Source organism: Priestia megaterium (assembly GCF_009497655.1).
In the GTDB taxonomy this organism is placed as follows: domain Bacteria; phylum Bacillota; class Bacilli; order Bacillales; family Bacillaceae_H; genus Priestia; species Priestia zanthoxyli.
This window is the reverse complement of sequence record NZ_CP023317.1, coordinates 760176-817846: the sequence shown is the minus strand read 5'-3', so window position 1 is coordinate 817846 and position 57671 is coordinate 760176. Positions and strand designations below refer to the sequence as shown.

The 57671-nt window shown below is 38.5% G+C and carries 55 protein-coding genes and 2 riboswitches (1 of these 57 only partly in view); of the genes, 21 read left to right on the top strand and 34 right to left on the bottom strand.

All coding sequences use genetic code 11. From position 1 onward, the window contains the following. A protein-coding gene (locus CEQ83_RS04230) for a ferric reductase-like transmembrane domain-containing protein (RefSeq protein WP_098113703.1) crosses the window boundary here: on the top strand, positions 1–163 show its 3' portion. It extends 416 nt beyond the left edge of the window; 163 of the gene's 579 nt are visible here — the last part of the coding sequence; its start codon lies beyond the left edge, outside the window; the stop codon is at positions 161–163. A gap of 33 nt (positions 164–196) precedes the next feature. Here CEQ83_RS04230 and gdh read toward each other — a convergent pair whose 3' ends face one another. From gdh to CEQ83_RS04210, 4 genes are all read right to left on the bottom strand, one after another. Continuing rightward, entirely contained in the window at positions 197–982 is a 786-nt protein-coding gene (gdh, locus tag CEQ83_RS04225) for a glucose 1-dehydrogenase (protein WP_033578120.1), read from the bottom strand. 17 nt (positions 983–999) lie between these two features. Then, a complete protein-coding gene (locus tag CEQ83_RS04220; RefSeq protein WP_098113702.1) occupies positions 1000–1860 on the bottom strand; it encodes a RhaT/GlcU family sugar-proton symporter in 861 nt (286 codons plus the stop codon). A 219-nt stretch (positions 1861–2079) separates the two neighbouring features. Next, positions 2080–2766 carry a response regulator gene (locus CEQ83_RS04215; RefSeq protein WP_098113701.1) on the bottom strand — a complete coding sequence of 229 codons (687 nt, stop codon included), beginning with the start codon at positions 2764–2766 and terminating at the stop codon, positions 2080–2082. A 12-nt stretch (positions 2767–2778) separates the two neighbouring features. After that, positions 2779–4347: an ATP-binding protein gene (locus CEQ83_RS04210; protein ID WP_098113700.1), complete on the bottom strand. Its 1569-nt coding sequence runs from the start codon at positions 4345–4347 to the stop codon at positions 2779–2781. Positions 4348–4455: 108 nt separating this feature from the next. Between CEQ83_RS04210 and CEQ83_RS04205 the strand changes: the two genes are divergently transcribed. Together CEQ83_RS04205 and CEQ83_RS04200 are read left to right on the top strand one after the other, a co-directional pair. Next, positions 4456–5514, top strand: a complete 1059-nt coding sequence (locus tag CEQ83_RS04205; protein ID WP_033578117.1) for a DctP family TRAP transporter solute-binding subunit — start codon at positions 4456–4458, stop codon at positions 5512–5514. Between the two features lie 145 nt (positions 5515–5659). Next, positions 5660–6928: a dicarboxylate/amino acid:cation symporter gene (locus CEQ83_RS04200; protein ID WP_013055541.1), complete on the top strand. Its 1269-nt coding sequence runs from the start codon at positions 5660–5662 to the stop codon at positions 6926–6928. A gap of 74 nt (positions 6929–7002) precedes the next feature. Here the strand turns inward: CEQ83_RS04200 and CEQ83_RS26930 are convergent, their stop codons facing one another. Next, a complete protein-coding gene (locus tag CEQ83_RS26930) occupies positions 7003–7140 on the bottom strand; it encodes a hypothetical protein (RefSeq protein WP_165573229.1) in 138 nt (45 codons plus the stop codon). 130 nt (positions 7141–7270) lie between these two features. After that, complete coding sequence (locus tag CEQ83_RS04195; RefSeq protein WP_028412106.1) at positions 7271–7936, bottom strand: TerC family protein; 666 nt, start codon at positions 7934–7936, stop codon at positions 7271–7273. A 376-nt stretch (positions 7937–8312) separates the two neighbouring features. On the opposite strand from CEQ83_RS04195, the gene CEQ83_RS04190 reads away from it, so the two are divergent. Then, positions 8313–8495, top strand: coding sequence for a YolD-like family protein (locus CEQ83_RS04190; protein WP_013081858.1), 183 nt, complete (start codon positions 8313–8315; stop codon positions 8493–8495). 79 nt (positions 8496–8574) lie between these two features. Here CEQ83_RS04190 and bioA read toward each other — a convergent pair whose 3' ends face one another. From bioA to CEQ83_RS04165, 5 genes are all read right to left on the bottom strand, one after another. Next, positions 8575–9948: an adenosylmethionine--8-amino-7-oxononanoate transaminase gene (gene bioA, locus CEQ83_RS04185; protein ID WP_028412105.1), complete on the bottom strand. Its 1374-nt coding sequence runs from the start codon at positions 9946–9948 to the stop codon at positions 8575–8577. Then, complete coding sequence (gene bioD, locus CEQ83_RS04180; protein ID WP_047751605.1) at positions 9929–10651, bottom strand: dethiobiotin synthase; 723 nt, start codon at positions 10649–10651, stop codon at positions 9929–9931. Before bioD ends, bioA begins: the two co-directional genes overlap by 20 nt. A gap of 31 nt (positions 10652–10682) precedes the next feature. Continuing rightward, complete coding sequence (locus tag CEQ83_RS04175; RefSeq protein ID WP_033578115.1) at positions 10683–11246, bottom strand: biotin transporter BioY; 564 nt, start codon at positions 11244–11246, stop codon at positions 10683–10685. Between the two features lie 137 nt (positions 11247–11383). Then, a complete protein-coding gene (locus CEQ83_RS04170) occupies positions 11384–12820 on the bottom strand; it encodes an amino acid permease (RefSeq protein WP_013055535.1) in 1437 nt (478 codons plus the stop codon). Between the two features lie 313 nt (positions 12821–13133). Beyond that, complete coding sequence (locus CEQ83_RS04165; protein ID WP_028412102.1) at positions 13134–14327, bottom strand: NupC/NupG family nucleoside CNT transporter; 1194 nt, start codon at positions 14325–14327, stop codon at positions 13134–13136. Between the two features lie 138 nt (positions 14328–14465). Beyond that, positions 14466–14567: riboswitch (purine riboswitch) on the bottom strand. Between the two features lie 389 nt (positions 14568–14956). Between CEQ83_RS04165 and liaG the strand changes: the two genes are divergently transcribed. Next, positions 14957–15826: a LiaG family protein gene (gene liaG / locus CEQ83_RS04160; protein WP_098113698.1), complete on the top strand. Its 870-nt coding sequence runs from the start codon at positions 14957–14959 to the stop codon at positions 15824–15826. A 26-nt stretch (positions 15827–15852) separates the two neighbouring features. On the opposite strand, the gene CEQ83_RS04155 is transcribed toward liaG, so the two are convergent. Together CEQ83_RS04155 and folP are read right to left on the bottom strand one after the other, a co-directional pair. Next, positions 15853–16047: a hypothetical protein gene (locus tag CEQ83_RS04155; protein ID WP_013055532.1), complete on the bottom strand. Its 195-nt coding sequence runs from the start codon at positions 16045–16047 to the stop codon at positions 15853–15855. A 284-nt stretch (positions 16048–16331) separates the two neighbouring features. Further along, positions 16332–17180 (bottom strand): dihydropteroate synthase, encoded by an 849-nt coding sequence (gene folP / locus CEQ83_RS04150; protein WP_098113697.1) that lies wholly within the window; start codon positions 17178–17180, stop codon positions 16332–16334. Between the two features lie 353 nt (positions 17181–17533). On the opposite strand from folP, the gene CEQ83_RS04145 reads away from it, so the two are divergent. After that, positions 17534–18520 (top strand): S8 family peptidase, encoded by a 987-nt coding sequence (locus CEQ83_RS04145; protein WP_014461470.1) that lies wholly within the window; start codon positions 17534–17536, stop codon positions 18518–18520. A 97-nt stretch (positions 18521–18617) separates the two neighbouring features. On the opposite strand, the gene CEQ83_RS04140 is transcribed toward CEQ83_RS04145, so the two are convergent. Genes CEQ83_RS04140 through CEQ83_RS04125 form a run of 4 tightly spaced genes read right to left on the bottom strand, consistent with a single transcriptional unit; the run spans position 18618 to position 22314 of the window. Continuing rightward, positions 18618–19814, bottom strand: a complete 1197-nt coding sequence (locus CEQ83_RS04140; protein ID WP_028412099.1) for an ABC transporter permease — start codon at positions 19812–19814, stop codon at positions 18618–18620. Then, complete coding sequence (locus CEQ83_RS04135) at positions 19811–20500, bottom strand: ABC transporter ATP-binding protein (RefSeq protein ID WP_014461472.1); 690 nt, start codon at positions 20498–20500, stop codon at positions 19811–19813. The genes CEQ83_RS04140 and CEQ83_RS04135 overlap by 4 nt, the downstream gene beginning before the upstream one ends. Next, complete coding sequence (locus CEQ83_RS04130; RefSeq protein WP_098113696.1) at positions 20497–21627, bottom strand: efflux RND transporter periplasmic adaptor subunit; 1131 nt, start codon at positions 21625–21627, stop codon at positions 20497–20499. Before CEQ83_RS04130 ends, CEQ83_RS04135 begins: the two co-directional genes overlap by 4 nt. Then, the gene (locus CEQ83_RS04125) at positions 21628–22314 is read right to left on the bottom strand and encodes a YknW family membrane protein (RefSeq protein WP_014461474.1); all 687 of its coding nucleotides are present in this window, start codon (positions 22312–22314) and stop codon (positions 21628–21630) included. A gap of 345 nt (positions 22315–22659) precedes the next feature. Between CEQ83_RS04125 and CEQ83_RS04120 the strand changes: the two genes are divergently transcribed. From CEQ83_RS04120 to CEQ83_RS04110, 3 genes are all read left to right on the top strand, one after another. Continuing rightward, positions 22660–23967, top strand: coding sequence for a homocysteine synthase (locus CEQ83_RS04120; RefSeq protein ID WP_098113695.1), 1308 nt, complete (start codon positions 22660–22662; stop codon positions 23965–23967). 97 nt (positions 23968–24064) lie between these two features. Then, positions 24065–24802, top strand: a complete 738-nt coding sequence (locus tag CEQ83_RS04115) for an ABC transporter ATP-binding protein (protein ID WP_014461476.1) — start codon at positions 24065–24067, stop codon at positions 24800–24802. Beyond that, positions 24799–25554 carry an ABC transporter permease gene (locus CEQ83_RS04110; RefSeq protein WP_098113694.1) on the top strand — a complete coding sequence of 252 codons (756 nt, stop codon included), beginning with the start codon at positions 24799–24801 and terminating at the stop codon, positions 25552–25554. Before CEQ83_RS04115 ends, CEQ83_RS04110 begins: the two co-directional genes overlap by 4 nt. 31 nt (positions 25555–25585) lie before the next feature. Here CEQ83_RS04110 and CEQ83_RS04105 read toward each other — a convergent pair whose 3' ends face one another. The 7 genes from CEQ83_RS04105 to CEQ83_RS04080 all read right to left on the bottom strand — a co-directional run bounded on the left by CEQ83_RS04105 (position 25586) and on the right by CEQ83_RS04080 (position 34603). After that, the gene (locus tag CEQ83_RS04105; RefSeq protein WP_028412092.1) at positions 25586–26593 is read right to left on the bottom strand and encodes an aromatic ring-hydroxylating dioxygenase subunit alpha; all 1008 of its coding nucleotides are present in this window, start codon (positions 26591–26593) and stop codon (positions 25586–25588) included. Between the two features lie 392 nt (positions 26594–26985). Beyond that, positions 26986–27429 (bottom strand): hypothetical protein, encoded by a 444-nt coding sequence (locus tag CEQ83_RS04100; protein WP_014461480.1) that lies wholly within the window; start codon positions 27427–27429, stop codon positions 26986–26988. Positions 27430–27646: 217 nt separating this feature from the next. Continuing rightward, positions 27647–30415, bottom strand: coding sequence for a phosphoenolpyruvate carboxylase (gene ppc / locus CEQ83_RS04095; RefSeq protein ID WP_098113693.1), 2769 nt, complete (start codon positions 30413–30415; stop codon positions 27647–27649). 395 nt (positions 30416–30810) lie between these two features. Continuing rightward, positions 30811–31320, bottom strand: a complete 510-nt coding sequence (locus tag CEQ83_RS04090; RefSeq protein WP_013055518.1) for an acyl-CoA thioesterase — start codon at positions 31318–31320, stop codon at positions 30811–30813. Between the two features lie 191 nt (positions 31321–31511). Next, positions 31512–31649, bottom strand: a complete 138-nt coding sequence (locus CEQ83_RS26925) for a hypothetical protein (RefSeq protein WP_167387308.1) — start codon at positions 31647–31649, stop codon at positions 31512–31514. Between the two features lie 130 nt (positions 31650–31779). Then, complete coding sequence (locus tag CEQ83_RS04085; RefSeq protein ID WP_223546641.1) at positions 31780–32826, bottom strand: DUF5105 domain-containing protein; 1047 nt, start codon at positions 32824–32826, stop codon at positions 31780–31782. A 181-nt stretch (positions 32827–33007) separates the two neighbouring features. Then, the gene (locus CEQ83_RS04080) at positions 33008–34603 is read right to left on the bottom strand and encodes a glutamate/serine transporter AimA (protein ID WP_028412286.1); all 1596 of its coding nucleotides are present in this window, start codon (positions 34601–34603) and stop codon (positions 33008–33010) included. A gap of 56 nt (positions 34604–34659) precedes the next feature. Then, positions 34660–34738: riboswitch (ZMP/ZTP riboswitch) on the bottom strand. A gap of 386 nt (positions 34739–35124) precedes the next feature. On the opposite strand from CEQ83_RS04080, the gene CEQ83_RS04075 reads away from it, so the two are divergent. From CEQ83_RS04075 to CEQ83_RS04065, 3 genes are all read left to right on the top strand, one after another. Next, complete coding sequence (locus CEQ83_RS04075) at positions 35125–35724, top strand: cupin domain-containing protein (RefSeq protein WP_080754378.1); 600 nt, start codon at positions 35125–35127, stop codon at positions 35722–35724. A gap of 355 nt (positions 35725–36079) precedes the next feature. Further along, positions 36080–36283, top strand: a complete 204-nt coding sequence (locus CEQ83_RS04070) for a DUF3311 domain-containing protein (RefSeq protein WP_033578104.1) — start codon at positions 36080–36082, stop codon at positions 36281–36283. Continuing rightward, positions 36283–37782, top strand: a complete 1500-nt coding sequence (locus CEQ83_RS04065) for a sodium:solute symporter family protein (protein ID WP_028412288.1) — start codon at positions 36283–36285, stop codon at positions 37780–37782. The genes CEQ83_RS04070 and CEQ83_RS04065 overlap by 1 nt, the downstream gene beginning before the upstream one ends. A 31-nt stretch (positions 37783–37813) precedes the next feature. Here CEQ83_RS04065 and CEQ83_RS04060 read toward each other — a convergent pair whose 3' ends face one another. Beyond that, positions 37814–39244 carry an alanine/glycine:cation symporter family protein gene (locus CEQ83_RS04060; RefSeq protein ID WP_028412289.1) on the bottom strand — a complete coding sequence of 477 codons (1431 nt, stop codon included), beginning with the start codon at positions 39242–39244 and terminating at the stop codon, positions 37814–37816. Positions 39245–39347: 103 nt separating this feature from the next. Further along, complete coding sequence (locus CEQ83_RS04055; RefSeq protein WP_028412290.1) at positions 39348–40337, bottom strand: glutaminase; 990 nt, start codon at positions 40335–40337, stop codon at positions 39348–39350. Positions 40338–40603: 266 nt separating this feature from the next. Between CEQ83_RS04055 and CEQ83_RS04050 the strand changes: the two genes are divergently transcribed. Beyond that, on the top strand, positions 40604–41854 hold the full coding sequence (locus tag CEQ83_RS04050; protein WP_098113880.1) for an ATP-binding protein: 1251 nt from the start codon (positions 40604–40606) through the stop codon (positions 41852–41854). A gap of 4 nt (positions 41855–41858) precedes the next feature. Further along, a complete protein-coding gene (locus CEQ83_RS04045) occupies positions 41859–42797 on the top strand; it encodes a response regulator (protein ID WP_028412292.1) in 939 nt (312 codons plus the stop codon). Positions 42798–42836: 39 nt separating this feature from the next. On the opposite strand, the gene CEQ83_RS04040 is transcribed toward CEQ83_RS04045, so the two are convergent. The 8 genes from CEQ83_RS04040 to CEQ83_RS04005 all read right to left on the bottom strand — a co-directional run bounded on the left by CEQ83_RS04040 (position 42837) and on the right by CEQ83_RS04005 (position 51404). Beyond that, positions 42837–43445, bottom strand: coding sequence for a malonate decarboxylase holo-ACP synthase (locus tag CEQ83_RS04040; protein ID WP_028412293.1), 609 nt, complete (start codon positions 43443–43445; stop codon positions 42837–42839). Further along, positions 43433–45133, bottom strand: a complete 1701-nt coding sequence (gene mdcD, locus CEQ83_RS04035) for a biotin-independent malonate decarboxylase subunit beta (protein WP_098113879.1) — start codon at positions 45131–45133, stop codon at positions 43433–43435. Before mdcD ends, CEQ83_RS04040 begins: the two co-directional genes overlap by 13 nt. Then, positions 45120–45422 (bottom strand): malonate decarboxylase subunit delta, encoded by a 303-nt coding sequence (locus CEQ83_RS04030; protein WP_028412295.1) that lies wholly within the window; start codon positions 45420–45422, stop codon positions 45120–45122. Before CEQ83_RS04030 ends, mdcD begins: the two co-directional genes overlap by 14 nt. Positions 45423–45449: 27 nt before the next feature. Continuing rightward, positions 45450–46307: a triphosphoribosyl-dephospho-CoA synthase gene (locus CEQ83_RS04025; RefSeq protein ID WP_028412296.1), complete on the bottom strand. Its 858-nt coding sequence runs from the start codon at positions 46305–46307 to the stop codon at positions 45450–45452. Between the two features lie 5 nt (positions 46308–46312). Next, the gene (mdcA, locus tag CEQ83_RS04020) at positions 46313–47965 is read right to left on the bottom strand and encodes a malonate decarboxylase subunit alpha (protein WP_098113878.1); all 1653 of its coding nucleotides are present in this window, start codon (positions 47963–47965) and stop codon (positions 46313–46315) included. Positions 47966–48002: 37 nt separating this feature from the next. Next, the gene (locus tag CEQ83_RS04015) at positions 48003–48929 is read right to left on the bottom strand and encodes an ACP S-malonyltransferase (RefSeq protein WP_033578095.1); all 927 of its coding nucleotides are present in this window, start codon (positions 48927–48929) and stop codon (positions 48003–48005) included. A gap of 262 nt (positions 48930–49191) precedes the next feature. After that, positions 49192–50148, bottom strand: a complete 957-nt coding sequence (locus tag CEQ83_RS04010; protein ID WP_028412299.1) for an LLM class oxidoreductase — start codon at positions 50146–50148, stop codon at positions 49192–49194. Positions 50149–50204: 56 nt separating this feature from the next. After that, positions 50205–51404: an MFS transporter gene (locus CEQ83_RS04005; RefSeq protein WP_014461498.1), complete on the bottom strand. Its 1200-nt coding sequence runs from the start codon at positions 51402–51404 to the stop codon at positions 50205–50207. Between the two features lie 328 nt (positions 51405–51732). Here CEQ83_RS04005 and CEQ83_RS04000 point away from each other — a divergent pair, with 328 nt between their 5' ends. From CEQ83_RS04000 to CEQ83_RS03970, 7 genes are all read left to right on the top strand, one after another. Continuing rightward, on the top strand, positions 51733–52101 hold the full coding sequence (locus CEQ83_RS04000; RefSeq protein ID WP_013055500.1) for a winged helix-turn-helix transcriptional regulator: 369 nt from the start codon (positions 51733–51735) through the stop codon (positions 52099–52101). 84 nt (positions 52102–52185) lie between these two features. Beyond that, complete coding sequence (locus CEQ83_RS03995) at positions 52186–52365, top strand: hypothetical protein (protein WP_028412301.1); 180 nt, start codon at positions 52186–52188, stop codon at positions 52363–52365. Then, positions 52365–52562: a YwbE family protein gene (locus CEQ83_RS03990; protein ID WP_013055498.1), complete on the top strand. Its 198-nt coding sequence runs from the start codon at positions 52365–52367 to the stop codon at positions 52560–52562. Before CEQ83_RS03995 ends, CEQ83_RS03990 begins: the two co-directional genes overlap by 1 nt. 863 nt (positions 52563–53425) lie before the next feature. After that, positions 53426–53590 carry an aspartyl-phosphate phosphatase Spo0E family protein gene (locus CEQ83_RS03985; RefSeq protein WP_080754377.1) on the top strand — a complete coding sequence of 55 codons (165 nt, stop codon included), beginning with the start codon at positions 53426–53428 and terminating at the stop codon, positions 53588–53590. A gap of 227 nt (positions 53591–53817) precedes the next feature. Next, a complete protein-coding gene (alsS, locus tag CEQ83_RS03980) occupies positions 53818–55497 on the top strand; it encodes an acetolactate synthase AlsS (RefSeq protein ID WP_098113876.1) in 1680 nt (559 codons plus the stop codon). A 16-nt stretch (positions 55498–55513) separates the two neighbouring features. Then, complete coding sequence (budA, locus tag CEQ83_RS03975; protein WP_028412303.1) at positions 55514–56227, top strand: acetolactate decarboxylase; 714 nt, start codon at positions 55514–55516, stop codon at positions 56225–56227. Positions 56228–56464: 237 nt separating this feature from the next. After that, positions 56465–57646 (top strand): MFS transporter, encoded by a 1182-nt coding sequence (locus CEQ83_RS03970; protein ID WP_098113875.1) that lies wholly within the window; start codon positions 56465–56467, stop codon positions 57644–57646. Positions 57647–57671 lie beyond the last annotated feature (25 nt).

Sequence of the window (57671 nt, the reverse complement as noted above, 5' to 3'; positions counted from 1 at the left end):
TTTGCTAGCACTGTATCACGGCATTACTTCTGGAACAGATACACAGCAGCCGCTTATTCTCGGGATGTACAGCATCACTGGCTGCATCGTTTTAATTTTGCTTTTTTTGCGAATTCAACACCAGTCAGCTCCTAAGAACCAAAAAAAAGCTCAGGAAAACTAAAAAAACGCACTCTATCATAGAGTGCGTTTTTTCTTATCCGCGTCCTGCTTGGAATGATGGGTACTGTGTCATACCGCCGTCAGCAAAGAGCGTAATTCCTGTTACATAACTCGCCTCTGAAGAAGCTAGCCATGCAGCAACTGCTGCAATTTCTTCCGGCTCTCCGATGTATCCCATTGGAATCATGCTTTCTACATCTGCACGCTGCTCAGGATCAGCAAATTTCTCAGCGTTAATCGGTGTATTAATCGCTCCTGGTCCAATGTTATTTACACGAATACCTTTTGGAGCGTATTCTAATGCCAGTGTTTCAGTCATAAGCTTCATACCGCCTTTACTTGCTGCATAATGAACAAATAATGGCCAAGGAATTTTCTCGTGAACACTCGACATGTTAATAACTGTTCCCTTAATATCATTTTCCACAAAATATTTAATCGCTTCACGGCTGCCTAAAAAAGCTCCCGTTAAGTTCGTATCAATGACTTTATTCCAATCGCTTAAAGACATTTCATGAGATGAAACCGGATTTTCTAACCCTGCGTTGTTAATCATAACGTCTAGCTTTCCAAACTCTTTAATAGCAGATTGAACTAAATTGATAACGTCAGACTCAACTGTTACATCACCTTTGACAGCAATTGCTTCTCCGCCAACTTTTTTAATTTCTTCTAAAACGCTGTTAGCTTCGTCTTCCTTAGAACGATAGTTCACAACTACTTTGGCTTTTTCTGTCGCAAAACGAATCGCCATTGATTTTCCCAAACCTGTAGATGAACCTGTTATGACCACTACTTTTCCTTCTAAATCTTTATACATTGTTAATACCCTCCTAGTTAGCTTTTGGCGAGCCCTAACATGACTCCTGCTATGATGATCAGTATAATTCCAATAATAATCCCAACTAACTGACGCTTCGTTTTCTTCTCACCTAAAATAATGATCCCGCCTAGTGTTGAAATGACGATTCCCATTTGAGAAAGCGAAAAGCTTGTCGCTACGCCTACTTTAGGTTGCGAGATGAATAAAAACATATTACCAGCGGCCCAAATAAGACCTGGGATAATGTTGCGAATTGCATATTTATTAAATGGCTTATGCTTAAACGTCAGCAATACTCCTCCAATAACCATACCAATTGCTTGAGGTAATAAAGCCGACCATCCGTCTACATTAAATAGACGGGCTACTACAACATAAACTAAATAACCAACGGTTGAAATTAATAAAATAACAATTCCTTTTTTGAAGTTTCCTTTTCCTTCTTCAGCCTCTTTCTCTTCTTTGCTTTGAAGTGATGTTAAAACAATCCCTACAATAATAAAGATAAGAGCGAGCACACCAAGAATAATTGAAGTTTTTGTAGACCACTCGTGAAACACAATTACTCCAAATAATGAAGTGGAAACTAACTGAAGCCCAGTTGAAATAGGCATCGTTTTAGAAACTCCGATTAAATCAATACTTTTCAGCTGATTACTTTGTCCAACTGCCCAAAATAATCCCGATACAACTCCAACGCCAAAGATTAAAGGTGTAAGCGTAGGGTGTACAAAAATATAAATACCGATAGAGAAAATCAAAGCTCCCAACGTGGTTCCAAGCGTTTGGCTATAAGGTCCTCCGCCTAGTTTCACATTGAAAAGCACAATGCTTCCCCAAAATATGGCTGGTAAGACAGCTAAAAATATGTCCATGTTTCAAAACCTTCCTGTGCTAAAATTAAATGTCAAAATGCATATTCCCCAATTTTTCCGCCATTAATCCTTTTTCAGGGACATTTTATGAATTAATGACCGCACGAAGTATTCTTTGGATAGCGAAAACTGTATACCTTAATTTGTTCTAGGAGAGAAAAAGATATACTTTCTAACGCAAAAAAACAGCTTTTCCAAATAAAAGCTGTTCTGTATGATTTAATTTATTTTTAACATATAGCGATTAATAGGTCTCCCCACTCTGCCGTATTCAACTGATAATTTCAGCTCGTTTTCCTGTTCTAAAAACTCTAAATACCTTCTTGCCGTAACACGCGCAATTCCTACGCCGTCCGCCACTTCTTCAGCAGAAATCGGATGCTTCTGTTCGGAAAGATATTGTTGTATCCTCCTTAACGTAACCGCATTTAGCCCTTTTGGAAGAAAATCGGCTTTTTCTTCGAATTGCTGAAACAGCATAGAATCTAATTCAGACTGAGTAATATATTCTTTTTGACTTATTTTAACTTGAAACGAACGATACTGCTCAAGCGCTTGCTTCATTCGTTCAAACTTGAACGGTTTCATAATATAATCCACCGCGCCGTACTGAAGAACTTTTCGTACGGTTTCAATATCACTTGCAGCCGTAACTGCTATCACGTCTGTTTTATAGCCATTTGCTCGAATTTGCTGTAAGGTGGTTAGGCCATCTTGACTAGGCATATACATATCAATAATCGTTAAATCAGGCTGATGCTGTTTAATGAGCTGTATACCTTCTAAACCATTCGAAGCTGCCGCGATAACGATGAATCCTTCAACTTGTTCAATAAATTGGCGGTTCACTTCTTGTACCATAGGATCGTCTTCTATGAGAAGCACCGTCCATTCTTTTTTATTCATTTCCCACTCCCCCTATAAAAAGAATGTAATGATAAAAGTCGTGCCAACATCTAATTCTGACTCTACTTCGATCTGACCGTTTCCTTTTTCAACAATTTGTTTTACTAAATGCAAACCAATTCCTCTAGTTTCCTTTGCTTTGGTTGAAAAACCTTCATCAAAGATTCTCTCTGCTTGATCCTCATTCATGCCACATCCGTTATCTTCAACTAATATAGAAAGAATGCCGTCATTTTGTTCCATACTTATATAGACCTTCCGTTCACGACGCTCCATATGATGATACGAATCAAAAGCGTTCTCAATTAAGTTACCAATAATAATCACAAAATCATGATGATCTAAGTAAGGAGGAAATGAGTGAAGCTCGCTGTGGCGATCGATAGCTAACTCAATTCCAAGTTCTTTGGCACGGCTGACTTTGCTTAACAGCAATCCCGATATACTTTCATCTTTAATATGTTTATGAAGAAACTGGGTGAGCTCTTCTTGCTGTTCAGACACTTGAAAAACGTACTGAAGAGCCTTGTCTTTATTTCCAAGTTGGATAAGCCCTGCAATGGTATGAAGTTTATTCATGTATTCATGGTTTTGAACTCTAAGAGCGCTTACAAATGATTTAACCCCTGTTAACTCTTCAGCTAATTTTTTAACTTCTGTTCTGTCTTGAAAAATAGCGACCGCACCGACTGTGTGATTATTAACCTTAATCGGCACACGATTGCTTAAAATATTTAAATTGCGAACTTGAAGCTCTCGATTATAAACAGGCTGATTAAGCTGCAGAATTTCTGGCAGTCTTGTATCTGGAATCACATCATAGATCTTTTTCCCAATTACCTCATCGGGTACATCCATCATAATTTTCGCTTTATGATTAAAAATAGTGATGTTCTCCTCTTTATCAATGGCAATGACTCCTTCATGCATGGCATTAAAAGTCTCCGTTCGTTCTACAAACAAACGAGCAATTTCATGAGGCTCAAGCTCAAACATCTCTTTTTTAATACGAGATGCAAGCGCCCACGCTCCCCATCCTCCAAAAAAAAGAGCGAGACCTGAGATGAGAAAAATTTCTTTTTTCAAACTTAAAATAACCTCTGTAAATTTCGGAAGAAGGTAGCCTGAGACAACGACTCCTACTTGTTCATGCTGATCGTTTACAACGGGAACAAAAGAACGAATGACCATCCCGCCTTCTCCTTTTGCTTTATCAGTATAAGTATGTTCTGCAAACGCCTGGCCCTCGTCCTCTCCTTTAGAAATTTTCCCAATCATGCTTTGCAAAGGATGAGACAAACGTTCGTGATTCATATTCATCACCACTACATAATAAGCACCGTGAATAATGCGAATCGGCTCTACAATTTGATTAATGTTCTTGCTATCTTTTTCAATTTTTTCTCGAATTTCAGGCATTTCAGCAACTGTTCTCGAAGTGATCAAAGCCCTTTGCTCTAAATCATTTTCTTTTGACTGCACAAAATTATTAATCACGACAATACTTGCTAAAAACAACGAAAAGACCACGATAAAAAAGATTAGCCCCGTCATTTTCGTTTGCATCGATAAGCGCATCATAGCGGAACACCTACTGCTGATTGAAGTTTATTTTAATTTTACCACGTTGAGAAATTGCGTGTTAGAATATTTGTAGAGAAAAATTATTGAATCGCGGGGTTGGACATTTTGAAGATGTTTATAGGGGCAAGTATCATTGTTAGCGTTTTCTTGATGATCTATGTTTTTTTGCAGTATACGGTTATAAATCAGGATAATGTGTATCATGACGATGAGCAAAAAGGATTAAATAAGCAAATTGTGATTAATTTTAGCCACGTTGTAGCTGAGAACACTCCAAAAGGCTTAGCCGCTCAAAAATTCGCTGAAATCGTTAATCAAAAATCGGATGGTAAAGTTAAAATTGAAGTATATTCAAACGGTGTGTTGTATTCAGACGACGAAGAACTTGCCGCTCTGCGCCGAAACGATGTACAAATGATTGCGCCTTCTATTTCAAAGCTAACCGACCTTTCCCCTACGTGGCAACTTTTTGATCTCCCCTTCATTTTCGATGATTACAGCGAGGCAAAACAAGTGTTTACCGGGAAAATCGGACAGGATTTGTTGAGTACGCTGCAAGAGAAAAACATTAAAGGGCTTGCTTTATGGAGCAACGGCTTTAAACAAATGACCAGCAATACAAAACCTTTGCTCCATCCAGCAGATTTTCAAGGTCAAACATTTCGCATTATGCCAAGTGAAGTAATCAAAAAACAATTCGAACTTCTTGGCGCTAAGCCTCAGGCTGTCTCGTTTAATAAAGTATATCAATCCCTTGAACGACAGGAATTTGATGGACAGGAAAATACGATTTCTAATATTTATTCAAAACGTTTGTACGAGCTGCAAAAATATATGACCATCAGCAACCATGGATACTTGGGCTATGCTGTTTTAATGGATCAAAAATATTGGGACAGCCTCCCTGAAGATGTAAAACAACTATTAAGTGATGCCATGGTAGAAACAACGAACTGGATTTGGACTCAATCAAAAATGATGAACGATGAACAGCTGCAGCAAATAAAAAATAAATCTGGCATGCGCGTTTATTACTTAAATGATACACAGAAAGCCGAATGGAAAAAGCAGTTTAACTCTCTTTATCAATCGTTTGAAGCCAATGCAACAAAACAAACGCTTGATATCATTCAGCAAATAAAAAATATCGAAAGCAAAAAGTGATGACTATATGTTCATCACTTTTTTTGACCAAAATGACCAAAAAGAACATTATCACCAGAAATATAAATAGTTAAAATTATCAGTTAATATAAGGATAAGAATAATGTAAGCGTTAACAAAAACATTCTCGAAAGGAGCATTACATATGAAATTAAGTTTTAAAAACCTAACCGTTCAAGTTGTCATTGGTATCCTTCTTGGTATTGCAATTGGCTTTATGTTTCCTGAATTTGGAGCTAAATTAAAAGTATTGGCTGATATCTTCATTAAATTAATTAAGATGGTGATTGCCCCAATTATTTTCTTAACAGTGGTCATCGGTATCGGAAGCATGGGAGATTTAAAGAAAGTGGGACGAATTGGAGGTAAAGCTCTTTTATACTTTGAGATTGTCACTACTTTTGCCTTAGCAATTGGAATTATCGTTGTAAACTTTATCAAGCCTGGGGCTGGCTTTAATATCAATGGCGCAAGCGGAGCTGATGTTACTCAATATACGCAGCAAGCAGCTGAAGCGGAGCATGGCTTTATGGAGTTTATCATGGGAATTATTCCAGACAGCGTATTTGGCGCAATGGCAAATGGTGAATTATTGCCAATCTTATTCTTTGCCGTACTATTTGGAATGGCTACAGCTACACTCGGCGAAAAAGCGGCTCCTGTCATTACATTCTTTGAACGCTGTACAGATATTTTCTTTGGCATTGTTAATATGATTATGAAACTTTCACCTATTGCGGCGTTCGGAGCGATGGCTTATACGATCGGTAACTTTGGAATAGGCTCTCTTCAAAAACTCGGTTTCTTAATGGGATCTGTTTACATTACTATGTTCTTATTTATTGTATTTGTACTTGGAACCATCGCTAAGATTTATGGATTTAATATTTTTAAATTCATTGCTTTTATTAAAGAAGAAATTCTACTTGTATTAGGTACGTCTTCTTCGGAATCTGCACTGCCAAAAATGATGGACAAAATGGAGAAGTACGGATGTTCAAAATCTGTAGTAGGACTTGTCATTCCAACTGGTTACTCATTTAACCTAGATGGAACAGCAATCTACTTATCCATGGCTGCTATCTTTATCGCTCAAGCGTATGGAGTCGACTTGTCGTTAATGCAAGAGATTACGCTACTTGGTATTTTAATGCTAACGTCTAAAGGAGCGGCCGGAGTTACTGGCTCTGGATTTATTACACTAGCAGCTACGCTTGCTGCATTCCCAATGATTCCAGTTGAAGGAATCGCGCTGTTAATCGGGGTAGACCGCTTCATGTCGGAAGCTCGTGCCATTACAAACTTAATTGGAAATGGTGTAGCAACTGTAGTTGTATCGAAAATGGAAAATGAATTTCATCCTCCTGTAGAGACGATACAAGACGTTAATTCCGCACCTCCATTAGCTAAATAATAAAAAAGAAGTTGAGACATAGCCAAATGAATCCAATCTAAAGACGAATAAATGGGATACATGAGCTGAACCGCTTATGACACCGCAGTTGATTTCCGTACAAGACTTCGCTTTCCGCGGGCGGCCGATGAGCTTCCTCGTCGCGTACGCTCCTGCGGGGTCTCATCTGTTCCGCTTTTCCCGCAGGAGTCTTCGCCTTGTCCTCCAATCAACTGCTAGAAGGATCTAAACAAATGAAGCCTACGTTCACCACAACAAAAAAACGAACCACCAATCAAAATTGATTAGTGGTTCGTTTTTCATTTCATCTTAAATACTTTTGTCCCAGCCTCTTTTTTAGGATTAATGAGTTTCTTTTTTAGAACGTCCGCTAAGTTTCCCAACAACAACAACTAAAATAGCTAACAAAATAGGAACAATTGTATGCAAATGCGGATTTAACCCTTCTAATACATGTCCTACCGCTTTGTCTTTAAAGATCATTTCACCAGCAGTATAGCCAAGAAGCGCTGCTCCGGCAATGATGATAATCGGGAATTTTTCCATGATTTTCATTAAAAGCTGACTTCCCCAAATGATTAACGGAATGCTGATAACAAGACCAAGGATAATGAGTAGAATACTGCCGTTGGCCGCACCCGCAACCGCTACTACGTTATCTAAACTCATAACAAGATCCGCTATAATAATTGTTTTAATAGCACCTGCTAGAGTTGAATTCGCTTTAATATCTCCGTCATCTTCCCCTTTTAAAAGACTAATCGCAATCCATAGAAGCAGCAGGCCTCCGATGAAATTTAAAAATGGGATTGTTAATAAATATACAGCGACAAACGTTAGCCCTACACGTAATACAACCGCTCCTAATGTACCGAAAACAACCGCTTTGTTTCGATGCTCGTCCGGAAGATTCCGACAAGCTAAAGCAATCACGACTGCGTTATCGCCACTTAGTACAATGTTAATGAGTAAAATTTCTAAAAGATTTAAAATAAAACTCTGATCCATACAAAAACTCCTTGATTGATTTTTATTAGTCTATTTCTCTATCTCTTATTTCATTACTAGAAATAGAGAACTAAAACTCTATCAATATAACCCGTTCTTACCCTTTAATGAAAAGAAGTAGTTATTTCACTAACAGTATTTTATCACTAAAAAGAAATTTGAAATAGGTATTTGTAAAGGAAAAGTCAGTTCATTACAATAAATCAAACCTTATTCTTTATCTTTCATCTGTTTTTCACCATCATTCTCTACTATTAGTAGCAGGAGAGCATTTATAAAAAATAGAGTAATTTTTATAAATAATACAAGCCTCCAATGCTTCTTCATTATTTTGTAGTTTTTCGTCAACTGCGATATAAGAAGGGAGAAAACAGGTATGATTTTAAAAGCATTAAAAACGAATAAATTACTAACTATTAACTATCAAAACAACGGTTTTGTTCAAACGGTCAAAGGTTATATTCAAAACTTAAACTTGCTCGAACAAACTCTTCTATTAAAAGATGAAAATCAGCATGTGCGATCACTGCGACTATCAAGTATTAAAAACATTTATTGATTGAAAAAAGATCCGAACGATAAATCGTTCGGATCTTTTTTCAATTAAATAAAATATTTTTGTCTTAGTCTCTTTTTATTTAACTCACTGTATAGCGTGCGATTACTTCTTTAATTGATTCATATACAATTTCAACCATTGTTTTTAATTCTTCGTCCGTCATTGAAAGAATAGGCATCATCGTAATTACAGGACCTAGCTCTCTGATAATTAAACCTTTTTGGCGAGCCGCTAAAATAATATCTCCCATCACTTTTTTATCTTCAAAAATAGACTTTGTTTGGCGGTCTTTGACAACCTCGATTCCTGCCATTAATCCTCTTTGTCTAATGTCTCCCACGTTAGGCAGTTCATAAAGCTTTAATAGATAACGTTTAAAAACTTTCGACCTTTCTTTTACACTACGGATTAACTCTCTTTCTTCTATCAGTTCAATATTTCTAAGCGCTACTGTACAGGCCAATTGATTTCCCGTATACGTATGTCCATGAAAGAACGTTTTATTTTCATCTGGATGAGCTAAAAAAGCATTAAATATCTGTTCGCTTGTTAACGTAGCAGCAAGCGGCATATATCCTCCTGTGATCCCTTTTCCTACACACATAATGTCTGGTACTACGTCTTCTTGTTCACATGCAAACATCGTTCCTGTTCGCCCGAATCCGACAGCTACTTCATCACAAATGAGCAATACCCCGTACGCTTTGCACAGACGCTCTACTTGTTTTAAAAAACCGGGAGGATGAGTAATAATACCCGCTGCTCCTTGCACAAGCGGTTCAATAATCAAGCCGGCTACTTCTTCTCCGTTGTTCTGCAAGAGCTTCTCCAGCTGGTGAATACAGTAAGCTGAAGCTTGCTCTTCGGTTTCGAACCCGTCCATACGGTAGATGTAAGGAGAAGGTGTGGGAATGCGTTCAAACAGTAAAGGCTTAAAGATGCGATGAAATAAATCCATGCCTCCTACACTGACTGCCCCGATTGTATCTCCGTGATATGCCTCATTCAATGAGATAAATTTACTTTTGTTTTTGTACTTTGCAGAGTCGAGATTTTGCCAATATTGATAGGCAATTTTCAACGCAATTTCAACAGCGGCAGAGCCTGTATCAGAATAGAATACTTTCGATAAGCTGCCAGGAGTAATTTCCGCTAGCTTTTTAGCTAACAAAATGGATGGAACGTTTGCCGATCCAAGCAGTGTAGAATGCGCTAATTTCTCCACTTGTATATGTAAAGCTGTATTTAATTCCGGATCATTATGTCCATGCACGTTCACCCATAGAGAAGCGTATCCATCTAAATATTTGTTTCCCGCTACGTCATACAAATAGCTTCCCTCTCCTCTTTCAATGATAAGGGGATTCGATTCACGGTAAGCTTTCATTTGTGTAAAGGGATGCCATACATATTCTTTATCCCATTTTTCCAGCTCAGCTTTTTGATACGACACAGTCAAACACCTCCTCAATATGTTGAATCACACTTTTTTGCCTCACCAATTTCTCAATATATGCTTCTAACTCTTCATCGATATGAGTAAATACAGGTACAGTCATTAAAGAAGAGACTTGAAGCAGCTTTTCAATCGTTCGAACATTGTCTTTATGAATGATACTGCTGTGATTAAAACGATTAAAAATGAGTCCGTTGATTTTAAGATGATGCTCACTTGCATATGAAAAGGTAGAAAGCGCATCGTGAATAGCTCCTAATTCCGTTGTTCCAACAGCAATAACCGGCATTTGTGCATCTAGGATCAAATCTTTTGTCATATAAAACGTTGTTTCCTCTTCAATTAAAGGTACGGCAAGTCCTCCCGCTCCTTCCACGAGTACTACGTCAAATGCCTTTTTTAATTCATTAATGCGCTTTAAGACGATTGAAGGCTCTACTTGCCTATTGCTCAGTTTAATAGCCAAGTGAGGAGACGTCTCTGGCTTTAACTGATAAATACCTGTATTTGCTACTCCGAGCCTTGTTTCAAACCAGTGAATATCTGGATAACCTCCGATTTCATCTTGGTAGCCGGTTTGAAACGGTTTGCAAATTGTCGTTTTTATTCCTAGACGGCTAAGTACTTTATACAAAATGCTTGTCACCAGCGTTTTACCAATATCTGTTCCAGTTCCCGTAATAAAATACGCTTTGCCCACTTTCTTTCCTCCTCTTTTTTCTATGTCTTCATTACCCCGCTTTAGCCCGCTTTGATGATAAACGGCTAAATTGAGGCTTCATTCGGTGAATCAGCACTGAACATAAAATGCACAATAAAAGATCTCCAGGCATTGGCAAAACAGCTCCAAAAAGAAGTGTATCACTCAGTGAAAGTGGCTTTTCAATTATCCATTTCATTGCTCCGTAAAGCCAAACGCACCCGAATACGTACACAATAACCAATGTAGATAAGTTGGCTAAAAAGATAGAAAAAGGTTTCTTTAAGTCATATTTTTGAATAAGGTAGCCGTTCATAAATGACCCTGCAGCATAGCCAATTAAATAGCCAAACGTTGGTTTGAAGATATACCCTAAACCTCCTCCTTCTGCAAAAACCGGAACACCGATTAACCCGATACCTATGTAGCATAGCTGACTATACAAACCTAAACGCGGTCCTAACAGCGCCCCGGCTAAATAGACAGGAACAATTTGAAGAGTAAACGGTATGTAGGGAATAGGAATTTTTATAAATGCACCAATCGCCGTTAAAGCAGCAAATAAAGAAACATACGCCATTGTTCTCGTTTTCATGTTCACCCTCCTTTCTCTGTTCGCTGCTTTAAGTTTGCAATAATCTCTTTTTATTTGTCAACTTAATTTTAATTTAAGTTTACAAATAAGATATAAAAAAAGACGCAAAAACCTGGGCTTTTGCGTCTTTTTGATTTTTATAAAATTACCTTTTTGTCGTCTTTAAGCTGCACTTCTTGACGGCTGATAGATAAATCAACTTTCTTTTTTACACGTGCATGATAATAAGCATAAAACAGCAGCGCTAGTGGAATACCGACATACAGTGCCATTCGCTGCTCTGCATCAAATGCCATGCTTCCAAGTACAATCGTATTTAATACTAATGCGATTAAAGGTAATACCGGGTAAAGAGGGACTTTGAATTTTAAATCCTCGATTTGCCCTCCTTGATTTATATATCTTTTTCTAAATGCAAGCAGTGATGCAGCGATTGTAATCCAGCCAATTTGTGCACCTAAACCCGCTGCAGAAATAAGCCATACAAATACTGTTTCTTGAGCAAAGAATCCTGAAAGCAAAGATAAAAGTGCAATGCCTAATGTTAAAAGCAAGGCGTTCATCGGCACACCGCGTTTGTTTACTTTCATGAAAGCTGAACTTGCCATGTTATCTTTTGACAATGAATACAGCATACGCGTTGCTGCATAAAGACCTGAGTTAGCTACAGATAACAGTGCCGTTAGGATAACAAAGTTCATAATGTCCGCTGCGTATGGGATACCAATTTGGTCAAATACAACAACAAATGGACTTTCAACTACGCCTGCTTTTTCAAGCGGAATCATCCCCGCTAAGACAGCTACAGCTAGTACAAAAAATACAAGCGTTCTCCATACCGTTTGTTTAATGGCTCTTGGTACAGTCTTGTCTGGGTTTTCACTTTCCCCAGCAGCTACACCGATAAGCTCCGTACCTTGAAATGAGAAGTTAACTGTAATCATCGTAATCAGCACGGCACTAATTCCGTGAGGGAACACGCCGTGAGCCGTATAGTTAGAGAAAAGCGGCGCGCTGTCTCCATTGCTTAATGGAAGAAAACCAAACATAGCAGCTCCACCAAGTACGATAAATAAAATAATAGCTAACACTTTAATGCTGGCGAACCAAAACTCCGCTTCACCAAATGCTTTAGCTGACAGTGCATTTAATGAAAATAATAAAAGCGCAAATATAGCACACCAGATCCATACAGGAGAATCAGGAAACCATCTTTGCATAAGCTGACCTGCTGACAAAAATTCTAATGCAACCGTTACAGCCCAGCCCAACCAATATAACCATCCAAAAGCAAAACCAACGCCAGGGCCAATAAATTTTGTTGTATATGTCTGAAACGAACCAGAAACTGGCATTGCTACTGCAAGTTCCCCTAAGCAAAGCATTGTTAAGTACATAATGAAGCCACCTACGATAAACGAAAGGATAGCTCCAATCGCCCCTGCTTGGCTAATCGTGTATCCTGTTCCTAAAAAGAAACCTGTACCGATAACCCCGCCGAGCGAAATCATAAACAAATGTCTGCTTTTCATCGTCTTTTTTAATTCATTTGTTTGCTGTTGTCCTTCTATCATATTAACGACATTTCCTTTCAACCTATTTATTACGAGATATTACCTAGAAAAAATTAATAAACCTTTGTTTTCTATGCATATTTACTTACATATTTATGCGGTGTTCTCAATTTAAATGAAACAACCTTTTGTAATCTTAACATAATGCTCACTAGATTTAAAATGTTTTTCTGCAAAAGTAAAATGAATTTTTCTTGAATAGTGTGATTTCCTTTTACTGTTGATATTCATAAGCGTTTTTCTTCAAATGAATAGATGATACAACAAGAAAAAAGCTGTGCTTTCGAAGACGAAAGCACAGCTTTTTCACTTTTTACCAAACAAACAATCCAACAATCATAGCACTTAATAAAGAAACAGCGATACCGCTCACAAGCAGTTTCCATACGTTTTTTCCAATAATCGTTGATTTACCTTCTGATAACGTAGAATTATACGTACCATAAATCATACCCACCGTACTGAAGTTAGCAAAAGATGTTAAGAATGTTGTAGCAACTGCAATCGTATGCGGTGGAAGTGTATCTAGATTTTTCTTCAAATCCATCATCGCCACGAATTCATTTGTTGCTAGCTTGATACCCATCAGCTGAGCTACGTACATGGCATCATGTCCCGTTAGCCCTAGTAAGAATGCAAATGGACTAAAGATGTAAGAGAAAATCTTTTGTACAGTCAAGCCGTCTACAATAACGCCTAAAATACCGTTAAGCGCAGATGTAAGAGCTACATATCCAATAACCATCGCTAAAATAACAATTACCATGTTCATTCCGACTAACATACTGTTTGAAATGGTAGAGAAAAAGTCTTTTTTCTCTGACTTTGGCGGTACGTAAATCATATCTTCTTCTTTTGTAACATGAACTGGATTCAATAAGCTCACTAAAATAAGCGCGTTTAAACAGTTCAGTGGAATTGCTGTAAACACGTACGTAGCGGGAACCATCGTTAAATAAGCACCGATAATAGATCCGCTAATACTGCTCATACTCATAATTCCAAACGTAAGCAAACGGTTGTCCTTTAACACAGAAAGCTGATTACGAATAACTGCTAATGCTTCCGTATTTCCTAAGAACATCATTTGGATAGCGAAAAAGCTTTCTAATTTAGGCAAGCGAGAAACTTTCGAAATGACCCAGCCTACTTTATCAATAATCCACGTTAAAATACCAAAGTAAGATAAAATATCAAAGAACGTCACGACAAAGATGATAGGCAGTAATGCACTGAAGAAAAAGTCAACCGTTTGATTTCCCATTACGGATGGAAACGCAAAGGCAATTCCATCGTTGGCACAGGAAATCAGCCAAGTAAAGAACGAAGCAATCTTATTAATGATCCATGTTCCGATTGAAGTTCCTAACATAAACCAAGTAATGAGGACTTCAACGACTAATAGTGAAGCAATCGGACGCCACTTTATTTCTTTCTTTTTAGGAGAACATAAGAAGACGACGCCCATTACTACAAAAACGCCTAATAAATTTAATAAAAAGTACATGCAAGCCACTCCCAGGTGTGTATTTGAAAAACAAAAAAAGCTCTTACTTTTCATAAATTCTGACAATAACAGAAAGTATGAAAAGTAAGAGCTTTGAAAGAAGGCTGTATCTATGATAATACGCCCTTCTTTTTGCTGCTTATATCCAAACTTTCTTGTAGTCTAGTTTTTTACGGTTACTAGGTAGAGACTATCAGACCATATTACTGATAATATACAAGATCGTAATCTTAGCTGTATTCAATTGATATGAACAAATTCTACCCTTTATTTTTTTAATAATCAACACTTTAAAAGTTTTTCGGAATAATAAAATTGGTATGAAAATTCTATTTATTTATTACTTCTTTTGAACTACTCATCGGAAAATCACACAAAAAAAGTGAATTTAATCATTCTTTTAACTCAATTATTTTCCTGTTTTTGAAATAAAGAAATTAATTCTTTGATGAGTATGTTTAAATCTCTACTTCGCTTTTCATTTAACTCCTCACAAAAAACATTTCATTTTTACGACTTGAGACGTAGAAAAAAATAATCCTGCTGTTCGTTGAAATTAACCGGTTTTCATTTTACACTTTATGGTAGAAGAAAACAAATTTAATTATAGATAGAAAGCGGGTTATAACGTGAAAAAAATATTGGCTTTTATTTTAGTGATAGGTGGTACGGCAGTCCTCTTTTCTACTGCGTTTGCGCCTTCCTCCTGGTCGTTAAGTTCATTCAAGACGTCCAAGTCTGAAGCGGCATTATCAAGTGATATTCAGCGTATTCAAATCGACTCTCCAAGCATTAGTACAACTGTTGTTCCGCAAGATCGTCAAGATATTAAAACAAAAGTAGAAGGTAAAGGAAAAGTAGATGTAAAGCAAAATGGAGACACCCTAGTTGTCGCGTATCAAAAAAGTCCCTTTCAATGGCTTTCTATTTTTTCAAACACAAAAGTAACAATCTACATTCCTAAAGATTATCACCATAACCTTGCGCTTAACGTAGGTTCGGGGGACCTTCAAATTGCTACACATCCTGAACAAGCGCTTCAGCTGAAAGATGTTTCGATTAAAGTAGGTTCTGGAAATGCAAGCATTTCAAACTTGATGAGCACCTCTCTTCGTACGGATGTTAATTCTGGAGATTTACAGCTGAGTAATGTTGAAAGCCAAACGGCTAAATTTGCTGTAGGCTCTGGGGAAATTAAAGGAACAAACTATCAAGGAAAACTTCAGGCGCGCATTGGATCTGGTGATCTCTATATGGATTTTAAAAAGCTAGAAGAAGCCGTGTCTGTAGATGTAGGATCTGGAGATGCCGTGCTGGTTCTTCCGAAAAGCGCTGGTTTTAAAGTGAATGGAAAAGTAAGCAGCGGTGATATAAACAATGACTTTAAGTTAAGCAATGCAACCGTAACAGAAGATGTATTAAAAGGAAAGCATGGAAATGGAAAATATCCTATTGATGCAGCTGTTTCAAGCGGAGAGTTAACGTTAAAATCAAAATAAAACGAACACGGAAGTGTTCGTTTTATTTATGGTCTCACTGCAATATACCATGCTACTCCTACAATTGATCCTATGAATACGACTCCGTAAATAATAGATAAATTCACTATACTTTTCTTTTTAGATTTCCCGTAATCTTCATCTACTTTCTTTGCAGCACTGATCGTACCTGCAAGGGCAGCAACGCCGATAATAATGACAAGAAGCAATGCTAATTTCATTCATTCTCTCCTCCATATTTCGGTGATTGAATAAGATTGAATACCAAGATATTATTTATTTCATTTTAAGCAGCACGATTTAATCAGAATATGAAAGCGTTATATCTTCTCTTTCTATCATAAAGCTAAATTATGTAAAATCAACCATCCAATCGTACATTATTTTCCTCCGCCACTTTACATACATAAAAAATTCCCGAGCTTCACTGCTCAGGAATCTTTACCTAATAGACATGACATTTTAAGGTTTTAAAATGACTTTAATGCAGTTATCTTGATGATTATTAAAACTGAAAGACATGTTTTCCTACCAGTACATCTGCCATCTTTACAAAGCGCTTAATTTCTAATACGTCATGAACCCGAACTATTTGTACGCCTTGTGCAATCCCAGCATATACAGTAGCTGCGGTTCCTTCCATTCTTTCCGTAGGAGGAGCATCGACTATTTGTCCAATAAATCCTTTACGAGAAGTAGCAAGCAGCACCGGATAACCCATATTCGTCAGCTGATCTAAATGCTGAATTGCTTCTACATTATGGGCAGCCGTTTTTCCAAAACCAACGCCTGGATCTAAAATAATTTGATCATCTCGAACTCCTGCAGTCTTTGCAATGGAGATGCTTTCTTTTAAATCACTTATCATATCTGTAATCAGATTTGTATAATTGGACTCATGGCGATTATGCATTAAAATAATAGGAACATTATAGTCAGCTGCAACTTGAGCCATTTTGGGATCAGCCTTTGCGCCCCATATATCGTTAATAATATGTGCTCCTGCTTCTAGCGCATGCTTGGCCACTTCCGACTTGTATGTATCTACGGAAATCGGCACCTCTACGCGCTTAGCCACTTCAGAAATAACGGGTACAATCCGTTTAATCTCTTCTTCATCGCTAATTCTTGTATAACCAGGACGAGTTGATTCTCCTCCGATATCAATGATGTCTGCTCCGTGCTTCACCATTTCCTCAGCATGAGCAACTGCTTTATCTACATCGTAGTATTTTCCGCCATCTGAAAATGAATCCGGGTTTACGTTTAAAATCCCCATAATAAGCGTACGGTCCGCATAATTCAGTTCATACTTTCCGCATTTAATGACAGATTGAGACGTTAAAGTTGACACTATACTCAGCCCCTTCGTAATTTGCAAATTGATGTATATTTATAAATATCATGTATTTTGAGAATGTCATACCGTTCGTAATTATATCAAAAGTCACCAGTTCTATGTTATTTTTCTTGGAGTTTCTTTCTTCTATAGTGTGAGATAAACATTAAAAGCGAATACACAGATAACATTAAAAATCTTTGTAGGGCTTGTCTTTAGGGTCTTTTTTCCTCTTCTCACATCTTTTATGAGTCTTTTTATTCAAAAAGAAAGGAATCGCATAAAAAGCGTTTAATTTATAGCAATAGTTGGGAATTTATAATTAAGCAACTTCCATTTTTATGGAATTCATTTTAAGGAGGATGACTATGACTCAACAACCGTTACAAGTCAAATTAATTCCTTATACAATTGAGTCGATTATCGACTCAACAAACGAAACGCCTAAAGGAGTAAGCTTAATTCAAGCGCCGTCTATTTGGGAACAAAGCAATCAAGGGGAAGGCATTGTAATTGCAGTTATCGACACTGGTGTTGACACAAATCATCCTGACTTAAAAGATTGTATTATCGGAGGAAGAAATTTCACTTCCGATCATAATGGAGATTCTTCTATATTTGAAGACAATAATGGGCATGGTACTCACGTATCGGGTACCATTGCTGCTGCGCTCAATAATGAAGGGGTAGTAGGGGTGGCGCCCAAAGCAAAAATTTTAAGCTTAAAAGTACTTACCGGTGAAGGATCTGGAAATTACGAATGGATTATTGACGCTATTAACTACGCCGTCGAATGGCGCGGTCCTAACAATGAGCGAGCGCGAGTTATTTCCATGTCACTGGGTGGACCACAAGACGTTCCAGAACTGCACAAAGCTGTTCAAGATGCTGTTAATAAAGATGTTTCTGTCGTTGTTGCAGCTGGAAACGAAGGCGATGACCGCGAAGAAACACTTGAATATTCGTACCCAGGAAGTTACAACGAAGTGATTCAAGTAGGAGCCGTAGACAGCAACCTAGACTTAGCTCCTTTTACCAATGTTAATGAAGAAGTAGACTTGGTCGCACCTGGTGTTGACATTATCTCTACTTATTTAGAAGGTAAGTACGCTACGCTTTCAGGAACTTCTATGGCAACTCCCCACGTTGCAGGAGCTGTAGCACTATTAATTAATTTATGTGAGAAAGAATTTGGACGTTCTTTAATTGAAGCTGAAATCTATGCTCAACTTGTAAGAAGGACGCTTCCTCTTGGATATCGAAAAAGCTCCGAAGGAAATGGATTTCTCATGCTTAATCTAGTGGAAAAAATACACGATATTATCAACGTAGCCCGCATCAATATTAGTAAGTGACAAATAAGAAAAAGCGGATCATATAATGGTCCGCTTTTTCAAAAATGATTGGAAAGCTTTTCGTCAGTTTGAAATAAAAACATGCAAATGAATGTCTCTATTCATATCTTAATGCTTCGATTGGATCTAGCTTCGCCGCTTTGTTTGCAGGAAGCATGCCGAATACAATGCCAATCGTCATGGAAAACAACACTCCTCCAAGTACTACTTGCCACGAAATTAATGACGGCCAGCCGGCAAATAGCGAAACAAGAGACGCTCCGCCTGCGCCAAGGCCGATGCCAAGCAAACCACCAATAAGCGTGAGCGTAATAGATTCAATTAAAAACTGAGTTAAAATTTGTCTTTTAGAGGCTCCTAATGCTTTACGAATACCAATTTCTCTTGTACGTTCCGTTACAGAAACCAGCATAATGTTCATAACGCCAATCCCGCCAACAAGCAGGGAAATGCCTGCAATCGATCCAATAATCGTTGTCATAATTCGCGTTACATTTCCAATGCTATCTGCTATTTCTTCTAAGTTCTGCACTTGGTAAGCATCTTCAGCATCATGCAAATTATTTAACAAATCCGTTGCGTCATTGCCTACTTTTTTCAGTTGATCAGAGCTTTTTGCTTGAACGCTAAGGTTTGTGTAGTCAAGCTTACCGAAGCTTGATTTATACGTATTATCTGGAATATAAATAGTTGGCATTTCAAATGCTAAAAAGCCCGTTGGCTTTTTTGTCACACCAATAATTTTGATAGGCTGTCCTTGAACCCATACTACTTGTCCAAGGGCTTCCTTTTTATCAAACAGCTCTTTTTTCATATCGCTTGTGATCACACCTACTCGATTACCTGATAAAAAGTCAGAGCTGTCTAACATTCTTCCTTTTGAAACTTCAAGCTGATTAACCTCAATATACCCTTCATTAATTGCGTTAACAGTTGTATCTGATTCTTTGTCTCTATATCTTATTCCCATTCCCATTGAGCTAGAAGCCACCACATTCTTCACGCCGGGAATAGTCGAAAGAGCTTTAATATCATCCTCTGTAAAGATCGGCTCCCCCGTCATGGAAAGGTCATCAGCTTGCATCTCGTCTTCAGGAGGCTGATAGTAGACATCAACTGTATTGCTTGCTCCTGTTATTTCTGACTTAATCATCTGTTCTCCGCCTTGGCCGATAGCAACAACGATAATAACCGCCCCTACGCCAATGATAATACCAAGCATTGTCAAAATAGAGCGCATTTTATGAGCAAGAACCGAGGAAAAAGCCATACGAATATTTTCTATTAAACTCATAAGCTATCGTTCTCCTTGTCGCTATGACTTAATACCTTACCGTCACGAACGATAACTGTACGCGATGTGTACTCTGCCACTTCAGGTTCATGAGTAATAACTACAACTGTTGTCCCATCTGCATTTAGCTTAGAAAATTGCTCCATAATATCAGCACTCGTTTTTGTATCTAAGGCTCCTGTGGGTTCATCGGCTAAAATAAGCGTCGGATTGTTAACAATAGAGCGAGCAATAGCAACGCGCTGCTTTTGCCCTCCTGATAGCTCGCTCGGTAAATGTTTCATCCGCTCACTCAGCCCTACTTTTTCAAGCGCAGCTTCTGCTCTGGCGCGTCTTTCCTTACGAGATACGCCGGCGTATACCATTGGAAGCTCTACGTTTTCTACCGCTGTTAAACGCGGCAACAGCTGAAATTGCTGAAAAACAAAACCAATATGAATATTTCTTACTTTTGCCAGCTCCTCATCACTATAAGTGGAGATTTCTTGTTCATTTAATAAATAGGAGCCTGAAGAAGCGCGGTCTAAACATCCGATAATGTTCATTAGCGTTGATTTACCGGAGCCTGAAGGACCCATAATCGCAACAAACTCACCGTCGTAAATCTTCAAATTAATATCTTTTAAAATTGGCACTTCCTCTTTGCCCAGATGATAACTTTTATGAATATTTACAAGTTCAATCATTGAACAGTCACTTCCGCACCTTCAGTTAAGTCCTTTGAAGGATTTGTAATAACTTTGTCTTTAGAAGATACGCCGCTTTTAATTTCAATAAATTTATTTGTTGTTTCTCCAATCTTTACTTCCTTACGAACCGCCTTTTTATCTTTCACTACGTACACATATTTTTCTCCGTCTTCATTTACAACTGCTTTTATCGGCAGTGATGAAGCTTTTTTACTGCTTGTTTCAATCTCGAGCAGCAGCTTAAATCCCGGCTTAATCATCGTGATATCTTGGTCATCTACTTTTACTTCAACTGGATATTGATTAGCCGCATCATTGCCGGCTTCTGCTGACGCCTGCTGCTGAGGTAGATAGTCAATTTGTTTTACGCTACCTGCCCATTCTTTATCAGGCAAAACATCTGATGTAATTTTGACAGCTTGACCGGTTTTAATTTTTAATGCATCGTACTCAGACAGCACACCAGTAGCTAAGTATTCATCGGTATTACCAATATGTATAAGCGGTTTTTGAACGTCACTTGTGTTATTAACCGCTTCTTTATCTACTTCTAGCACCGTCCCATTAATATCACTCGCTACATCTAAATTACGTTCTTTTTTAGCAATTGATTTGGCTTCTAGTTTGTTTCGTTCTAAATCAATTTTAGCCGTTTCTAAATCGAGATTGAGCTGCGTACGCTCCGTGTCGATTTGATCTCTCGCTTCTTGCTTACTCATTTCTTTTTCTAATTCTTTTTGTTTTTTATTTAAATTAGAAAGCTGTTTGCTTACTGAGTCAATTTGCAGCTGACTCGATTTTTTTTCTAGCTTGTTTTGTTCTTGCTCTAAATCAAGCGTATCGCTTTCGTACGTTACAAGAGAGGTTCCCTGCTGTACACGAGAACCTTCTGTTACGTGAAATCGTTCAACCTCGCCTTTTTCAGCATCAAAATAGACATATTGCTCATCAGCAAGCTTTAGCGTACCCGGAACCATAACTGTATTTCTTAACTTTTTTTCCTTTATATTCGCTACGTGAACATTGATTGCTTTCCCACTTACACTTTGTGCACGATATACGTTAATCCCAATAACCGCAACAATAACAACTGCTACAGCTGTAATAATTATTCCTTTTTTCATTTACAACCCTGCTCCTTTAAGCGCTTCTGAAGCAGCTCCTCCAACTCCTGAAATAGCCGCTCCTAAGATGAATAAAATAATCACTGTAATAATAGAAGCAGCTTTTGATACATTCGCCACTTTTTGTAGTCCTACTGCTGTCAGAATAAGTCCCCAAATAGAAAAGATTTCAATGGAATTAAATACTCCTCCCATAGCACCTTTAGCCCCAACCATTCCATTTAACGAAGTCACATTCGCTGAAGTATGTGCTAGTGCAGCGACTCCCGTATTAATTAGCTGACCGATTGTTGTGATGAACGTAACAAACAAATTCAAACTAAACATTTGGCGGTACGTTGTTTTTCCAGTTCCTAACTTTGCAATTAAAAACAGAATCAAACTTGTGAATGCCAGTGTAGCAACTACTGCAATAACTCCGCCAATTGCTCCGCCAATCATACTAAATGTTGAATTCACTTCAATGCCAGCTTCTTTTTGCTGTTGCAGCGCCTCTTGTGCCTGAGGGGTATAGACGGCTAGAATCGTTGTTGCAGCTGTTAAGATGAGGATAAGTAAAAGAGGTCCCCAGATGATCGGATTACTTTTCATTTTCTCAAACTGTACAACCGGACTCGTAATAAAACCAAAAATAGAAGGCTTTCCTTTCTCTTGGACTTCGGAAGATACGTTAACTTCTGTACTCATAATCAAACTCCTTTTATTTTGTTTTGTTAGTAGCTCTTAAGACCCGTCTTTCACTACTTTTTCAAGGCTTCTAGCAAAATCGACTCTGTCTAAAAAACTCTCAAACACCTAATATTCTAACATAATTATACAAATATATTGACATTTTTCTTACATTTTATATTTTTTATGGTATTTTTAACAATTAAAGAGATACATCGACACTGAATTATAGTATTGATCTTATTTATATTTTCTAAATATTCTAATTATTATTTGACATCATTCAGTAGAATTCGTATATTATGATTAAAGTTTATTATTCCTATGTTTTTTATACGTTTTTATATCTAAGGAGGAGTTTCAATGTCTGCTAAGAAACCATTTCGTCCTGAAACACAAGCCATCCATTCTGGTCAACAGCTCGATCCTGCTACTTTTTCGCGTGCCGTACCTATTTATCAAACAAGCTCATTTGGATTTAAAGATACGGAGCATGCTGCTTCTTTATTTAATTTAAGTGAACAAGGCTATATCTACACTCGAATTGTAAACCCTACTACGGACGTTTTTGAACAGCGAATTGCTGAATTAGAAGGCGGAGTTGGTGCTCTAGGAGTAGCTTCGGGTCAGTCAGCTACTACCTTTTCCATTTTGAATATCGCTTCCGCAGGAGATGAAATTGTATCAGCAAGCAGTTTATATGGGGGAACATATAACCTCTTTTCGTCTACGCTTCCTAAACTAGGCATTACTGTAAAATTTGTAAACGCCGATAATCCAGAAAATTTTAGAAGTGCAATCACTTCCAAAACAAAGGCAATTTATGCTGAATCCGTTGGAAATCCGCAGGGAAATGTGCTAGACATCGAGGCAGTTGCAGACATTGCCCACGAACATGGAATTCCTCTTATTATTGATAATACTGTTCCAAGCCCTTACCTTCTTCGTCCCATCGATTTCGGAGCAGATATTGTCGTTCATTCTGCTACTAAGTTTCTTGGGGGGCATGGGACAGCAATTGGCGGTGTTATCGTAGACAGTGGAAAATTTGATTGGGAAGCAAGCGGGAAATTTCCAGACTTAACAACTCCAGATCCAAGTTACCATGGCCTCGTATACACAGAAGCCGCCGGTGAAGCTGCTTATATTACAAAAGCGCGCGTTCAGCTTTTACGAGATATTGGCGCTGCTTTATCACCTTTTAATTCCTTTTTACTTCTTCAAGGAGTAGAAACACTCCATCTGCGATTAGAGCGTCACAGCGAAAACGCATTAAAGGTAGCGAAATTTTTAGAGCAGCATGAATTAGTAGACTGGGTACATTATGCGGGGCTTCCTTCTCACCCTTCCTATTCATTGGCACAAAAATATTTGCCTAAAGGACAAGGAGCCATTTTAACCTTTGGTGTCAGGGGAGGAAAAAACGCTGCGGCTAAGTTAATTGATTCCGTTCAGTTATTTTCTCATTTAGCCAATATCGGCGACTCGAAGTCACTCATTATTCACCCGGCAAGCACCACTCATCAACAGCTATCTGAAGATGAACAAAAAGCTTCCGGCGTGACGCCAGAACTCATTCGTCTATCGGTTGGAACAGAAGCAATCGACGACCTTCTTGAAGATTTAGATTATGCCTTAAAAGCCAGCCAAAAAGTGAATACAACTGTTTAAAAGCTGTGATTTTTCACAGTTTTTTTTATATCGCCCAATAACTTTTTATACTTTCGCTTATGCTACAATAAACAAAACGAATGAAAAAGGAGCTACTATGAACACGTTCAATTCAATACCTGCTATTACATTTACAGACGTTCATAAAACATTTAAAGATAAAGAACATAGTGTTTTAAAAGGCATATCGGGTACAGTGATGCAAGGCTCGCTCGTCATGATGGTAGGACCATCAGGATCCGGAAAAAGCACCCTTCTTTCCATGTGCAATCTACTTTCTGCACCTGATGAAGGAAGTATTGAAGTATATGGTAAAGACATTAGCAAATGGAATATCTCTGATTTACGAAAAAAAGTGGGCATCGCTTTTCAATCGGCTCCTGTTATTGATGGAACAGTACGAGAGAATATGATGCTTGTTCAAAAACTGCATGGCAAACAGGATATTATGCCTGACGAACTCTGTGCCTTAACCGGCCTTTCCCCTGACTTGTTAGAGCAGGATGCAAGAGATTTATCCGGTGGTCAAAGACAGAGGTTATCATTAGCCCGTACGCTGTCGAACGGATCGGACCTTTTACTTTTAGACGAAATCACTTCCGCTTTGGATGCCACTTCTGCTCATGAAATTGAACAGCTTATTTCTCATTTACATAAAGAACAGAATAAAACGATTATTTGGGTTACTCATAACTTAGATCAAGCCAAACGTTTAGGAGAGGAAGTCTGGCTTTTAATGAACGGAGTGATTGTAGAAAAAGCGAAGACGGAGACCTTTTTTCATGCTCCTGTAAAAGCTGAAACAAAACAATTTATTGAAGGAGCCTTTCTATGAGTTCACTTTCACTGATTTTCACCATTGTTTTTGTTTTTATTGCTCTTTTTTTATCAAAATCTTTTCGTATAGGACTCGAAAAAGATATTATCATTGCGAGTATTCGAGCAGCCGTTCAGCTGTTAGTGATAGGATATGTTTTATCTTTTATTTTTGACGCGAATCACCCTGCTTTTATGATTCTCATTTTATTCCTTATGCTGACGGTCGCTTCCCAAAATGTTGTAAAGAAAAAAAAGCAGGGGTTTAAAGCTTTCTTTCGTGTATTTGTCACTCTTTTTATTGTAGAAATCCTGACCCAAAGCGTTATGCTCGGCCTACATATTATCCCTGCTACTCCGCGATATGTCATTCCTGTCAGCGGTATGATTATTGGAAATTCGATGATTTTGGCCAATTTATTTTTAAATCGGTTAGACGCTGAAGTAAATAGAAGGCGAGACGAAATTCAATTGATTCTGGCGCTTGGCGGAACTCCTAAACAAGCTATTCATAGTATTTTAAATGCCGCAATCAAAGCTAGCATGATTCCTACTGTAGAAAGCCAAAAAACAATTGGACTCGTTCAGCTTCCCGGCATGATGACAGGCCAGATTATTGGAGGGGCAGATCCGATACAAGCAGTCAAATTCCAGCTGCTCATCGTTTTTACTATCCTAGCCTCTGCTACGCTTTCCTGCGTCATCTTAAGCCGCTTAACATATCCTACCCTTTTTAATAGCTATCATCAGCTTATCCGTGAACATACATAAAAAAGAAGAAAGGAGACTCCTTTCTTCTTTTTTATTGAGCAGCTTTTTTTAATCTTGTTCCTACGTCACTTCCAAAGGTCACTCCTAAATCACCGAGCCATCTTCTATAGGCAATACTCAGTCGGTCCGGATTCAAATGAAGCTCTGCTTGTAAGTCAAGCGGCAGCTCTTCGGGTTTTTGACTTTCTACAATGCTCGTATCTTGTTCAATAATAAGCTGTTGAAAATCACGGAAATATTGATCAGGTGCATCAAACGAATAGTTTCTAGAAACCAATGCAAACACAGTCGACTTTCTTTCCTCTTCAGGTAAAACCGCAAACAGCATCGAAAAGATTTCACCCGTTTCATAGTTCACTTTTTTCAACCTTGCAACGGCAGGACGAAGAATTTCAAAAGTATAATAAATAGTCGCAAAGTTACCCGTACCATCTGCATCTGCGTACACAGCGATTTCGTCAGAAATGTATCGGTTATCTTTCCAATGTACCTTATAATCAGGAATTTCGGCGTAATCCGAGTGTCCAAGGCTTCCTTCGTGAACAAAAGCCAAATGGCTTACATCTAGAAAGTTTTCTACGACACGAGGAGCTGCTGCCTGCAGAGTATGAGGGTTGGCGCAAACCGTTTTAAATCCGGAGTTAAGGTATTCGTCATACTGAGGAAGAGGAATATCACTTGCCTCGCTGTTCATCTTCACCCATATAATTCCATACTTTTCAACGCAATCATATACCTGTGCTTTTGCTTTTGAAGGAATCGCTCTTCCCGGCGGCTGTTGAGGAATTTTCACACAAGCCCCGGCACCATCGTATTTCCATCCGTGATAAGGGCACACAATGCAATCATCTACTACTTTCCCAAGAGATAACGCTGCACCGCGATGGATGCACAAATCTTTAAATGCTTTAATGGCATTAGTTGTGCGAAACAGCGCAACTCGCTCTTCTAAAATCGTTACTTGCAAGGGCTGATCTGTTAAATCATGTGAATAAGCTGCAGGCAGCCATTCCTTAGCCAATACTAAATCTTTAATCATCTGCATCGCCTCCGTACAATAAGTGAATTTATTTCTTGTTTATAAAAAAAACCGCAGAAATAGAAGGAGTTCTTCTAATTCCGCAGCTTTTTCGTTCCGTAAAACAGACTATAAGCGCGCGAAGATTCTACATAATTGCAGATAGAGCGACCTTAGCACTTCATCTACAATAACAATACGTATTCATCGCTATTTTTTTAATCTCACTACCTAACCCTTGCATATTGAATAAAAAGCGGCCAGCCGCTAAAAGCTTTTCTGTCCACTGATTTCTCTTATTTTTACTTTATCAATTTCCCACTGAAAAATCTCTTGCTTTGTAAGCATCTCTCACATAATTTTTTCGGTTAAACGAATAAAAGCTGCGGTTTTTAAAACCGCAGCTTTCTTTATCATGAGCTCATATAACTGGCTGTATATTTTTTCGTCTGTTTTTGTATTTCTTGATTTAAATGTTTGAAAAATGAGAGCGTTTCTTCATAATCCGTCGCTTTTTCATGAAACTTCAATGTAAGATTTTCTTCAAACAACGTTTCTCCTTGATGACCGACCGCTTTTAGCTGAACATCTGTAACAATACCTTGCGAAATCGAACATAATAAATAATTAAAGCAATGAACCGGAACGATATGCATCAGATGGAAATCATCAATAGTTCTATCACTTTTTGTTTTCTTAAATTCCACAGTGAGTTCTTCCGGATGAATAAACACATTTATATGCTGTTTGGACAAACAAGTAGGATTCATTTTTTGTGTATACTCACAAAATTCCAGTCCAATAAATACAGAATTCTCGGAGTCAGCTTCAATGAAGATTTGCGAATTTTTTACCATTGTCCTCGTCCTCCATATTCAATCTAGTTACCCCACCACTAGCACTTGTTTGTAGAATATTACCAGTTCTTCTCTATTTTATCACTGATTTTTCTCAGTGCCTATTTAACAGACGGAAGTTCTCTTTAAAAGAGAAGGAACTGACAGGCAGTTCTTTATGTGAGAAGAATGAACAAAAGACACCTCTTTTGTTTTATTGAGGTGTCTTTTGGTATCATCAGCCTGTGTTACGCAATCCTGCTGCAATGCCGTTAATCGTTAATAATGCTTCTTTTAAAAGTTCTTCATTTAACGTTTCAGCCTCATCTTCACGCAGCTTGGAAATAACCTTAACTTGCAAGAAGGTTAGAGGGTCCACATACGGATTTCGTAATTTAATAGATTCTTTAATCGTAGGAAGATGATCCATTAATTCTTTTTGCCCCGTGATTTGAAGAATCATTTCTTTCGTAACATTATACTCTTTTTTAATAGCGGTAAAAATCCTCTCTGAAATAACCGGATCTTGTACCATTTCTGTGTATTCTTTTGCTGCCATTAAATCTGCTTTTGTTAAAGCCATTTGCAGGTTATCGACGGTCGAGCGGAAAAATGGCCATTCTTTATACATTTGCTGAAGAAGCTGTATATCTCCGGATTTCTCTACTAAATGCTGTAAGCCCGTACCTGCAGCGTACCAGGCTGGAAGCAGCTGTCTGCTTTGCGTCCATGCAAATACCCATGGAATTGCTCGCAAGTCTTCAAAGCGATCACTTCCTTTTCGACTCATTGGACGTGACCCAATATTTAAAGCCCCGAGCTCAGGAAGAGGTGTAGCTTGTTTAAAGTAGGTTAAAAAGTCTGGATCGTTGAAAACAAGCTCTTGATACTTACGTAACGAAGCAGTTGAAATCTCGTCCATTGTTTCTTCCCATTCATGTGTACGAATATCACATTGTTCAGCTTCTTGAGAAACATTTGCTGCCGCTGTAAGAAGAGCTGAGACCGCTTGTTCAAGGCTTCGGTAAGCAATGTCATATAAAGAGTATCTAGAAGAAAGAACTTCTCCTTGCTCTGTAATTTTAACACCGTCTCCTAGCGTCTCAACAGGCTGAGATAAAATGCTTCGGTTTAACGGGCCTCCTCCTCGGCCTAGTGAGCCGCCTCGGCCATGGAAAAACTTCAGACGAACTTGATACTTCCTCGCCATATCGTGAATTTCCTGCTGCGCTTTGTAGAGCTTCCAATTAGCGGTAAGCGTTCCTCCATCTTTGCTTCCATCTGAGTAGCCAAGCATGATTTCCTGCAAATCCTTCTGTTTTCTTAAGTGCTCTCGATAAAAATCTAATTGAAATAGCTGTTCCATAATCTTAGGACCTGCTGTGAGATCATCGATCGTTTCAAGCAGCGGAGCTATATTTAACTTGCTTTCAATGCGGCCATCTGCATGAAGGCGGTAAATACCCGCTTCTTTGGCAAGTACCATGACTTCTAACAAATCACTTGCAGACTGCGTCATACTGATTAAGTAGACTTCAATGGATCTTTCTCCAAATTCTTTATGTGCTCGATGTATCATGTTAAATACTTCAATTACTTGCTGCGTTTCTTTAGAGTAATTCTCTACAAATGATAGCACAGGTCTTGGGTCTTGAAGAACTTTCCCTAGCAGCTCAACTTTTTTCTCTTCTGTTAACGCTGAATAATCTTCAGCTAAAGAAACAGCATGGAAAATTTCTTTGATTGCCGCTTCGTGTTCTCCGCTGTGATTACGGATATCAAGCGTTGCTAAATGAAATCCAAACAGCTCAACTTGGCGAATTAATTTACACAAGCTTTTCAGCTGATAATCTTGAGGCTGATGCTTTTGCAAGCTATCTTTGATGAGAAACAAATCTTGTAAAAGTTCTTCCGACCTTTGATAACCTGCTTCCAACTCTCCAACTAAATTTAATTTATGAAGCATAATCGTAAGCTTGCAGCGATATACTTCGTGTTTGATTCTCCATCGCTTTTTCTCAGGCAGCAGCGATATTTCTTGATTAATAGAATCAAGAAGATTATCTGAAACTGCGACTCTTTTTGTAGACTGACTTAACCTTTGTCTCAATTGAGTAAGCGACTCTTTATATTTACGAATAGCTAACTTCCTTTGTTTGACAAGCGTTTGCCACGTTACTTTAGGAGTTACGTTTGGATTTCCATCTCGGTCTCCGCCAATCCATGAACCAAATCGAAGAATATTAGGCACTTTCCAATTTTCTTCGGGGTAATTCTCCTGCAATGAATTTTCCAATTCCTGATGAAGTTGAGGAAGCACTTCAAATAACGTTTCATCAAAATAATATAATCCATTGGATACTTCATCCATTACGGTTGGCTTGCGATCTCGCAGTTCATTTGTTTGCCATAAAATTAACACTTCGCTAAACAGTCTTTCTTCAATTTCTGTACGTTCACGTTTTGTTAACGTTGAATTATCCAAGTTTTTCAGAAGCTCAGCCATTCGTTTATGAATATCAAGGACACTTCGTCTAGTGGCTTCTGTTGGATGTGCCGTGATGATAAGCTCAAGTGATAAAGTTTGAAGCAAGTTAGCAATTACATCTGGCGCCACGCCATTATTTTTAAGCGAAACAACGGCGCTTTCCAATGAACCCGGCTGCATAATAGAATCTTCTTGCTGCTGATATTCCCGTCTGCGACGAATTCGATGATTTTGCTCTGCAATATTAACTAAATGAAAATAAACGGCAAACGCCCGAATAACCTGCGCGCGCATCGGCTGTTCAAGAGTAACGATTTCATTTTTTATTTCTTTATAGATGGCTTCATCTTTGTTTTCTCTAAGTGATTTTGCCACTTCGCGTATTTTTTCTACTTTGTTGAGCAGTTCTTCTCCACCTTGATGAACCAGAACTTTCCCTAACAATTGACCGAGAAATTTTACATCACGGCGCAGGGCAGTGCTGCTGTTTTGTCTTTCTGCTGCTTCTACTGTTACCATTAGACACGACACCTTCCTTTATAAATGTTGTACTTTTTAAACTTTTTAGAAAATTATATTAAATTCATATTACCATGAACGAAAATAAATTTCATATAATTTTGTTTCCTCCTCTCGATTAGGAGGAAAGATTCATCAAATATAAAAAAGAGGATGAAGCATAACGAAATGAATCCAACCCTAAGACGAACAAATGGGATACATAAGCTGAACCGCTTGTGACACCGCAGTTGATTGGAATACTTCACCTCTCCTTCCAATCGACTGCTAGAAAGAACGAAACAGCTGAAACCTACGTTCACCATAACAAAAAAAAAACGAACCACTAATCAAACGTGTTGATCAGTGGTTCGTTTTTCACTTGAGCTAAAATACTTTTCAGCCTCTCTTTTATGCTACCAAGGTTGTCCTAAATCCAACACTGAGGCTAGTTCATTGCTTTTTTTACGCACTTGTTTACGTGTGGCAGCACGATCTGCCCCCGTTTGAAACAGGTATTTTTCTTCTTCTGTTTCTGGAATAAGCTCCGGTACTGCGCGGGGCTTTCCATCATCATCCATTGCCACAAAAGTTAAAAATGATGTAGCTGCAATTTGACGCTCCCCGGTTTTTAAATTTTCTTTAATCACTTTCACAAACACTTCCATTGATGAACGACCTGTCCATGATACGTATGACTCCAAACATACAGAATCCTGAGGCGTAATAGGGTGCAGAAAGTGAATAGAGTCTGCTGAAGCCGTCACACACTCTGTACGACTGTGACGATAAGCTGAAATGGACGCAATCATATCAATATCACTCATTAATTTTCCGCCAAATAACGTATTGTGATTATTAATATCATTAGGGAAAATGCGGCTCGTTCGAACGGCCTTTGTATCTTTACAATAATTTGCTTTCATTAGTAAGAACCTCCATTGATGCCTATCATAATAAGAATAAAAGAATGAATGAACCTATACTAGCATATTTCAATAAATTTAGCTTTACAAAAAACTCGTTGATTTATTTACAGAAAACAAAAAAGAGGTTGAGACATAACGAAATAAATCCAATTGAAAGACGAACAAATGAGATACATGAGCTGGACTGCTTATGACACCGCAATTGATTTCCGTGCAAGGCTTCGCTTTCCGCGGGCGGGCGCTGAGCCTCCTCGTCGCTTACGCTCCTGCGGGGTCTCACCTGTTCCGCTTTTCCCGCAGGAGTCTTCGCCTTGCCCTCCAATCAACTGCTAGAAGGAACGAAACAAATAAAACGATATGCATCATCGCAAAAAAACGAACCACTCATCAAACAGATTGATGAATGGTTCGTTTCTTACTTGGGCTCAACTATTTTTGTCCTAGCCTCTTTTTTGTCTATCGAATGTAGCTCGATCCAAACGTTTTACCTAAAGAGTCACTGTATAGGTCACTTGACTTCACAGTCCATTTCCCATCTTCTTTCACCATAAAAATTCGTAGCGGACGACTTCCTTCTTTCGTTTCTAATTCATTTACAATATCTTTGAATTTAGAAGCCGCAAACTCTTCAGAGTGTTTTGTATCGTAATCTTTTGTTTCATCTGTATATGCTCTCTTAAGCTGCGATACGTATGAATATAAGTCTGATAAATTAACAGTAGTGTACTCCACTTCTACTACAGCTTTATTATTTGCATTGGCAATCACATTTGTCTTTACGCTTGCTTTTTCTTTCAAAACATCTTTATACATGTTAAAAAAATCTTTTTTTGCTTTATCGGTTAAACTATTAGAAAACGCACCTTTTAATTCCTCATTAAACGCTTTTTTCTGTTCTTCTATGACAGCTGTTTTGTCCGCTGTTACATATTTATCATAATCTACATTTTCTTTGTTTAAGTAAAGAACTTCCGTGTAAGCTTGCAGAGCTTTTTCTGGGTCTTGCAGCTTATTATAGCTTTTCGCGTATTTCTTCGTATCCAGTGTTAATGTTACTTCGTCAATTTCTTCATCATAATCAGATGATTTTGGCTGAAGCCCAATTTTGTACTTTTTATCTTTTTTGACTTCAAAGACGAACATTAATTTTTTTTGCTTCCCAGCGCCAATCTTGTCAGATGAACTGCTTTCTAGTCCAAGTTCCCTACTGTTCACTCCCGTTTTTGGAGATAATTGTTCATCTCCTTCATATAAATACACACCGTCGTAATCCGATAAAGATATACTATTTTTGGATACATTTTTCACTTTTAAATCAACTTGCAACAGCCCCTTTTCTTCACTTGTAGCTCCTTCATCACTATCTACTAAAATATAAGAAGCGCTGTCAATAGATGCTTCAATCGCCTTATTTTTAGCCGAAGTGGATCCTCCCGTTTCCTTAGAACTGTTACAAGCCGCTAATACTAGCATAAGTACAAAAACCAAAGCCAAAACATTCATTTTTTTCACAGCTGTCCAATCCCCTTTATTTTGTTTTTTTTAGAACTTTATCCCAAATAAAGGTTCCCTCTGTGTAAATCATTAAACCTTAAAATCTATGTTTTTTACAATATTTTGATAAAAACTAAGTCTAAATTCTCCATTCATCTAAATAAAAACACGAGCACCGGCTCGTGTTTTTTTATTTAGATTTAAAATTTTCTTGATTGATTTGTTCAGCTTCTTTCATATATCGGTTAGATTTGCCACTTTTAATTCCCCAGTAATAAAAGGCTAATGATACGCAAGCAATCACTAGCATATCCCATCCGAAAGGTAAAATATTTTTGCCTCCGAATTTTTCGCTTCCTATGTAGGAAATAAAAATCATGCACGCTAAATAGATAAGCATCCAAGCCCCGGTTAAAAATTCTTTTTTAAAGCCCACCCATTTATTTTTCGCTTGGTAATAAAAATAAACTGGCAGGCCAATTGCCATAATAAAAATCACTTCACCTGTAAGTGGCCACCTTGCCCAGTAAAGCGTCAAAGAAGCAAAAACGAAGCCGCATGGCGCAATAACTGATGCCCCTTTTAAATAAAATGGACGGTAAAAGTGTGAAGCCGTTTTTCTTAATGTTATAAGCGCTACAGGGCCCATAATATAAGAGATAAGCGTCGCTACTGAGATCACTTCTGCTAAGACACCCCATCCTCTAAATAAAAAGAGAAACAAAAAGCAGGCTGCTAAATTTAGCCACATAGCTGGGCGCGGGACATTGTAAAGTGGATGAAGAGTACCAAATATCTTTGGCAAATATCCATTTTGCTGCATCCCGTATAACATTCTAGAAGTCGTTGCCGTATATGTAGCACCTGTGCCGGAAGGAGAAACAAATGCATCTGCGTATAACACAATTGTTAGCCAGTTAATTCCAAGCGCAATCGCTAAATCAGCAAAAGGAGAATTAAAATTCAAATGATTCCATCCATCCGCAATTGATGACGGACTTACTGCTCCGATAAAAACAATTTGTAATATAATGTATACAATTCCAGCAATAAAAATTGAACCAATTACAGCTACCGGAATCGATTTATTAGGTGACTTTGCTTCTCCTGCCATATTTACAGGACTTTGAAACCCATTAAATGCAAACACGATACCTGATGTTGCCACTGCCGTTAAAACACTCGCCCATCCGTAAGGTGCTACCCCATGCTCACTTGAAAAGTTCCCGCTATGAAAACCAGCAAAAAATAAAGCCCCTGCCGTTAAACCAGGAATAATTAATTTAACAATCGTAATAAATGAGTTTGCTTTAGCAAAGAGATTTACCGTCCAATAGTTCACAAAAAAGTAAATGAATAATAACAGAGACGCAACTGCCAACCCCTTGGACGTTAAAATGCCATTGTCTACTAATTCATGAGTCCAGCGAGCCCATTTCCACGGCCAAGTACTCATATATTGCACAGATGCAATAGCCTCCACTGTTATCGTTGAAGCGATTGAAATCCAGTTAGCCCAAGCAGCCAAAAATCCAATAAATGATCCGTGTGAATACTGAGGATATTTAACCATCCCCCCTGCTTGCGGAAACATCGCGCCCAGTTCAGCGTACGATAGGGCAATGGTCAAAATAACTACCATTCCAATAACCCATGAAAAAATAGCCGCTGGTCCTGCAATTTGAGCTGCTTTCCATGCTCCAAACAGCCATCCTGAACCGATAATCGAACCTATGCCTGTCATGGTTAAAGCAAATGTTCCCATCTTCCTTTGCATATTGCTCATCCAAATCTACTCCTCTTCCCTAGGAAAATAAAAAAAACACTTGCGAAATTTTCTCAAGTGTTTGCCCAGGCGCGCGGCTTATACGCTATATGCTCCCCCATGGTCATCCATGTTGCGCCAGTCACATATAGGAATATATTTTTTATCAGTATATAACATTCATTACTATTACTCAATACACAAAAATGTTTACATTACTTTTACAAAAGTAATGAATTATTCGTAAAATTCCGAATAAATCTTTTTAAAATCTCTTCCTAATTACAAAAAACAACTAAAACTCTAACCTTTCTTATTATTTGCTTCTTTTACTTCACGAGCATATCATCTTCTAAAAATTATATTAATATATATTATTCATTTACAAAATACGAATTAACATCTATATATCCATAGAATTCTTGCACTAGCCCCTTTACTTATATACAATATGAAGAAAAGATACTAAAGTAAACTGCCCACCACTTAGCTACGCTTGAAGTGGGAGACTTCTTTTTGGAAAACGTTAACACCTACATATCATGCACTTCGCAACGAATGAAGTACTTCGAGCAAACTTCTCTGTTTACGCAAGCAAAAAACAGGGAAAATTACGAAAAAAGATTGTTAGAGGGATGCTTATGAATTATGCAAATGTAAAAGTTCTTTATTTTGATGACGACGGAACCATTCCAAATCACCCTCGTCTTCCAGTTTTGTTGTATGAACACGTATTTATTAGTAAGAAAGAGAAAGTAGAGAGCATTTTTAATTCTCACAACTGGAAAAACAGCTGGGTAGGTGGCATATATGATTTTCACCATTACCACAGCAATTCTCATGAAGCACTAGGTGTAATTAGCGGATCTGCACGCTTAAAACTAGGTGGACATATGGGAGAAAATATCGTGGTGCATGCTGGGGATGTACTCGTACTCCCTGCAGGTACAGGACATATGCGTCTGCAGTCAACTGCTGATTTTAAAGTGGTTGGAGCTTATCCAGAGGGCATGGATTACAACTTACGAACAGGAAAACAAACTGATCGCCCTCACGTATTTGATGAAATTGCACAAGTACCTATTCCTACAACAGATCCTGTTTATGGCGACAAAGGACCATTGACAGAGTGGTGGAACTAGACAAGCACTTATTGTCTAGTTTTTTTATTTGCTCGTTTTTATAGCTTCCATAAATCTATATTTGAACATACAAATTCTTTTTCTTTAATGCAATAGCAATATACTTTATCTCATCGAGAAAACTACCTTTCTTCTTTTCCGTTCTTTTTTTGTTTCAAAGGCAACTGCGCTTAGGTTCTCCCCTGCTTTTTCTTCCCTAATCATTTCAAATATCTTCTTCTCATACCCTTTTTTTGTTTTTCTAAAAAAATTTTCGTAATTTATAACGAAATTTTCAAAAAACTTATTGCTTTACTATGTCAGACTTGCTATCATAGTGAACATTGTTAGATAAATTTTAGAGGAGGAGTAAAAATTGAACAGAAAATTCATAATATTTATTTTATTCATCATTCCGTTTATTGCTCAATTCGCTTTTTTACCTTTTGTAAATAACATTCATCCAATTATTTTTGGATTACCTATTTTGCATTTATGGTTATTTTTATGGGTCTTCTTAACGCCTGTGTGTACATTTATCATTTATCGTTTACAAAAATCTTGGGGGGACATTGAATAATGCAAGGAAATTTAACCGCACTTTTAATCACATCAGCAATTGTTCTTGTCGTTATCGCCATTGGCTTTATAGCAGGACGTGACAAATCATCTAGAAGCTCCGTTGAAGAGTGGGCTGTAGGAGGAAGACGTTTTGGAAGCCTGCTCGTCTGGCTTTTAGTAGGAGCAGATTTATATACTGCTTATACATTCCTAGGTCTTACAAGTACAGCTTATCAAGGAGGAAGCATCGCATTTTTTGCCATTCCTTACTCTGTTTTAGCCTTTTTAATTTCATACTTTTTTCTTCCAAAACTTTGGACTGTTGCTAAAAAGCACAAACTTACTACACTTGCTGATTATGCTAGAGAACGTTTTAGCAGTAAATTTCTCTCCTCTTTAATTGCCATAGTAGGTGTATTGATGCTTATTCCATATATCGATCTTCAGCTTAGCGGTATTCAAGATACTCTTCGCGTTGCAGGAACTGGCTACATTAATGTAAAAGCTGTCGTTATTCTTTCATTCTTTCTTGTGGCTCTTTATACTTTTTTCAGCGGAATTAAAGGTCCCACTTATACGGCAATTATTAAAGATATTTTGGTATGGGCGATTATGTTATTTATGGTTGTTTCTCTGCCAATTATGCATTTTGGAAGCTGGGGCAACATGATTGACAATGTTGCAAAGGATGCACCTCAGCTATTAACGATCCCAACACAAGGACCTAAGGGCATTCCATGGTTTATTACAGCATCACTCGTATCTGCTTTAGCTTTATTCATGTGGGCCCACGCTGCTACAGGTGTTTTCACTGCTAAAAGTGCAGATTCGCTTCGTAAAAATGCTGTCTTCTTACCTCTTTACAATATTGTTTTAATTCTAGTCATCTTCTTAGGGTTTATTGCTTATCAAGTATTACCTCAAGATACAACGGATCCTAGATTAGCATTATTAACCTTGATTCAATATTCATATGGTGGCATTGGCCAAGGGTTAGCTTATGCAACGATTGCTCTTGCTTCATTAATTCCATGTTCTATCATGGCTATCGGAGCGTCTAACTTATTTGCAAATAATATATTTAGAGATTTAATTAATCCAAATGTACAGGGTAAAACATTAACAATGGTTACTCGTTCTATGGTTTTTGTTGTTATTGGACTGGCACTTTTATTCGGTTTATTATTCCCACAAGCACTTGTTTCCCTACAGTTACTAGGGGTATCCGGCATGGTACAAATCTTCCCGGCTATTGTTATCAGCCTGTTTTGGAGAAATCAATCGAAAGAAAGTACGATTGCTGGATTAGTAGTAGGGCTGGTTGTAACGTTTACCGTTCATGCCACAGGAAATTCATTTGGCCTTTATGAAGGGTTCTGGGGATTATTATCTAACCTACTCGTAGTTTTTATTTTAAATCCAATCTTTGCTGCAAAAACCAAAGCAGCAACAAATGGCGTGAAAGAAACATTATTTTCTAAAGGCACTACGCAAACTGAATTAAAGAAAAACGCATAAAAAAAAGTTCAGCCAACTGGCTGAACTTTTTTTAGATAATATTCTCTTTTTCAGAAGGGGATGAAGTCGATTCTCTTTCCCAACATTCAATATTCTGATTGTTTTCTAATGCATCTTTATAAAAGACTGGATTTTTCCCTTCCTTTTTCTGCTGAGTATAGTCATGCAAGGCAGAAAAAGCCACTTTCGATAATAGAAAAATAGCAATTAAGTTCACCACTACCATCATCCCCATAAATAAGTCTGCCAGATTCCATACAAGCTGAAGCTGAGCAACCGACCCAAAAATAACCATCGCTAAAACGCCTACACGATAAGACCAAAGCCACATCTTATTTGAATTTAAAAATTCAATATTCGTTTCTCCATAATAATAATTGCCAATTAACGTACTAAAAGCAAATAGAAATACCATGATAGCTAAAAATCCTGATGCCCAAGAACCGATATGTGTACTAAGAGAAGCTTGCGTTAATTCAATGCCGCTTAGTCCCTGCTTATAGGCGGGAGATAAGAGAACGATAAATGCTGTGCTTGTACAAATCACGAGCGTGTCCGTCAAGACACCAAATGCTTGGATAAGACCTTGTTTAACTGGGTGACTCGTCACTGCAGTTGCCGCCGCGTTGGGAGCACTTCCCATCCCTGCTTCATTGGAAAACAGTCCGCGCTTTACTCCGTTGATTAACGTTGCACCAATTGATCCCCCAAGCGCCTGTTCAAATCCAAATGCATTTTTCACAATTAGAGATAGAACGGCAGGCATTTGATCAATATTTTTAAAGATGATGAACAGAGCCATTCCAATGTATAAAACGGCTAATACGACAACGATGTATTCCGATATCTTGGCGATGCGTTTGATCCCGCCAAAAATAATTATCGCAAATATAACTGTCATAATAATCCCAATCAATAAGCGGCTCGTTCCGAAAGAGTTCTCAAATGCCAGCGTAATCGTATTAGACTGCACAGCGTTAAACACCAGGCCAAATGACAGTGTAATGAGTACAGCAAATAGCCCGCCCATCCATCTTTTATTTAACCCTTTTTCCATATAGTAAGCGGGTCCTCCTCGAAATCCGTTTGACCCTTTTACCTTATAGATTTGAGCGAGTGTACTTTCTACAAAACTTGATACTGAACCGATAATGGCAATAATCCACATCCAAAATACAGCACCCGGGCCACCAAGAGCAATAGCAATCGCTATACCGGTAATATTTCCTGTTCCTACTCGAGCTGCCATGCTTATGCAGAAAGCTTGAAACGGGGAGACTCCCCCATCTTTAGCCGCTCGTCCTTCTTTCAAAACAAGTACCATTTCTTTCAACATGCGAAACTGCAAAAAACGAGAGCGGATCGTAAAATAAATACCGATTGATACAAGTAAAATAATTAATAAATTCGACCAAAAAAAATCATTGATGACACTAATTACACTTTCGATTGCTTGTTGCACGCCTATCACCTCATTAGAAAATTTGGTAGAACAAATGCAAAACATGAAAGTTTTTTCTCTTGGTGTTTATATTATTGAAGCGAATGAATAGTACGTAAATAGACTAAAAAATACTCAAATCCCATTCTTTTGCGATTTTTTTTAGCAGCGTAACGCCTTTTACGCTATTCCCGTACTCATCAATAGCTGGACTGTAAATTCCGATACCGCATCCGTCTGGAAATGGAGACTGCTTTTTCGTATTAGGTGGCACCAATGACATGATTCCTCCTGATACACCGCTTTTAGCTGGCATACCAACAAATGCCGCAAACTTTCCTGAGGCATTATACATACCGCATGTAAGCATAAGCGCTTTTGTTAATTTAGCTACTTCTTTTGGAATTACTTGTTTGTGAAACACTGGATGATATCCGTCTAATGACAGAATTAATCCGATCAGCGCAATATCTTCAGTCGTTACTTCAATTGAGCACTGCTTTAAGTAAACCTCTAGAACTTCTTCTACTTCTCCTTGTAAGTAGTTTGTTTCTTTTAAATAGTAGGCAAGCGCACGATTTCGATGAGACGTTTGCCATTCTGATTCAAAGACGGTTTCATTAATGAGTGGTGTTTTCCCAGTAAGCATTGTTATTACATCAAACAAATAGCTTAGTTTTTCTTTTGCCGTCTCTCCAGATAAAAGAGATGAAACCGTTAAAGCACCGGCATTAATCATAGGATTGAACGGCTTTCCTGGTTTATGCATTTCCAGTCTTATAATAGAATTAAATGCATCTCCAGTTGGCTCTACATCTACTCTCTCTAGTACGTAGGGAATGCCGCAGCATAAGCAAGCTGCTATAAAGCTAATGACTTTAGAAATACTTTGAAGAGTAAATACCGCTTCATAATCCCCAGACTGGATAACCGTTCCGTCAGCACCAATCAAACAAATACCTAATTGAGACGAGTCCATATCTTTCAGAGCGGGGATATAATCAGCCGTTTTTCCTTCTGACGAAAATTCTTTTATTTGCTCTACCCACTCGTGTAACTGCTCTTTTGCAGTGACCTGTAAGTAAGACATTTCCTGTTCAATTTCTCGTTTCATTAAAATCACCTCATCACTTCATTAACTTTTTATTTTAAAGCGCTTTCATAAAGCGGGATTTCATTTTCGTTTTTAATGTACAATGCAACCTACGAGAGCATACAAAAACCTACAAAACTTTTTGGAATTATATTTTTATCTTTGGTACTCTTCTCCATTGTGCTGGACGCTGTCACAATGTATACTAATTCACGAATCACTTCAGGAGGTGTAATTATCTGAATTTTAAATCTTTCATTCGAAAAGATCCGTACATTTTATTGCTCATGCTCATTACTGTTCCGCTGGCGGGAGAGCTAAAATTTTATCCGTTAAATGAAACATTTCGAATTACATTTGGAGCTCCAACATTTTTCTTTTTCCTATTGCTTTTAAAACGGAAAACCGTTTTATCTGGCGGCTTGTTAACCGCTTTAAGCGTCGTTCTCTTTCGCATCATGCTCGATTATATCACGCTCGATCATTTTCAATTTGCGGCTTCTGCACATACGCATTACCCTACGTTTTTCTTTTACTTTACGTATGCACTTTTATTTTTTATTTTTAAAGTAAGCCGCATGAACTATAGTGCTATTGTGATTGGATTAATTGGACTCATCATTGAAATAGCTGCTGATATAGTCGAACTAACTGCGCAGTATATCGTTTTGCACACAACCATTCATATCGATTCATTATCCGACATGGCCGTTATTGCTTTTGCTCACAGCTTCATTGTACTTAGCTTTTTTAATATGATGACAATTTATGAATCACAGTCACGAGAACGTCAAATTCGCAAACAAAATGAGCACATGCTAATGCTTATTACAAGCCTTTATGAAGAAACCGTTCATTTAAAAAAGACCCTTCATAATACAGAAGTGATTACAAAAGCCTCGTACGATTTATACCGTGTATTACATCAGCAGGAAAAAGATCATTCTGTGCTTAATCAATCGCTCAGTAAAAAAGCGCTTCGGATTGCCGGAGATATTCACGAAGTAAAAAAAGACAACCAGCGTATTTTTGCGGGCTTATCTAAAACAATTTCAAATGAAAGTTTCCAAAATTATATGAAAGCAGAGGAATTAATCGAGCTGATCGTACGCATCAACAAAAAATATGCCGATTCTCTTCACAAACAAATTAGCTTTTTTTCCTCTGTCACCGGGGAACATTTCAGCTACCACGTTTACACAATTTTATCGATCATTAATAACTTGGTAGCAAACGCAGTGGAGGCGATTAAAGATGAGGGAATGATTGTTTTATCCGTACATAGACAAGCTGAATTTGTAGAATTTCATGTACAAGATGATGGTCCTGGCGTGCCTTTGAAGTACGAAAAAGCTATTTTTGAACCTGGTTTCACCTCAAAATACGATCAATTTGGAAATCCCTCTACTGGAATTGGCCTTTCTTACGTAAGAGATATTGTTCAAGAACTTGGAGGTACGATTGAAGCTAAACAAGGAGATAACGGGATGATTTTTATCATTCAAATACCTCTTTGTAGTCTAATTCAGAAAGGATGAGTTTATGCGATTTTGTATTACAGATGATGATTCAGCCATTCGTTCAACGCTCAGTCAGCTGATTGAAGATGAGGATTTAGGAGAAGTTGTAGAAGAAGTCGTAGACGGAAGCTTTTTAGATGCCTCTACGTTAAATTTAAAGCAAATTGATATTTTATTTATTGATTTACTTATGCCAGGACGAGATGGAATCGAAACGATCCGTCATTTAAAAGATTCATTTAAAGGAAAAATGATTATGATTTCACAGGTAGAGTCCAAAGAATTAATAGGAGAAGCCTATTCATTAGGAATTGAATACTATATTACAAAACCAATTAATCGAATTGAAATTTTAACGGTTATTCGAAAAGTAATTGAACGAATCTCTCTTGAGAAATCAATCGATGATATTAAAACCTCCTTGAATAGTTTAGCGACAGCCCATCACGCTCCCCCTTCAAGCCAGCCGATAACGAAACAAGCCCATCTATACGATGTAGGGAAATTCTTATTAGCCGAATTAGGTATTGTGGGAGAAAATGGTGCAAAAGATTTACTGGATATTTTACAGTTTCTGTACACTTATGACCAAAGAGAAAGTGTGGAAAAACATTTCCCTTCTCTAAAAAATATTTTTGTGAATGTCGCTGAGAAAAAATTGGGAGCTCACGCGTCTTCTATTGAAATTAATCGTGAAACCAAGGCTTGTGAACAGCGAATAAGACGAGCAGTTACTCACTCACTGAATCACTTTGCTTCTATTGGATTAACAGATTTTTCAAATCCAAAGTTTGAAAATTATGCTTCTAAGTTTTTTGACTTTACAGCCGTTCGTAAAAAAATGAAAGAACTGCAGGGAGATTCTAAAATTTTGCCGATTCGCATTAACACCAAAAAGTTTATTCAAATATTTTTTCTTGAAGCCAAGCGTTTGTTAAGCCAAGAAAAAAGCTGGTATTGACAGAAAAGACGGAAAAGGTGCAAATCCCTCATCCGTCTTTTATGCTAATTGATTCAGTTTTACTAAGGCAGGACCATATACAGTACGCAGAAGCAGCGTCTCTTCGCCTTTTGCGTATTCCGCTAGAGAAAAGGCTCCTTTTTCTGTTTCTACCTGTACATCTACAGAAACTGGGCATCTCTTTAGCTTACTGACTATCATTTCCGCTTGTTTCACCGACAAATAAGAAGAAAGGCGAATAAGTACATCTAAATCACTGGTTGTCGTGACAACTTCTTCACCGCTTGCAAGCTCGAACCCTACACTGCCGGTTGGTCCCCACGCAAATTTTTCAAAAATAATAGCCACCTCTTCCAAAGCGCGTATAGCTGGCATGTTTCTAGACTGGGCGTTTTGAAAAAATGAAACGAGATTTTCCGGCCTAATTGTTTGTTTAATGGCCTCCTCAGATAAAAAAGCACCAAAACGCTGATTCCTTCGTTCTCCTCTTACTCCAATAGGTATCAGTTTATCTCGGTGAACAGCACGCCTTACCACTACAAATGGAGCCTTGGCTAATGAATATTCCACCCACTCGGGGATAGGTGTATAACTGATAAGCTTTGCTTCCTCTTTTAACTGAAGCAAATCATGAGCTATATATTCCATTGTTTTTCCAACTCACCTCTTACCCATAAAGAAGCTTTTCGCCCTTCCTTTCTTGCTTGCTCACTGTGCAGCCGGCTGCTTAAATCGTATACACCTTCACAGCGAACATCTTCTACTGCTCCAATTAAAATATCTTGAATCATTTGAACGTCGCGCTCTGTGGGCTGCTCTGCTTGAATACCGCTAACCAGCTCATATAAAGCGCCAAGTGAAGCAAATGATTTAATATCATAAGCCATGGACGGGACTTTCTTTGAAGCTTCCTCAAGTTCTTTTATACTTCTTTTAGTAATGCGCGCTGCCGACTGTTTGGACATGGCGTGAACATTTACTCCTTCGTCTTTTAAAGCCAAAATTCGATTCGATTGGTATCCATGAGCCAAAAATGCTCCTGAAATTGCTTTTCCGACAATTAACGTAATAACCGGATGACCTGCTAAGCGCGCTGCTGCATAAGCATCAGCTGCAGCACCGCAAGCATAGTGAATACCTAGAAGTTCTTCATGATAGCCATACGCTTGACTCGGTACGTCCACAATGGCAATTATAGGGCGCGGAGATTGATTTCGATCTTCTTTTATTACTTCACGAACGTGCTTAGCAATTGCCCATCCTTCATCTAGTCCTACTTCCCCTTTTCGTGCACGTAAGAAACGATTATAAGGATTAGGTACAACCGATATATATCGGACCTTTTCTCTTCCTAGCAGTGCGTCTTTATAAAGAACGGAAGGAATTTCAAAATCTGCTTCCTCATCATTTATTAAAGCGTTAATCCACACGCGACCGCGGCTGTTAGGCATGCTACCTGGAACTTCGTTCAACGAGTAAGAGACTGCTGAAGGGATATGTTCATTTTTTGTTGCTTTATACAATTCTTGAAATTGATAAGGAGCCATTTTTTCTGAAGGATCAACCTTGCTAAGCAAATGCCTATAAAAATCTACTTGTTCTGTTTTACTAGCTACTTTTTCTTTTTTTTGAAACGTCTCTTGAACCGCTCGTTGAATAGCAGTAACATCATCCTGTGCTAATGTATCTGCAAACCCCGTTTCATAGCGTTGAATACCGCCAATCGTTTTCCAGATTAAGCTTCGGTCTCTTGCATCAAACTCTTCAACCCCCGCTTCTTGTTCGATCACTTCCGGGCCGTTAAGACCAAACCTTGCTTCTTTTGTCATAATGAGATAACTAAAGAGTGAAGCAGTGATAGACATTCCTCCAAAGCAGCCTACATTTCCTGAAATAACTCCGACAACAGGTGTATGCTCACGCAGAGCAACTACCGCTGAGCCAATTTCAGATATCGACAAAAGTCCATAATTCGCTTCTTGCAGCCTTACCCCTCCTGTATCGAATAGAAAAACAGGTCTAACAGGAACACCTTTTTTGTGATTATTAAGAGCTAATTCTAAAGCTCCTGCAATTTTAGCTCCCGATACTTCACCAATGCCTCCCCCTTGAAATCCTCCTTCTATTGAAATGACAACTGCTGGCTCCCCTGCTATTAGCCCACTTGCTATGATGACACCATCATCGCTTTGAGGAACAATATTTTGCTTAGGTAAATGAGGCGACTCGATCCCGTCAAAAGGGCCGAGCAGCTCACGAAATGTACCTTGATCTAAGATTGCCTGGGCTCGTTCTCTTCCATTTAACTCAATAAAGCTTTGATTATTCACTCCCATTTTCACTCACCTCCAAAGCTTGTGCAAGACGCAAAGCGACTACACCGGGCGTAGCACCGAAATCATTAATTACAATTTTCGCTTGAATCATATGAGCACTAAAAAACCGATCTAATACGGCTTTCCAGGTTTCACTAAACCCTTCACTTCCTGTTCGTACTGATACGTGAGCATGTTCTTCATCAGAAGGAACCATTAAGATTTCTAAATCCCCTGAACCAACAACGCCTACATGTGCGCGCTGAGTTAACTTTCGATCGGCTTTGTATTTAAACACTAACGTTTCCATTAGCCACTCACTCCTCCCTGCAGACGTTTATGATTCTTTAAAAAGAGATATTCGATCTAAAAATAATACAGCAGCCAGCAAATCTGCACTTCCACCTGGAGAAGCGTTAGATGATAGAAAAATATGATCTAACGCTTCCAGCCGCTGTTTTCCTATTGATGTAGATACCCCTCCAACTTCTAACACATTGGATGCCGCCATTTTAACCTCCTCTAATACAACTGGACCAGCACGATGCAAAATACACGTATCATCAAGATTGGCGATTAGTGTTACTAAAGTATCAATCCGCGCTGATGTTTCATGTATGCCTAGCTTGCGAGCCTTATGTAAAGCAGGCAAGCCTATATGAATCACGTGAGGAAATCCTTGCTTCGCCTCTCCAGCCGCTCCTTTTGCGCCATACTTTTTTTTCACACGAAGTCCATTAGATGAATGCAGAGTACAAAAGCGATCTGCATAACGAGCAATTTTTCCTGCAGCTTCTGTGATGGATGCAGGTGATGCTTGAATACCGCAAACCGCTGTTGCAGAAGCAAGTAGACCTAATGCCCAAATAGCTCCCTTGTGTGTATTGACACCATCCGTAGCCGCGTACATAATTTGTTCACCTTCGCGTCCAATTCGAGCAATTTCTTCCCTTAGCATCTGACTCGGCTGCTTTCCTTGACTATATAATGCAATCTGTGAGAAGGTCGGTTGTAAAGCATAAGCAGAGGCTAGCAGCGTCTCAATATTCATATCTTGATGAGATCCAGTTGTTGCTGCATCTACAAGCCCCGGCTTAGGTGTAAGTACCGCTTCATCAACCAAAGCGGTAACTGCCATTTTAGCTATCAGGCATGAAGAAAACACAGTTGTTTTTGGCTCTTCTTGAATACGCATATTTTTTACCAGCTCCTAAATTTAGCAGGCGGATTATATAAACCATCTGACCATTCTACTAAATCTTCTACACTTTTCGCCGCTAACAGCGAACGCTTTGCTTCCGTACGGCGAATCTGTAAATCTTTCGGAAAAGCCACTAAGCCATCTCTGCGCATTCTTTCCACTTTATTTTGGTTGTGCCGTAACCCTATAGGCGTTACCCCCGCTACTGCTTCAAGCGCTGCTTTTCTTTCTTCCAAGCTTTGTGCTTTATATAAATAAGCAATTCCTTCTTCAGTCACGACATGTGTCACATCATCCCCGTAAATCATGACAGGAGCAGTAGCTAAGTTTGCTTGTTTAGCTACATTTACCGCATCCAAAGACTCAACGAAAACAGGCTCATTTCCTGATTGAAAGGTTTCAACCATTTGTACAACTAGCTTTCTGCCTCTTGCTAATTCATGCTTATCGTTCATCATATCCAACCAAGCAGACGTAGAATGCCGTCGGCCTCTAGGATCATGCCCCATGTTAGGCGCTCCGCCAAACCCTGATAAACGTCCAGATGTGACGGTAGAAGAATTTCCTTCTCCATCTATTTGCAAAGTTGATCCCACGAAAGCATCTACCGCATATTGACCAGCGACTTGACACATCGCACGGTTTGAGCGCAGGCTGCCGTCGCGTCCTGTAAAAAATACATCTGGACGAGCTGCTGTGTATTGTTCCATTCCTACTTCTCCGCCAAAGCAGTGTACGCTCTCAATCCATCCGCTTTCAATAGCCGGAATTAACGTAGGGTGAGGGTTCAGAGCCCAGTTCTTGCATATTTTACCTTTCAGCCCTAACTTTTCTCCATAGGTAGGCAGCAAAAGCTCAATTGCAGCTGTATTAAAGCCAATGCCATGATTTAATGATTGTACGCTGTGGCGCTCATAGATACCTCGAATCGTCATCATAGCCATTAGAATTTGGAGCTCTGTAATATGACGAGGATCTCGGGTAAATAAAGCTTCCAATTGATAAGGCTGATTGGCCACGACGATACAATCAATCCAAGAAGCCGGAATATCAACTCGCGGAAGTTCTTCAACAAGTTCATTTACCTGCACAATGACAATTCCGTCCTTAAACGCTGTTGCTTCGATAATCGTCGGCGTTTCTTCCGTATTTGCTCCTGTATATAAGTTACCTTGTGCATCCGCTTTATCGGCAGCCACTAATGCAATATTGGGAATTAAATCAATGAAAAGGCGTCCGTAAAGCTCTAGATATGTATGAATTTCTCCCATTTTCAACGTGCCATCTTCAATCATTTGAGATACGCGAAGACTTTGAGCACCGGCGTACGAAAAATCAATTTTTTCAGCAATTCCTTTCTCAAATATGTCGAGATGTTCCGGGCGTGAAATACTAGACATAATCATATGAAGACCGTTTATTTTATCAGCGCTTACTTCATTCAGCGCCTTTGATAAAAAAGATGCTTGCTTTTGATTGTCTCCTTCAAGCACTACTTTATCTCCAGGTGATATAAGCAATTCTAACGCTTCAATAATGTGTTCATTATCCAATAACTTTCCTTTAAGAAGTTGGTCTATTTTCGCAAGGCGAGCTGCTTTTTGATCTCGGCGGGTTGTCCATGATTTTGAAGTTTTTTTTATTCCACTCATGTTCTAGCTCCTTTCTTCTACTCCTAAATTAATGCGCTTACATTTTTTCTTTCTCCATTAAAATTAACACAGATTTCATAGTAGATTCGGCTGCAGAAATAGCCCTTGCTTCCGGAAAGCTCTTAGCAGTCAAATCCGTTAGTACTCTTCCTGGAGCCATTTCAATATATAATCTTGTACCCATTTCATACATAACTTCCGTCATATCATGCCAACGGACGGGCAGGGCAACACTCGCTGCCAGATCTTCCTTAATATCAGCAGCTTTCCATAATTTCCGAGCTTTACAATTACCTATAAAAGGAACGATCGGGTCTTTTCCTTTCACTTCCGTTATTATTTTTCGTAATTCGCTCGAAACTCCTTCCATAAGAGGACAGTGAGAAGGCACCGTTACATGAAGCATTTTGGTTTTCCTAGCCCCTTTTTTAGATGCTTTTTCAAGAACTTCCTCAATTGCTTTTAAAGTGCCAGAAAGCGTTATTTGATCAGGAGCATTTAGATTCGCTACGTAAACAGGAGCTGCATCGGTGGATATTTCATGTACAATAGAGAGAAGCTGATGTTCGCGCAGTCCCATTACAACCCCCATACCATAACCATCAGGATAGGCATTTCCCATCAGTTCCCCTCTTTTTCCCACAAGAAAAAGAGCTTCTTTAAAAGATAACACTTCAGATATAACTGCTGCTCCAAACGCCCCTATTGAATGCCCTCCTACCACGTCTGGCGAGTAACCTTTATTTTTAAACGATCTAGCCGTAGCCACTCCTGCAATAAAAAGACATATCTGAACATTTTTATTATATTTTAATTTTTCTGACGAATCTAACGATAATACGTCTTGATTTAAAGCCTCACTTGCTTCTTCAAACGTAGTCGTTAATCCCCATTTATTTTTTATATCATGAAGCATACCAGCATATTGTGCACCTTGTCCTGGAAATAGAAATGCAACACTCATCGTGTTTCTCCTTTCGACTTTATATCACCCAAGGAGATAATGGATACTTTTATTATAAAGAACATAGAATCAATAACTCTAATACATATTTCTTATATATCCTATAACTTGAAATCTATATAAAAAAAGAGTTAGACATAACGAAATCAATGGAATCTGGAATCTAAAGATGAGCGAATTGGATAAATGAAAAAATCCGAACGATTCATCGTTCGGATTTTCCTTTAAGTAAACTGCTTTTGTCTCAGCCTCTTTTTGTTTGCTACATATGAGACGGGAAATGCGGAAGCACTTCTTCACCAAGCTCATGTATGACTTCTTCAGCCGGACGCTTACTATCAAAAAGAGCAAAAAAGAGATGGTTAACTCCTATTTCTTTATAAATAGAAAGAAGCTCAATTAATGTATTACGCCCTGCTCGAAATCCTAAACGAATTGGCGTTGGCATTTCATTTGGATCTTCTGCCAAATCTAGATGCATAGGTTGTGTAAAAGGTTTAAAAACGCCTGGATGATAGATATCAACCAGTTCTCTCCACTGTTTAATGGCTTCTGCTTGAAAATGCGGATGACGAGGATAATACATCCAGCCGTCTCCATGCTGTGCAAACCACTCCATATTTTGCTGGCTGTATCCCGTGATCATCGTTGGAATACGTTTCGTTGGCTTAGGAACAACATTTGCTCCTTGAATGGACCCCAAAGCAGACTGGATAGATGGAAATTCTTTATTTAACGCTTCTTCTAAATAATGAAAAGCCTCTGCAAATCGCTTTCCTCTTTCTTCATGAGGAATACCTAACCCTCGAAAATCTGCTTGACGGTCTCCAGAGGATACGCCCATAATCAAACGCTCAGGAAAAAGCTGATCAATGGTTGCCATTTCTTTAGCTACACGAAGCGGATGGCGTAAAGGTAGCACAATAGCAGATGTACTGAGAGCAATTTCTTTTGTTTGACTGGCAAGGTAAGTCAAATAAATAAGCATATCATAAATTTGACCCGTGGCTGGATCGCCAAATGATGGATCTTGAAGAAGGACATCACGGAACCATAAGCTTGTAAATCCATATTGTTCTGCAAGCTGCGTGAGCTCTACTTGTTTCTCCATCGTAGGCGTGGCATACTGATAATTTTCAAGCGGCATATGCAAACCTAACGTTAACTCATTCTCCTTGTACATACGACGATACGCCTTATGATGTTGAAATGTAGTCATTTGCTTCCTCTCCTTTTATAGCTAAGAGATCATCGCAAAAGGCGATGATCTCTGTTTTATTTTGCTTTTGCTTCTATTGAGCGGCTCCATGCGGTTAATAAGACCGCTCCTAAAACCATCACTCCTCCAATCCAAGGAGTATGAACAAGACCAATGGAATCAACAATCAGGCCGCCTACAAAAGAACCAATAGCAATTCCAACGTTAAATGCAGCAATATTCAGCGCAGAGGCTACGTTTACTGCTGAAGGAACATACTTTTCAGCTAAGTTCACGACCAGCACTTGCAGTCCAGGTACGTTCATAAATGCCAATAAGCCCATGGCAAAAATCGTAATTGTTCCCGCTACTTTAAACGATGCAGTAAACGATAAAATAACTAAGATAACGGCTTGAATTAAAAACATCCAAAATAATGCTTTTAACGGATTTTTATTCGCAGCTTTTCCTCCAATCGTATTTCCGATGGCTACTGCTACGCCGTATACTAATAGCAAGATACTAACTGCGCTTGGTGCGTATCCTGTTAATTTTTCAAGAATAGGTGCTAAATACGTATAAGCTACAAACGTTCCGCCATAACCTAAAGCAGTAATAGCAAACGATAGTAAAAGCGGCCCGTTTTTCAAAATTTTTAATTGATCACTAAACTTTGCCGGCGGCGCTTCTTTTAAGTTTTTAGGCACTAAAAGAGCACTGGCAATAATGGCAATAACGCCAAGTAACGCTACTCCCCAAAATGTTGCTCTCCAGCCGAAAGCTTGTCCGATAAATGTACCAAGTGGAACACCTGTAACAGTTGCAACTGTCAAACCTGTAAACATTAAAGCAATGGCACTTGCCCGCTTATCTTCCGGCACCAAATCAGCAGCGATAGTCGCACCGATAGAAAAGAAAATCCCGTGTGAAAATGCAGTAATAATTCGTGCTATAAGCAGCAGCCCAAAGCTTGTTGATAAAGCTGCTACTGAGTTTCCTACGATAAAAATAACCATTAATAGCATCAGCAATGATTTTCTGCTCATTTTACTTGTTAATGCTGTTAATACGGGCGCTCCAAATGCAACTCCCATTGCGTACCCTGAAATTAATAACCCTGCTAGTGTAATGGAAATATTTAAATCATCTGCAAGCGATGATAATAAACCTACTGGAACAAACTCTGTTGTCCCGATTCCAAAGGCGCTAATAGCTAGCGCTAATAGCGGCAAAGCACCGCTTTTTTTACTTTGTTGTGTTTGTGAAAGTGTATTCACTTCTTAACGCCTCCTGTTCGTTATAATAACTTTTTATAATAGCTTCTCTTACAGCTGATTAGCTTAGGTACCCTTCATATATTCGCTAACCGGCCATCAACAATTGTTATTATGAGCGATGTAAAACCAAAGAAAAAGTACGCACTTTCAAGTGATATAGGTACCTGGAGGTTACAATAAGCGTAAATACTAAAGTCATGAACTATTGGGTATTCTAAAAAAATGCTTACACCTAGAAAATTCTGCACTATAGTGGTATGATAAACATCAGAAAAAATGCGAAACCATGCATTTAACCGTTATCTCTAGAACAAGGAGAGTTGTTAACGTGAAAAAATATAATATTCCAGTGGAAGCGGCATTAGAAGTCATTGGAGGCAAGTGGAAAGTCGTTATTCTTTGCCACTTAATTAAAGGGACAAAACGCCCTGGAGAATTAAAAAGAATTATGCCGCGCGTTACACAAAAAGTATTAACGCAGCAGCTTCGTGAGCTTGAAGCAGACGGCATCATTGTTAGAAAAATGTACAATGAAATGCCGCCTCGAGTAGAATATTCTTTAACAGATTACGGATGGTCTTTAAAAAGCATTCTTGATTCACTATGCTCTTGGGGAGAACATCATATTGAAAAAACGTACCCTGATAAAGAAGCTGTACTTATGCAGCCTGTAGAAGAAGTCACTGTTTCTAATTAAAAAAAGCTGACTAGATAGTCAGCTTTTTCATTCCCTTACTTTCTTTGTTTTTTCAGACGATGTACGTATTCAGGAGGAACCTTTATGACAGAACAACTTAAAAAGAAAATTAGCCTTCAAGATGCTATCAAACAGCAGCTTGCTAATAAGAAAAATCAATCTTCAAGTAAAGCTAAGAACGGCAGTACCAATCAAGCAACCAAAAAGCTGACGAGTCAACAAACAAAAAAAACGAATAATCAGCGAAAGAGAACAGGTGTATAATGAACGGACAAAATAGAAAAGACGTAGCCCCTGGAATTGAAGTCGACATTGTTTTAAAAGCAGATCAGCGTTCTGGAAAACTTACACACGGAACGGTCAAAGACATTCTGACCAATTCAAGCTTTCACCCGCACGGTATCAAAGTTCGTTTAACAGATGGACAAGTCGGACGCATAAAAGAAATTTACCCAAATTAAAAAAGCATGTATTTTACATGCTTTTTTAATTTACACTTCAAATAAATCTACTTATCATTTCCTACTTTTGTTAAAATAAAGAAGCACTGTCGTCCCCTTTCTTTCCCTTGGGAACTCACGCAAGGAAAAAAAAGGTGGTGGATAGTCTGAGACGAATCCTCAAGTCATTTTTCCTAGATGCTGAGAATGTTCAGCTCCTAACGGCTTACGTAGAGCTTTTAGGAGCCATAGTCGCTCTTATTTTGCTATTTTTCCAGTAGTAAAATAAGTAATCACCGATAAGTATCGTCTAAAGGGTTCTTCATCCATAAGGCTCGTGTGCTGATTGTCTTTAGGGAATGGTGTTTGGCGGCACTTCCCTATAGTAAAAAGACAGCTTCCTTGCAGAAATGGACAAGGTGTAATCAACTACGACCGATTATGGGTGCAGGACCTTTTTCTTTATTAGTCTATGTCTTTTTTTTACTTCCCATACACAAAAATAAAAAAACCTCCGAGTTGGCGGTCTCGAAGGTTTTTTCTAGTGAATCGTTTTCGACAAATCCTCATCCGGGCTAACAAGGTTCAGATCTAATAAGATTATGTGATGAATTTCTTCACCTTACAAGTTAAACTTGTCAAAGCTAAGAATTCATTCGCTTGTTAAGAATAACTGAACGTGCGCTCCGGATTGTCATTTTTCCTAGCTTTAGTATATCATATTTGTTGAAAATAGGTAAAAAAAGTGCTCGACAAAACTTGTCAGCAGCTCTTTACCTATTTCATATTTTTCAAAACAAAAAACATTTTACAAATATGAAGGAATTTCATACTATTAGATAAAAGATAGAAGATAGAAGTATTCTGACTTGGAGAGGATTTCAATGAAGCAACCACAGTTAGAAAAAGAAATTCGAGCCTTACAATCAGATATTTACCAATTAGCTAAGAAAACAAGCAGCTATTCTCACGGTGAGATCTTAAAATTAAGTCAAAAGCTAGATCAAAAAATTGTTCGTTACCAAAAGCTTTTTAACCATACCAAATAAGAGCCGCGTAGGACTTTCACTTGCTATCCCCCAAGTACCATAAACCTACAGATAAAACAGATGTGTTTTATTCGCAATAGGTACATCTCTGCTTCCCTAATTAATTAGGGAAGTTTTTTATTTAGAAAATAAAAACCTTCTCCTTTCCTTTGGTTAGTTGTCATACAAATTGGGTATTCAATCAGTAGGCCTTAAAACTTATTTAAGAAACTTAAAGGAGAGAATGCATGATGAGTAATGCTGATACTACCGAAACAAAAAAAGGCGCCGATTTACTAGTAGAAAGTTTGGCAAGTCAGAATGTGCCTTATATTTTTGGCATTCCAGGAGCCAAAATTGATGGCGTATTTGATGTTTTGAAAGAAAAAGGACCGGAAGTAATTGTTTGCCGCCACGAACAAAATGCTGCGTTTATGGCAGCTGCTATGGGAAGATTGACAGGTACGCCGGGCGTTTGCCTTGTCACATCAGGTCCAGGTGCCGCTAATTTAGCCACTGGCCTTGTCACTGCTACTTCTGAAGGTGATCCAGTGGTAGCCCTAGCAGGAGCCGTTCCAAGAGCAGATCGATTAAAAAAGACGCATCAATCAATGGACAATGAAGGACTATTTAAATCTATCGCCAAATTCAGCGTTGAGGTAGAAGATGCTGCAAACGTTCCAGAAGTGATAACAGACGCCTTTCGTGAAGCTGTTTCTTCTCCTTCAGGAGCATCTTTTGTCAGCTTGCCGCAGGATGTAATGGATGGCGAAACATCAGCTTCCACTCTATCCTTTCTAAAAACTCCTACGATTGGCGCTGCTAATTTAGACGCTGTTGCCCAAGCTATACACACTATTCGCACAGCAAAACTACCTGTTTTACTTTTAGGTATGAGAGCAAGTAAATCTAAAGCAGTGGAATCAATCCGTCAACTCGTAGCAGAACATGACCTTCCTGTCGTAGAAACGTTCCAAGGTGCGGGAGCTGTTTCACGAGAGCTTGAAACTCACTTTTTTGGACGAGTAGGTCTTTTTCGCAATCAGCCTGGAGACGTCTTATTGAAGCATGCTGACGTCGTCTTAACAATCGGATATGACCCAATTGAATACCCTCCTTCTCTTTGGAACTCAGAAAGTCAAAGAAGCATTATTCATTTAGATGATGTACAAGCACAAGCTGACCACCATTATCAGCCGGAAATTGAGTTAGTAGGGGATATCCCAAGCACCATCGACATATTAACGGATAAACTCCCACATTTAATACGTTCAACAGAAAGTGCTTCTTTTTTAAAAACGCTAAAAAGCAAACTTGAACAACCTGACGATCAGTACGAGTTTTCTAATGACACTCACCTTCATCCCCTACAGTTAATTGAAGCTCTGCAGGACTTTGTTGAAGATGATACTACCATCACATGTGACGTTGGTTCGCATTACATATGGATGGCTCGTTATTTTCGTTCCTATGAACCTCAGCATTTACTATTCAGCAACGGCATGCAAACGCTAGGTGTTGCTTTGCCTTGGGCTATTTCAGCTGCACTCGTTCGCCCCCATAAAAAAGTTCTGTCCATGTCTGGAGACGGCGGGTTTTTATTTTCAGCTATGGAGCTCGAGACAGCCGTTCGGTTAAACTTACCAATTGTTCACATTATCTGGAACGATCAAACCTACGATATGGTTGGCTTTCAACAGCAGATTAAATATGGCCGAAAATCTGCGGTAGAGTTCGGGAGTGTAGACTTTGTTACGCTTGCTGAAAGTTTTGGTGCCAAAGGATTTAGAGTGAACTCACCAGAAGAATTTTCGGACACTCTAGCAAGCGCTTTTCGTGAACAAGGCCCCGTTATCATCGACGTGCCTGTAGATTATAAAGATAATGAAAAATTAAATACACAGCTACTGCCAGATCAAATTAACTGAAAGGACTGAGTAAAGAATGAGCAATAAAGAAAAATTAACGATTCACCAAACTTCCACTATGATTGCTTTATTGGACGGAGTATTTGACGGTGTTGTCACATACAGGGATTTAGCTAAGAAAGGTGATTTCGGCATCGGCACGTTTAATCAGCTGGATGGTGAAATGATTGCCTTTGACGGAGAATTTTATCACATTGCTGATGGGAAAGCCGCACCTATTAGTGAAGATGCAAAAACACCTTTTGCCATTATGACAACCTTTTATGAAGATATCTCTTATCGTGTAGAAGAGGAAATGAACCGTGAACAACTAGAAACCTTAATGAACGAGCTTATTCCCAGTCCGAATTTATTCTATGCAGTTCGTATTGACGGGAAGTTTAAAGAAGTAAAAACTCGCACTGTTGCAAAGCAAGAGAAACCCTATCCTTCCATGGTAGATGCAGCTGCTGATCAGCCTACATTTACATCTTCAGATGTAAATGGAACACTAGCAGGTTTTTACACGCCAGAATATTCTTCAGGCATCGGTGTTCCCGGGTATCACCTGCACTTTATTGATGAATATAAAAAAGAAGGTGGACATGTTTTAGACGTCTCCGTTCAAGATGTTACCATTCAAATTTGCAAAAAAACGAAATTAAATCTCAATTTATCGGAAACAAGTGAATTTCTAAATGCTAATTTAGAAGACCATGATGTAGAAGAAGAAATTGCGACGGCTGAATAAGCAACGATACTTTTACTGATAAAAAAACTCTCATCGCTGCGCATGACGATGAGAGTTTTTTTATGAACATTTCGTGTATCTTTAAGTTTCCTCCCATTTCTATTAGTAATATAGGTCTCCCATAAAACCACGGAAGAAAGCCTAACACAGAATGATACATAAGAAAGAAAGCGTAGTATCATAATTACCATATTGCAACAGCTTTACGCTGTATATAAAAAAGGAGGTTTTTAAGCAATGTTTTCTAAACGGCCCTTATCTGTACTTCTTATCTCGACTTTATCTATGATTATTGCTTTTTCAGTATGGTCTGTCTTCGCGCCTATCGCCGCAGATATTCAAGTGATGTATTCATTAACCAATGCTGAAAAAAGTATCTTAATTGCCACTCCCGTCTTATTAGGTTCACTCATGCGGATTCCGATGGGAATTTTAACAGATCGCTTTGGCGGAAGAAAAGTGTATTCGTTAACAATGCTTGCTCTTTTACTCCCTACCATTTGTGCAGGCTTTACTCATTCTTACTCCATGCTGCTCTTTTGGGCATTTTTTATCGGCATGGCTGGAACAACATTTGCTATTTCCATTACATATGTCTCTAAATGGTATTCACCTCAACAGCAAGGTTTTATTTTAGGAATTGCCGGGATGGGCAACTTAGGATCAGCGGTAGCAAGCTTTAGTATTCCACTTATCTTTTCTTCTTTTGGCTTGCCTTGGGTATTTTGGAGTTTAGCAATTGCGGTAGCTTTAATGGCTCTTTTATTATGGGTAGGAACTTCAGACCACCCTTCTGCTGCTTCTCCTAAAACGCTGCAGGAATCTTTATCGGTATTAAAATTTAGAGAAACGTGGTTTTTGTCCGTTTTCTATTTTTTAACATTCGGTGGATTTGTCACATTCAGCATCTATCTCCCTACCATTTTGCACGATCAATTTAATGCATCAACCGTAGACAGCGGGCTGAAAACAGCTATTTTTGTTGTATTAGCAACGTTTGTACGGCCTCTTGGAGGATATTTATCGGATGTATTCGGAGCAAAAAAAGTACTCACCTTTGTCTTTACCGGAATGCTGCTAATAGGATTATTTATCGCCTTTACCATCAGCTCCTTCGCGCTATTCAGCGCAGGTTGCTTACTTGCAGCCATTACCCTTGGTATCGGAAATGGAGCTGTTTTTAAAATGGTTCCATCTGTTTCAACAGGAAATATTGGAGCTGTTACGGGGATCGTAGGAGCATTCGGAGGAGTAGGCGGCTTTTTCCCTCCTATTGTGCTAGGCTTTATAAAAGATACAAGCGGAGATTACGTTGTCGGTTTTTCCTTACTAGCGCTTTTTGCTCTATTCTGTCTCTTACTGAATTATTCTGGATTCAAAAAACAAGATGTACGTATTAACCAAAAGCACCTTGCCTGATTCCACGTAAAAAGCCTCTTTTTGC

Bases quoted from the DNA above. Each gene is read 5' to 3' on its own strand.
- CEQ83_RS04215 (WP_098113701.1), bottom strand. From the start codon at position 2,766: ATGAATAAAAAAGAATGGACGGTGCTTCTCATAGAAGACGATCCTATG.
- gdh (WP_033578120.1), bottom strand. From the start codon at position 982: ATGTATAAAGATTTAGAAGGAAAAGTAGTGGTCATAACAGGTTCATCT.
- CEQ83_RS04010 (WP_028412299.1), bottom strand. From the start codon at position 50,148: ATGACTACATTTCAACATCATAAGGCGTATCGTCGTATGTACAAGGAG.
- CEQ83_RS04170 (WP_013055535.1), bottom strand. From the start codon at position 12,820: ATGATAGAAGGACAACAGCAAACAAATGAATTAAAAAAGACGATGAAA.
- CEQ83_RS04075 (WP_080754378.1), top strand. From the start codon at position 35,125: ATGCACTTCGCAACGAATGAAGTACTTCGAGCAAACTTCTCTGTTTAC.
- CEQ83_RS04100 (WP_014461480.1), bottom strand. From the start codon at position 27,429: ATGGTAAAAAATTCGCAAATCTTCATTGAAGCTGACTCCGAGAATTCT.
- CEQ83_RS04085 (WP_223546641.1), bottom strand. From the start codon at position 32,826: ATGAATGTTTTGGCTTTGGTTTTTGTACTTATGCTAGTATTAGCGGCT.
- CEQ83_RS04080 (WP_028412286.1), bottom strand. From the start codon at position 34,603: ATGAGCAATATGCAAAGGAAGATGGGAACATTTGCTTTAACCATGACA.
- CEQ83_RS04135 (WP_014461472.1), bottom strand. From the start codon at position 20,500: ATGATTGAACTTGTAAATATTCATAAAAGTTATCATCTGGGCAAAGAG.
- CEQ83_RS04065 (WP_028412288.1), top strand. From the start codon at position 36,283: ATGCAAGGAAATTTAACCGCACTTTTAATCACATCAGCAATTGTTCTT.
- CEQ83_RS04040 (WP_028412293.1), bottom strand. From the start codon at position 43,445: ATGGAATATATAGCTCATGATTTGCTTCAGTTAAAAGAGGAAGCAAAG.
- CEQ83_RS03990 (WP_013055498.1), top strand. From the start codon at position 52,365: ATGAACGGACAAAATAGAAAAGACGTAGCCCCTGGAATTGAAGTCGAC.
- CEQ83_RS03970 (WP_098113875.1), top strand. From the start codon at position 56,465: ATGTTTTCTAAACGGCCCTTATCTGTACTTCTTATCTCGACTTTATCT.
- CEQ83_RS04090 (WP_013055518.1), bottom strand. From the start codon at position 31,320: ATGAAAGCAAATTATTGTAAAGATACAAAGGCCGTTCGAACGAGCCGC.
- CEQ83_RS04175 (WP_033578115.1), bottom strand. From the start codon at position 11,246: ATGAAAACGAGAACAATGGCGTATGTTTCTTTATTTGCTGCTTTAACG.
- budA (WP_028412303.1), top strand. From the start codon at position 55,514: ATGAGCAATAAAGAAAAATTAACGATTCACCAAACTTCCACTATGATT.
- CEQ83_RS03995 (WP_028412301.1), top strand. From the start codon at position 52,186: ATGACAGAACAACTTAAAAAGAAAATTAGCCTTCAAGATGCTATCAAA.
- CEQ83_RS04145 (WP_014461470.1), top strand. From the start codon at position 17,534: ATGACTCAACAACCGTTACAAGTCAAATTAATTCCTTATACAATTGAG.
- CEQ83_RS04120 (WP_098113695.1), top strand. From the start codon at position 22,660: ATGTCTGCTAAGAAACCATTTCGTCCTGAAACACAAGCCATCCATTCT.
- CEQ83_RS04115 (WP_014461476.1), top strand. From the start codon at position 24,065: ATGAACACGTTCAATTCAATACCTGCTATTACATTTACAGACGTTCAT.
- CEQ83_RS04200 (WP_013055541.1), top strand. From the start codon at position 5,660: ATGAAATTAAGTTTTAAAAACCTAACCGTTCAAGTTGTCATTGGTATC.
- CEQ83_RS04030 (WP_028412295.1), bottom strand. From the start codon at position 45,422: ATGGAAACGTTAGTGTTTAAATACAAAGCCGATCGAAAGTTAACTCAG.
- ppc (WP_098113693.1), bottom strand. From the start codon at position 30,415: ATGGTAACAGTAGAAGCAGCAGAAAGACAAAACAGCAGCACTGCCCTG.
- CEQ83_RS04045 (WP_028412292.1), top strand. From the start codon at position 41,859: ATGCGATTTTGTATTACAGATGATGATTCAGCCATTCGTTCAACGCTC.
- CEQ83_RS04050 (WP_098113880.1), top strand. From the start codon at position 40,604: ATGCTCATTACTGTTCCGCTGGCGGGAGAGCTAAAATTTTATCCGTTA.
- CEQ83_RS04025 (WP_028412296.1), bottom strand. From the start codon at position 46,307: ATGCGTATTCAAGAAGAGCCAAAAACAACTGTGTTTTCTTCATGCCTG.
- CEQ83_RS04165 (WP_028412102.1), bottom strand. From the start codon at position 14,327: ATGTACTTTTTATTAAATTTATTAGGCGTTTTTGTAGTAATGGGCGTC.
- CEQ83_RS04140 (WP_028412099.1), bottom strand. From the start codon at position 19,814: ATGAGTTTAATAGAAAATATTCGTATGGCTTTTTCCTCGGTTCTTGCT.
- CEQ83_RS04190 (WP_013081858.1), top strand. From the start codon at position 8,313: ATGATTTTAAAAGCATTAAAAACGAATAAATTACTAACTATTAACTAT.
- CEQ83_RS04155 (WP_013055532.1), bottom strand. From the start codon at position 16,047: ATGAAATTAGCATTGCTTCTTGTCATTATTATCGGCGTTGCTGCCCTT.
- CEQ83_RS04105 (WP_028412092.1), bottom strand. From the start codon at position 26,593: ATGATTAAAGATTTAGTATTGGCTAAGGAATGGCTGCCTGCAGCTTAT.
- mdcA (WP_098113878.1), bottom strand. From the start codon at position 47,965: ATGAGTGGAATAAAAAAAACTTCAAAATCATGGACAACCCGCCGAGAT.
- CEQ83_RS04015 (WP_033578095.1), bottom strand. From the start codon at position 48,929: ATGAGTGTTGCATTTCTATTTCCAGGACAAGGTGCACAATATGCTGGT.
- CEQ83_RS04195 (WP_028412106.1), bottom strand. From the start codon at position 7,936: ATGGATCAGAGTTTTATTTTAAATCTTTTAGAAATTTTACTCATTAAC.
- mdcD (WP_098113879.1), bottom strand. From the start codon at position 45,133: ATGGGAGTGAATAATCAAAGCTTTATTGAGTTAAATGGAAGAGAACGA.
- CEQ83_RS04110 (WP_098113694.1), top strand. From the start codon at position 24,799: ATGAGTTCACTTTCACTGATTTTCACCATTGTTTTTGTTTTTATTGCT.
- CEQ83_RS03985 (WP_080754377.1), top strand. From the start codon at position 53,426: ATGAAGCAACCACAGTTAGAAAAAGAAATTCGAGCCTTACAATCAGAT.
- CEQ83_RS04125 (WP_014461474.1), bottom strand. From the start codon at position 22,314: ATGAGTACAGAAGTTAACGTATCTTCCGAAGTCCAAGAGAAAGGAAAG.
- CEQ83_RS04130 (WP_098113696.1), bottom strand. From the start codon at position 21,627: ATGAAAAAAGGAATAATTATTACAGCTGTAGCAGTTGTTATTGTTGCG.
- CEQ83_RS04220 (WP_098113702.1), bottom strand. From the start codon at position 1,860: ATGGACATATTTTTAGCTGTCTTACCAGCCATATTTTGGGGAAGCATT.
- CEQ83_RS04055 (WP_028412290.1), bottom strand. From the start codon at position 40,337: ATGAAACGAGAAATTGAACAGGAAATGTCTTACTTACAGGTCACTGCA.
- CEQ83_RS04210 (WP_098113700.1), bottom strand. From the start codon at position 4,347: ATGATGCGCTTATCGATGCAAACGAAAATGACGGGGCTAATCTTTTTT.
- alsS (WP_098113876.1), top strand. From the start codon at position 53,818: ATGATGAGTAATGCTGATACTACCGAAACAAAAAAAGGCGCCGATTTA.